This window comes from Pseudoalteromonas sp. SG44-5, assembly GCF_014164175.1.
Taxonomy (GTDB): Bacteria; Pseudomonadota; Gammaproteobacteria; order Enterobacterales; family Alteromonadaceae; genus Pseudoalteromonas; species Pseudoalteromonas nigrifaciens.
Genome location: NZ_JACJES010000010.1, coordinates 11807 through 69477, shown reverse-complemented (window position 1 = coordinate 69477; position 57671 = coordinate 11807). Strand labels below are relative to the sequence as shown.

At 40.8% G+C, this 57671-nt stretch carries 45 protein-coding genes (1 of these 45 cut by a window edge); 17 read left to right on the top strand and 28 right to left on the bottom strand.

Annotation, left to right across the window (positions count from 1 at the left end):
* The 12 genes from fusA to H5079_RS11720 form a co-directional block, all read right to left on the bottom strand.
* Window positions 1–1521, bottom strand: the 5' portion of a protein-coding gene (gene fusA / locus H5079_RS11775; RefSeq protein WP_011329565.1) for an elongation factor G. It extends 564 nt beyond the left edge of the window; the window shows 1521 of its 2085 coding nt (coding positions 1–1521); its start codon is at window positions 1519–1521; its stop codon lies beyond the left edge, outside the window.
* Window positions 1522–1720: 199 nt separating this feature from the next.
* Entirely contained in the window at window positions 1721–2446 is a 726-nt protein-coding gene (locus H5079_RS11770; RefSeq protein WP_182684150.1) for a response regulator, read from the bottom strand.
* A gap of 15 nt (window positions 2447–2461) precedes the next feature.
* On the bottom strand, window positions 2462–4084 hold the full coding sequence (locus tag H5079_RS11765) for a sensor histidine kinase (RefSeq protein WP_182684149.1): 1623 nt from the start codon (window positions 4082–4084) through the stop codon (window positions 2462–2464).
* A gap of 12 nt (window positions 4085–4096) precedes the next feature.
* Window positions 4097–5629: a tripartite tricarboxylate transporter permease gene (locus H5079_RS11760; RefSeq protein ID WP_089368887.1), complete on the bottom strand. Its 1533-nt coding sequence runs from the start codon at window positions 5627–5629 to the stop codon at window positions 4097–4099.
* Window positions 5630–5632: 3 nt separating this feature from the next.
* Window positions 5633–6100, bottom strand: coding sequence for a tripartite tricarboxylate transporter TctB family protein (locus H5079_RS11755; RefSeq protein WP_089368888.1), 468 nt, complete (start codon window positions 6098–6100; stop codon window positions 5633–5635).
* A 12-nt stretch (window positions 6101–6112) separates the two neighbouring features.
* The gene (locus H5079_RS11750) at window positions 6113–7093 is read right to left on the bottom strand and encodes a tripartite tricarboxylate transporter substrate binding protein (protein WP_089368889.1); all 981 of its coding nucleotides are present in this window, start codon (window positions 7091–7093) and stop codon (window positions 6113–6115) included.
* Between the two features lie 11 nt (window positions 7094–7104).
* Window positions 7105–8346, bottom strand: a complete 1242-nt coding sequence (locus H5079_RS11745) for an OprO/OprP family phosphate-selective porin (protein WP_182684148.1) — start codon at window positions 8344–8346, stop codon at window positions 7105–7107.
* Between the two features lie 304 nt (window positions 8347–8650).
* Window positions 8651–9307, bottom strand: a complete 657-nt coding sequence (locus tag H5079_RS11740; RefSeq protein ID WP_011329567.1) for a 3-oxoacid CoA-transferase subunit B — start codon at window positions 9305–9307, stop codon at window positions 8651–8653.
* An 11-nt stretch (window positions 9308–9318) separates the two neighbouring features.
* Window positions 9319–10026 carry a CoA transferase subunit A gene (locus tag H5079_RS11735; RefSeq protein ID WP_011329568.1) on the bottom strand — a complete coding sequence of 236 codons (708 nt, stop codon included), beginning with the start codon at window positions 10024–10026 and terminating at the stop codon, window positions 9319–9321.
* Window positions 10027–10035: 9 nt separating this feature from the next.
* Complete coding sequence (locus tag H5079_RS11730; RefSeq protein ID WP_182684147.1) at window positions 10036–10797, bottom strand: 3-hydroxybutyrate dehydrogenase; 762 nt, start codon at window positions 10795–10797, stop codon at window positions 10036–10038.
* Between the two features lie 9 nt (window positions 10798–10806).
* The gene (locus H5079_RS11725) at window positions 10807–11991 is read right to left on the bottom strand and encodes a homoserine O-acetyltransferase (RefSeq protein WP_182684146.1); all 1185 of its coding nucleotides are present in this window, start codon (window positions 11989–11991) and stop codon (window positions 10807–10809) included.
* A 9-nt stretch (window positions 11992–12000) separates the two neighbouring features.
* A complete protein-coding gene (locus tag H5079_RS11720) occupies window positions 12001–13302 on the bottom strand; it encodes a GntP family permease (protein ID WP_011329571.1) in 1302 nt (433 codons plus the stop codon).
* A gap of 354 nt (window positions 13303–13656) precedes the next feature.
* Here H5079_RS11720 and H5079_RS11715 point away from each other — a divergent pair, with 354 nt between their 5' ends.
* Window positions 13657–15948: a TonB-dependent receptor gene (locus H5079_RS11715; RefSeq protein WP_182684145.1), complete on the top strand. Its 2292-nt coding sequence runs from the start codon at window positions 13657–13659 to the stop codon at window positions 15946–15948.
* Between the two features lie 101 nt (window positions 15949–16049).
* Window positions 16050–16712: a response regulator transcription factor gene (locus H5079_RS11710; protein WP_011329573.1), complete on the top strand. Its 663-nt coding sequence runs from the start codon at window positions 16050–16052 to the stop codon at window positions 16710–16712.
* Window positions 16713–16734: 22 nt separating this feature from the next.
* On the opposite strand, the gene H5079_RS11705 is transcribed toward H5079_RS11710, so the two are convergent.
* Together H5079_RS11705 and ylqF are read right to left on the bottom strand one after the other, a co-directional pair.
* Window positions 16735–20190: a PAS-domain containing protein gene (locus H5079_RS11705; RefSeq protein WP_182684144.1), complete on the bottom strand. Its 3456-nt coding sequence runs from the start codon at window positions 20188–20190 to the stop codon at window positions 16735–16737.
* A gap of 449 nt (window positions 20191–20639) precedes the next feature.
* Complete coding sequence (gene ylqF / locus H5079_RS11700) at window positions 20640–21593, bottom strand: ribosome biogenesis GTPase YlqF (RefSeq protein WP_011329575.1); 954 nt, start codon at window positions 21591–21593, stop codon at window positions 20640–20642.
* Between the two features lie 490 nt (window positions 21594–22083).
* On the opposite strand from ylqF, the gene H5079_RS11695 reads away from it, so the two are divergent.
* Both H5079_RS11695 and H5079_RS11690 read left to right on the top strand, forming a co-directional pair.
* A complete protein-coding gene (locus H5079_RS11695) occupies window positions 22084–22620 on the top strand; it encodes a YaeQ family protein (RefSeq protein ID WP_058374423.1) in 537 nt (178 codons plus the stop codon).
* 21 nt (window positions 22621–22641) lie between these two features.
* Window positions 22642–23247: an alpha/beta hydrolase gene (locus H5079_RS11690; RefSeq protein WP_086993140.1), complete on the top strand. Its 606-nt coding sequence runs from the start codon at window positions 22642–22644 to the stop codon at window positions 23245–23247.
* Here H5079_RS11690 and H5079_RS11685 read toward each other — a convergent pair.
* Entirely contained in the window at window positions 23244–23453 is a 210-nt protein-coding gene (locus H5079_RS11685; RefSeq protein WP_011329578.1) for a hypothetical protein, read from the bottom strand. The genes H5079_RS11690 and H5079_RS11685 overlap by 4 nt on opposite strands.
* Before the next feature lie 340 nt (window positions 23454–23793).
* Between H5079_RS11685 and H5079_RS11680 the strand changes: the two genes are divergently transcribed.
* Window positions 23794–24267 carry a Dps family protein gene (locus H5079_RS11680; protein ID WP_011329579.1) on the top strand — a complete coding sequence of 158 codons (474 nt, stop codon included), beginning with the start codon at window positions 23794–23796 and terminating at the stop codon, window positions 24265–24267.
* Window positions 24268–24371: 104 nt separating this feature from the next.
* Here the strand turns inward: H5079_RS11680 and H5079_RS11675 are convergent, their stop codons facing one another.
* From H5079_RS11675 to H5079_RS11650, 6 genes are all read right to left on the bottom strand, one after another.
* Complete coding sequence (locus H5079_RS11675; RefSeq protein WP_182684143.1) at window positions 24372–26450, bottom strand: S9 family peptidase; 2079 nt, start codon at window positions 26448–26450, stop codon at window positions 24372–24374.
* 234 nt (window positions 26451–26684) lie between these two features.
* A complete protein-coding gene (locus H5079_RS11670; RefSeq protein WP_182684162.1) occupies window positions 26685–27251 on the bottom strand; it encodes a chitin-binding protein in 567 nt (188 codons plus the stop codon).
* A gap of 266 nt (window positions 27252–27517) precedes the next feature.
* Window positions 27518–30643 carry an efflux RND transporter permease subunit gene (locus H5079_RS11665; RefSeq protein ID WP_179807659.1) on the bottom strand — a complete coding sequence of 1042 codons (3126 nt, stop codon included), beginning with the start codon at window positions 30641–30643 and terminating at the stop codon, window positions 27518–27520.
* Window positions 30644–30654: 11 nt separating this feature from the next.
* On the bottom strand, window positions 30655–31839 hold the full coding sequence (locus tag H5079_RS11660; protein ID WP_011329583.1) for an efflux RND transporter periplasmic adaptor subunit: 1185 nt from the start codon (window positions 31837–31839) through the stop codon (window positions 30655–30657).
* 346 nt (window positions 31840–32185) lie between these two features.
* A complete protein-coding gene (locus tag H5079_RS11655) occupies window positions 32186–32974 on the bottom strand; it encodes a PhzF family phenazine biosynthesis protein (protein WP_089368898.1) in 789 nt (262 codons plus the stop codon).
* Between the two features lie 73 nt (window positions 32975–33047).
* Window positions 33048–33662: a PQ-loop domain-containing transporter gene (locus H5079_RS11650; protein WP_011329585.1), complete on the bottom strand. Its 615-nt coding sequence runs from the start codon at window positions 33660–33662 to the stop codon at window positions 33048–33050.
* A 283-nt stretch (window positions 33663–33945) separates the two neighbouring features.
* On the opposite strand from H5079_RS11650, the gene H5079_RS11645 reads away from it, so the two are divergent.
* Both H5079_RS11645 and H5079_RS11640 read left to right on the top strand, forming a co-directional pair.
* Window positions 33946–35079 carry a PepSY domain-containing protein gene (locus tag H5079_RS11645; RefSeq protein WP_182684142.1) on the top strand — a complete coding sequence of 378 codons (1134 nt, stop codon included), beginning with the start codon at window positions 33946–33948 and terminating at the stop codon, window positions 35077–35079.
* Window positions 35080–35165: 86 nt separating this feature from the next.
* Window positions 35166–36341 (top strand): lipopolysaccharide assembly protein LapB, encoded by a 1176-nt coding sequence (locus tag H5079_RS11640; RefSeq protein WP_011329587.1) that lies wholly within the window; start codon window positions 35166–35168, stop codon window positions 36339–36341.
* Window positions 36342–36415: 74 nt separating this feature from the next.
* Here H5079_RS11640 and H5079_RS11635 read toward each other — a convergent pair whose 3' ends face one another.
* The 4 genes from H5079_RS11635 to H5079_RS11620 all read right to left on the bottom strand — a co-directional run bounded on the left by H5079_RS11635 (window position 36416) and on the right by H5079_RS11620 (window position 42326).
* Window positions 36416–39247, bottom strand: coding sequence for a hypothetical protein (locus tag H5079_RS11635; protein ID WP_182684141.1), 2832 nt, complete (start codon window positions 39245–39247; stop codon window positions 36416–36418).
* Window positions 39248–39365: 118 nt separating this feature from the next.
* On the bottom strand, window positions 39366–40901 hold the full coding sequence (locus tag H5079_RS11630) for a PH domain-containing protein (RefSeq protein ID WP_182678583.1): 1536 nt from the start codon (window positions 40899–40901) through the stop codon (window positions 39366–39368).
* Complete coding sequence (locus H5079_RS11625) at window positions 40894–41427, bottom strand: PH domain-containing protein (protein WP_182684161.1); 534 nt, start codon at window positions 41425–41427, stop codon at window positions 40894–40896. Before H5079_RS11625 ends, H5079_RS11630 begins: the two co-directional genes overlap by 8 nt.
* Window positions 41428–41471: 44 nt before the next feature.
* Window positions 41472–42326, bottom strand: a complete 855-nt coding sequence (locus H5079_RS11620) for a D-hexose-6-phosphate mutarotase (protein WP_182684140.1) — start codon at window positions 42324–42326, stop codon at window positions 41472–41474.
* Window positions 42327–42777: 451 nt separating this feature from the next.
* Here H5079_RS11620 and H5079_RS11615 point away from each other — a divergent pair, with 451 nt between their 5' ends.
* The 8 genes from H5079_RS11615 (at window position 42778) to H5079_RS11580 (ending at window position 52380) form a co-directional block, all read left to right on the top strand.
* Window positions 42778–43257, top strand: coding sequence for a MarR family winged helix-turn-helix transcriptional regulator (locus H5079_RS11615; RefSeq protein WP_011329592.1), 480 nt, complete (start codon window positions 42778–42780; stop codon window positions 43255–43257).
* Window positions 43258–43319: 62 nt separating this feature from the next.
* Window positions 43320–44639 carry a porin gene (locus H5079_RS11610; RefSeq protein WP_182684139.1) on the top strand — a complete coding sequence of 440 codons (1320 nt, stop codon included), beginning with the start codon at window positions 43320–43322 and terminating at the stop codon, window positions 44637–44639.
* A 183-nt stretch (window positions 44640–44822) separates the two neighbouring features.
* A complete protein-coding gene (locus H5079_RS11605) occupies window positions 44823–45218 on the top strand; it encodes a YbaN family protein (protein WP_041454623.1) in 396 nt (131 codons plus the stop codon).
* 127 nt (window positions 45219–45345) lie between these two features.
* The gene (locus H5079_RS11600) at window positions 45346–45978 is read left to right on the top strand and encodes a PepSY-associated TM helix domain-containing protein (protein WP_011329595.1); all 633 of its coding nucleotides are present in this window, start codon (window positions 45346–45348) and stop codon (window positions 45976–45978) included.
* Window positions 45978–46487 carry a DUF2271 domain-containing protein gene (locus H5079_RS11595; protein WP_089368903.1) on the top strand — a complete coding sequence of 170 codons (510 nt, stop codon included), beginning with the start codon at window positions 45978–45980 and terminating at the stop codon, window positions 46485–46487. Before H5079_RS11600 ends, H5079_RS11595 begins: the two co-directional genes overlap by 1 nt.
* Before the next feature lie 51 nt (window positions 46488–46538).
* The gene (locus H5079_RS11590) at window positions 46539–47381 is read left to right on the top strand and encodes a DUF4198 domain-containing protein (RefSeq protein WP_011329597.1); all 843 of its coding nucleotides are present in this window, start codon (window positions 46539–46541) and stop codon (window positions 47379–47381) included.
* Between the two features lie 291 nt (window positions 47382–47672).
* The gene (locus H5079_RS11585) at window positions 47673–50204 is read left to right on the top strand and encodes a TonB-dependent siderophore receptor (RefSeq protein ID WP_182684138.1); all 2532 of its coding nucleotides are present in this window, start codon (window positions 47673–47675) and stop codon (window positions 50202–50204) included.
* Between the two features lie 283 nt (window positions 50205–50487).
* On the top strand, window positions 50488–52380 hold the full coding sequence (locus tag H5079_RS11580; RefSeq protein ID WP_011329599.1) for a monovalent cation:proton antiporter-2 (CPA2) family protein: 1893 nt from the start codon (window positions 50488–50490) through the stop codon (window positions 52378–52380).
* On the opposite strand, the gene H5079_RS11575 is transcribed toward H5079_RS11580, so the two are convergent.
* The 3 genes from H5079_RS11575 to H5079_RS11565 form a co-directional block, all read right to left on the bottom strand.
* Window positions 52355–53068, bottom strand: a complete 714-nt coding sequence (locus H5079_RS11575; RefSeq protein ID WP_182684137.1) for a hypothetical protein — start codon at window positions 53066–53068, stop codon at window positions 52355–52357. The genes H5079_RS11580 and H5079_RS11575 overlap by 26 nt on opposite strands.
* A gap of 135 nt (window positions 53069–53203) precedes the next feature.
* Window positions 53204–54997, bottom strand: a complete 1794-nt coding sequence (locus tag H5079_RS11570; RefSeq protein WP_182684136.1) for an alkaline phosphatase — start codon at window positions 54995–54997, stop codon at window positions 53204–53206.
* Window positions 54998–55008: 11 nt separating this feature from the next.
* Window positions 55009–56598 carry an alkaline phosphatase gene (locus H5079_RS11565; RefSeq protein ID WP_011329602.1) on the bottom strand — a complete coding sequence of 530 codons (1590 nt, stop codon included), beginning with the start codon at window positions 56596–56598 and terminating at the stop codon, window positions 55009–55011.
* Between the two features lie 439 nt (window positions 56599–57037).
* On the opposite strand from H5079_RS11565, the gene H5079_RS11560 reads away from it, so the two are divergent.
* Complete coding sequence (locus tag H5079_RS11560; RefSeq protein WP_011329603.1) at window positions 57038–57247, top strand: cold-shock protein; 210 nt, start codon at window positions 57038–57040, stop codon at window positions 57245–57247.
* A 187-nt stretch (window positions 57248–57434) separates the two neighbouring features.
* Complete coding sequence (locus H5079_RS11555; protein WP_011329604.1) at window positions 57435–57644, top strand: cold-shock protein; 210 nt, start codon at window positions 57435–57437, stop codon at window positions 57642–57644.
* The last annotated feature ends 27 nt before the right edge of the window (window positions 57645–57671 follow it).

Sequence of the window (57671 nt, the reverse complement as noted above, 5' to 3'; positions counted from 1 at the left end):
ATCAATTTTACCGAACTGACCAGAACCACCAGACTGTTTCTTATGCGTGTAGCTATCTTCAATTTCTTTAGTGATAGTTTCACGGTAAGCAACCTGTGGTTGACCAACAATAAGGTCTACACCGTAAGTACGCTTAAGGATATCTACTTTGATATCTAAGTGAAGCTCGCCCATTCCTTTAAGAATAGTTTCGCCTGAATCTTCATCAGTCTCAACTTGGAAAGATGGATCTTCTGCAACCATTTTACCGATAGCAACACCCATTTTCTCATTACCGCCTTTATCTTTAGGCTGTACAGCAATCGAGATTACTGGAGTTGGGAATACCATTGGCTCAAGTGTTACTGGGTGCTTAGGATCACATAATGTGTGACCAGTTTGCACGTTTTTCATGCCTACGATAGCAATGATGTCACCAGCTTGTGCGCTAGCTAATTCATTACGGTCATCTGCTTGCATCTCAACCATACGGCCAACACGCTCAGTTTTACCAGTAAACGCATTAAGGATAGTGTCACCCTTGTTTAGTTTACCTGAGTAAATACGTACGAATGTTAACGCACCAAAACGGTCATCCATTATTTTGAATGCTAACGCTTTAAATGGTAGGTCTGTAGATACGATAGCGAATTCGCCGTTTTCATTACCTTCTTCATCCATAAGAGGTTGAGGATCAACTTCTGTAGGAGATGGTAAGTAATCAACAACTGCGTCAAGAATAAGCTGCATACCTTTGTTTTTGTATGCTGAGCCACAGTATGTTGGGAAGAAAGCAAGGTCACGAGTACCTTTACGAATACAACGCTTCACATCTTCAATTGAAGGGATTACACCTTCCATGTACGTTTCTAGTAGCTCATCGTCTTGCTCAACAGCAGTTTCGATAAGTAACTCATGGTATTCCTCAACTTGGTCAACCATGTCTGCAGGAACGTCTTCAATAGTGTAGTTCTCTGGAAGACCAGTCGCATCCCAAACATATGCTTGCTTGGTTAGAACGTCAACAACACCAACAAACTCATCTTCTCTACCGATTGGTAAAGTCATGATTAATGGAGTTGCACCAAGTACTTTTTGTACTTGATTAGTTACACGGAAGAAATCAGCACCCATACGGTCTAATTTGTTTACGAAAATAACACGTGCTACACCTGACTCATTCGCATAACGCCAGTTAGTTTCTGATTGTGGTTCAACACCACCAGAGCCACAGAATACACCGATGCCGCCATCTAATACTTTAAGTGAACGGTAAACTTCAACAGTGAAGTCAACGTGTCCAGGAGTATCGATAACGTTAAAACGGTGATCTTTCCAGAAACAGCTTACAGCCGCAGACTGAATAGTAATACCGCGCTCAGACTCTTGATCCATGAAATCTGTAACTGATGTGCCATCGTGCGTGTCACCACTTTTGTGGATTTGACCAGTAAGCTTTAGTATACGCTCAGTGGTGGTAGTTTTACCCGCATCAACGTGCGCGAAAATACCAATGTTTCTGTACTTCGATAAATCTGCCATTAGTTTACTCTTAATAAAGTCGAAAAATTATTCGGCCAGAGTATAACATCACTTAAAGCGAACATCACCATAGAAGTCGCTTAAAATGCAGCCAATTATATAAAAAAAATGATCCATCCTTTGAAATAGCTATTTTTTGTAGTGCGAGCGAGCGATCTATTTACCTAATGAGGCCTTACCTTACTCTGTACTCTTTATTTTATTGGCATATTTTATAGCAACGCTCTGGACGACCAATACTACCATAGCTTTGATCAGCTCTAACCTGCCCCGCTTCAAGCATATATTCTAGATATCGGCGAGCAGTCGATCGGCTTACACCCACTAAATCACCCATTTGCTGAGCTGTAAATGCTGTTTCTTTATGTTCATTAAATGCAGTTATTATTTTTTTTAAGGTAAGCGAGTCGACTCCTTTGGGTAAGCGTGTTGTGGTACTAACACGCTCTTTTGAACCAAATAGGGTATCAACCATAGACTGCGTCACCTCAACAGCAGCCGAAAAGCATTGTTGGCGAGCTTCAAAACGTGCCAGAGCTTGATCTAACCTACTTAACATGAGTGGTTTTACTAAAAAGTCACTGGCGCCTAACTGCATTGCTTTTTCGAGTATTTCCACTTCTTTTGCCGCTGTGAGCAACATCACTTCGCTTTTTATGTTTAAGCGGCGCAAATCACTCAATAAGTCTAAGCCGTTACCGTCGGGCAAATGAATATCAAGTAACACTAAATCTGGATTAACTGCCTGCAACAAAGCCTTTGCCGTAGCTAAGTTACCGGCAATGCCCACTACCTGATACTGCCCTTGCCTGAGACTTTGCTTGGGTGTGTTGTTTCCTGCAACACCATTGGGTAGCAGTAAATATTGTGCTAATAACTGCGCAACCTCTACTTCATCTTCCACTATCACTACTGAGTACGTCATGTTTTATTACTCTTATTATTTGGGGATATAAACACTGAGGCGCGCACCCAGTAGATCTGATTCACCTATTTCTAAACTCCCACCGCACGAATCTAAATTAGTTTTAACTAAATACAAACCAATTCCATGTTCCGCCCCCGACTTAGAGCTATATTGTGGGGTAAATATCACATTATGATCAGGTCCTAAACCAAAACCGCTATCTTCTACATCAAAAAGTAGCGTTTTGCTGGTTTCATCAACCGTTACCCGCACTTTAGCAGCACGAGTATCTGATGCTCGAATGGCCGCATCAATCGCGTTGTCGATTAGGTTACCTAAAATAGATACCACCCGCTCTAAAATATCTTTGCGAGTTATTTCACCAAGCAAGCTATCAGGGTTAAGCGTTAACACCACATTTAACTCTCTTGCTTTATGGTATTTACCAACTAACAAACCTGCAAGCACAGGATCTTGTATTCGCTCTAACAAGTTATGTATTTGCGCCTGCGATCCTTGGCTTTCTTGACCTATAATTTCAATCGCTTGCTCATTTTTGCCCATTTGCACTAACGCCCCAATTAAATTGAGCTTATTTGAATAGTCATGAGTTTGCACTCTTAACAGCTCCGCAAACGCTTGCACTTTAGTAAGTTGTTGGCTTAAATATTCGAGTTCATCAGAGGGGCGCATACTAAGTAAAATGCCATCGGCTTGGCCTTGTACCTGCAAAGCAAAGCGCGATAATATTATTCGTTTATCGGCGGCAAATAGTTCAAACCCTACTATTTCGCGTGACTGGTTACGCAGCAAAAATTCAGCATGCTCAGGAAGTAAATCAGCAAGCGTGAGGGATTGGTGAGTATAAGCAAGAGGTTTATCTAAAATTTCGCAAGCACGTTGATTCAACTTACGTACATTCCCCTCGGGGTCGAGCGCAATTATACCGTTACGCACCGTATTTAAAATAGCATTTTGTTCTGAAAACAACCGCGCAATCTCATCTGGCTGTAAACCAAAAATAGCATTTCGCACCCGCTGACCAATATAAATAGCCACCACAATACTTAAGCCCACCACCACTAAGCCCCAAATTAAAATCTCAATACTGCGAGAACGTATAAGAGGGTCAATTGACTGCACTAAAAACCCGACCGATACCAAGCCTATTATTTGGTTATTATTCGAATAAACAGGCACCTTACCGCGAATTGACTCTCCTAAACTGCCACGGGCAAGCGAAATATAGCGCTCACCCTTTAATGCAGCTTGGCTATCGCCACCCACCATACGCTTGCCAATTTTCTTTTCATCAGGATGCACAATACGCAATGCATTTTCATCGCCAATAACAATAAAGTCGGCTCCAGTGAGTTGCCTTATTTCTTCTACTTCCTCGTTAATAGCCAATAAATCTTTTGGATTTTGCAGTGCTTTTATAACATCAACGCGTGAGGCTATACTGCTGGCAACGGCCAATGCTTTGTCGCCAATGTGACTATGTAAGCTTTGCGCCGTAAGCTGATACACCAACGCGCCAAACAACAATGCTTGTAATACACATAAACCGGTTACCCAAATAATTAGCCGAGTTTCTAGGCGTTTAGGTTTTTTAACCATATGTTGCAATGGGCTTAGCGGGTTGGTGTTTTTCATTTTATGACTCTGTTAAGCCTGCTCTTGAAGCGCAGCTTTATCTGCACGGCGCTGCATTAAGTAATCTTTTAACGGAAATAAAAGCACTAAAATTGAAATAACAAATATACTCAATGTAAGTGGGCGATCCCATAAAAAGCTCAATGAACCATCAGAAATCATCATAGAGCGACGGAAATTACGTTCTATCATATCACCCAAAATAAAACCGAGTAATAAAGGTGCCATAGGAAAAGCTAATAATCGTAATACCAACGCCACTAAGGCAAATCCCACCATCATAAATAAGTCAAAGGTATTAAAAGACACCAAATACACACCAATTAAGCTAAAGAACAAAATCATTACTGTGAGTACCGATTTGGGCATAGCTAATACTTTTGCAAAGTAAGGAATAAGCGGTAAGTTTAAAATAAGCAGCACTATATTACCAAAGTACATACTAACAATAACAGACCAAAAAACACTGGGGTTTTCTTGCATAAGCATTGGCCCTGGTTGTATACCATAGGCAATTAATGCCCCTAGCATAATAGCCGTAGTACCTGAGCCCGGAATACCTAGCGTTAACAAAGGTACAAATGAGCCAGTACATGCCGCATTATTAGCCGATTCGGGTGCAGCTAAACCACGTAATGAGCCTTTACCAAATTTTTCTTTTAAGCCTTTCGGTGCTAAGTTGCGCTCGGTTGCATAAGCCATAAAACTTGCAATAGTTGCGCCTGCGCCCGGTAACACACCGACAATAAAGCCCAAAATAGACGAGCGACCAATCACTGGCGCTATTTCTTTAATCTCGCTTTTAGTTAACTTAGTTGAACCTATTTGCGGCGTATCTGAATCGTTAATATTTTTGGCGTCTTTTTTCTCTGGTTTTACTACGTTAACTAACGCTTCTGCTAATGCAAAGGTTGCCATAGCCACTAATAAAAAGCTAATACCATCAAGTAAGTCCGCTTGGCCAAAAGTAAATCGGTCGGTGCCCGATGAAGGATCGATGCCAACAGTAGCAAGCATTAGCCCAAATACCGTCATCATCATCGCTTTTAAAAATTGTCCTTTATTAGAAAACGCTGCAATTGCGGTTAAGCCTAAAAACATCAGCACTACATAATCTGGTGATTGAAAACTCAGCGATACTTTAGCTAATAAAGGTGCGGCAACCATTAACAATATAGCGCCGATAGTGCCCCCTATAAAGGAGGAGTAGGCAGCAATTGCCAATGCTTTACCTGCATGGCCTTGTTTTGCCAGTGGGTAGCCATCAAAGGAGGATGCCACCGTACCCGCAACCCCTGGTGCGTTAATTAAAATAGATGAAGTAGAACCACCAAAAATGGCACCATAATAAACACCTGCCATTAAAATCATGCCTGAGTCGGCACCTATGCTATAAGTAATCGGGATCATTAATGCAATCGCAGTAATTGGCCCTAACCCCGGTAACATACCAATAAAAGTGCCCACTAGGCAGCCAGCAATCACATACATTAAATTATTAAAGTCGAGCACGGTCGACAAACCAAGCATAATTCCATCAAACATAATTTAACTCCACAAATCGCCCGGAACTAAGTAAATACCTAGCACTTGAGTCATTAAAAACCAAAACACCACAGCAACCGGAATCGATGCAAATAATAAAATACCTTTGCGCCTTTCACCCATTACAAAAAAGCCTGCTAACAAAAATGTACTGGTCGAAATTAAAAACCCAACCGGCTCTAACATGGCGCTATAAATCACCATTAGCACTAATAAGCTAATAGTACGCAGTACATGTGATTTTTCGAGGTTTTCATCGGTAGCTTCTTTTTCGCTTGGTTTAAGTAATGTTGTAGCAATAGCAAGTAAACACACCACAATACCAAACGCGGCATATACTTTAGGTAGAGTTGCAGAAGTAACCGTTTCGTATTCTTCAAACGGTAAAAGTGGAATTTGCCATGCAACAACGGCGTACAGGGTAAATAGCGCCAAGAATAAACTTGGCCCTAGTAATTCGCGATTCATCATTTTAAACCTCGATTATTGCAATGTACGGATAAAGCCAAGCTCTTCCATCACTACTTTAAGCTGCGCTTCTTGCGCTTCTAATGACTTAATAAACTGCTCTTTTTCTTGGAATAAATTTAACCAACCGTTACGTGCACGGACAACTTCCCACTCAGGAGTACTTTGTAATTTGCGCAGTTTTTTGGTGTACTCTGCCAATTTTTCAGCAGGTAAGTTCGGCGCTGCAAAAAAACCACGCCAGTTTACAAATTCCATATCGTAACCAAGAGATTTAAGGGTAGGTATTTCTGGGTAATCCGGTAACGGCCCACCTGAGGTAACCGCTAAAATGCGTGCTTGACCACCATTAGCTACTTCTAGTGCTTCACTTAAGCCGGTAGAAAGTAAGTTAACTTCGCCTGATAGTAATCCAGCTTTTGCTTTACCACCGGCGTCGTAAGGAATATAACGTAAACGTCGACCATCAATACCCGCCGCTTTAACTGCTTGCGCTGCAACTAAATGATCCATACTGCCACGCGCAGAACCGCCCGCTACCTTTACTGAGCTTGGATCTTCTTTGATTGATTTAACAACATCTTGCCACGTTTTAAATGGCGAATCGTTACGCACCACAAATGCGCCATAATCGGCAATCATGCTGGCAACAGGAGTTAAATCGCGGTAGCTATAAGGAATGCGACCAGTTAATGCACGCAATACGATAGGTGTTGAGTTAACCATTAAAATATCGCCCTTTTTAGTGCCCGACTCAATTAAGTAAGCAATAGCACGACCGCCGCCGCCACCCGACATATTTTGAAAAGACGCATTATCTTCAATACCTGACTTAACTAAACCTTCGCCTACACCACGTGCTGTTGTATCCCAACCGCCACCAGGGCCGCCAGGTACTAAAAAGTGAATGTCGGCCATTACAAATGGGCTGCTAAGTACCAGCGATGCTGCAAGTACTGTGGTTTTTAGTGATTTAAGTGACTTAAATAATTTCATTGTATGATTCCTTAAAATAAATACTGCATACGCGCACTAAAGCCCATACCAGAGTCTTCATCGCCTACCAAAGCTGTAGTACCAGGGCCTGTCACATCACTGTAAATAAGGTTGCCCATAAACTTAATATCGCTACTGATGTAATAAGATGTGCCTAATGTATAAGTAGTTGCTTGCGTCCCTTGTAAGCTGCTAGTTGCATCCATTTGTGAAACACGCGCAACTAACTCCCATGCATTTTTAATGTTTTTAGGTTGTACAAATAATGCTGAACTTGCTTTGTATTGGCGCTGCTCGCCACCTAAAAAGTAACTTGCCGATACATGAAAACCATCAAAGCGCTCGCCATCTAGCAAGTCTGCGCTATTAACTGCGTTTAACGAGCGGCTTGCATATTCAGCTTCAAGGGTTAAAGAATCTGCTTGGTAAGCAAATTCAAGTCCGCTTTGCGATAAGCTATCAAGTGCTGCGGTTACGCCACCAGCGGCATAATCAACAAGCCTAGTATTAGCTTCGCGAACTTCTCCACGAGCAAAACGCGCACCTAATTCATTGCCGCCCATATCACGATATGAATGCCACGCCCCTAAATGAATCACATCACCCGGTGCAGCACTTGACCACGTTACGCGCCCTGTTGCAGCCAAAGTTAGCCTGTCGTTTTCATCATTACCCGTTGCGCCAAAGGCATCATTTTTATAAACACCCACTGCGTAGCGAAATCCCGAATCTTTAAAGTATTGGTAAGCCGATGCACCCCAACGAAAAAATGGCGAGAAGGTATTTGCTAAACTACTACGCTCAATAGTGTTGATATGTTTTGAGCTGGTTAATGCATTAAGCGATATATCTTCGCGAATTTTACCTGCTTTAATTTTAAGCCCGTTATCAAACGCATAACGTACACGTGCCATAACAATTTCAGCTGTGCCTTCGCCAAATTCGAGTAATAACTTGTGATCCCAATTACCATGCTCGCTAGCAACGTAAGTACGAATACGTCGCGGAAAAAAATCACTGCCGCCAGAGCCGCCATTATCTGCATTGTAAGCGCCATCAAAATAGTTGTAGTCAAGCTGTACGCGTCCACCAAACTCTAAATTAAAACCACTCGATTTTTTTAATGCACTGACTTCTTTTTGTAATGCATCTAATTGCTGTTGTAATTTATCGGTATCGTTATTGGCTAAAACTGATGTGCTCGCTAATGCGGCAGCTACTGCCAAAGCGAGTTGTGTGTTACTTGCTTTCATTGTTGTCTCCACGCTGTGTTGGTGTATTTATTGTCAGGTAGATAAGCGACTACAAACTGCTATCTAAAGCGCAGCTTATTGTTAACGTGAAATTAACTAAATATTTAGACGGTAAGGTGCATTGATGATCTTTACGCGCTTTTTGTGCATAAAAACCATGCGCAAAAAGGACAAAACTAGCCGCGCATTACTCTTTGATTTATAGTGCCTTTATATTTAAAGTGGTTTTATAATAAATAAATTGGTAGCTTTTTAAGTTATAAAAAAACCCGCAACAATGCGGGCTTAATTAATAAGCTATTATTTAAAATGTCATTTCGGGTGTGTTTTTAGGGATAATTAAACGCCCCTGTGTTTTCGCTTGAATTTCTTCTACGCTCACTCCGGGGGCGCGCTCTAATAAATGAAATGCACCATCTTTAATTTCCAGTAAGGCCAAGTCGGTAATTACTTTATTAATACACCCCACACCGGTGAGCGGTAAGCTGCACTCACTGAGTAATTTTGACTCACCATGCTTGTTAGCGTGGGTCATGGTACAAATAATGTTTTTTGCACCAGCTACTAAATCCATCGCACCGCCCATACCTTTTATTAACTTATTGGGGATCATCCAGCTAGCAATATTGCCGTTTTGGTCAACCTCAAAGGCACCCAATACGGTTAAGTCAACATGACCGCCGCGGATCATCGCAAAGCTTTCGGCTGAGTTAAAAATTGCTGCGCCAGTGGCGGCAGTAACGGTTTCTTTACCGGCGTTTATCATATCAGCATCGAGCGCATCGGCAGCAGGATACTGCCCCATACCCAGTAGGCCATTTTCTGATTGCAGCATTACTGCAATATTATCGGGGACATAGTTAGCTACTAAGGTAGGAATACCAATGCCTAAATTAACGTAATAGCCATCTTGTAATTCCATCGCGACTCGCTTGGCGATTTGTTCACGTGTTAATGCCATTAGCTTACTCCTTATTGCTTTGCTGCTTGGGTGGTCACTTTTTCTATGCGTTTTTCAAACACCCCTTTTATAACCCGATCGATATAAATACCGGGAGTGTGTATTTGGCTTGGCTCTAACTCCCCAGGCTCTACAATTTCTTCTACTTCGAGTACAGTTATCTTACCTGCGGTGGCGGCCATAGGATTAAAGTTCATCGCGGTATGGCGATAAATACAATTACCAAAGCGATCCGCTTTCCAGGCTTTTACAATGGCAAAGTCACCGGTAATACTGTGTTCTAACAAGTAGTCTCGACCATTAATATTGCGCGTTTCTTTGCCCTCAGCCACTGGCGTGCCTACTCCAGTGGCGGTATAAAAAGCAGGAATACCTGCACCACCAGCGCGCATTTTTTCAGCCAGTGTACCTTGTGGAGTAAGCTCTACATCTAGCTCACCACTAAGTAGTTGCTGCTCAAATAAGGCATTTTCGCCCACATACGAGGCCACCATTTTGCGTATTTGTTTATCCTCTAGTAACACGCCTAAACCAAAACCATCTACGCCACAGTTATTAGACACCACAGTTAAGTTACGAATACCTTGGCGTTTAATTTGGCCAATAAGTCCCTCCGGTATACCGCACAAGCCAAAACCACCGGCAATCACTGTCATGCCATCCTCAAGCCCTGCCATTGCTTCGCTGTAACTGCTTACTACTTTATCGAATCCTGCCATTGTTAGCTCCTATTGTGCGGTCCAGCCGCCATCTATTGCTATAGCTTGTGCGGTAATGTTTCGCGCCGCATCAGCCATTAAAAAGGTTACCGTATGGTGTATTTCATCTAAACCAATAAAGGCTTTTTTAGGCATGGGTGCTAGCATAATAGTATCGATAACTTGTTGCTCAGATAAACCATGCTCTTTGGCTTGTGCGGCAATTTGCTGCTCTACTAGCGGAGTTTTCACATACGCGGGGCACACGGTATTAATGGTTATATTGGCATCTCCTGTTTCAAGCGCTATGGTTTTACTAAAGCCAATTAAGCCATGTTTGGCGGCCACATAGGCCGACTTATATTTAGAGGCCACCATGGCATGAATAGAGCCAATATTAATAATTCGGCCAAAATTTTGTTCCCGCATTTTAGGCAATACCGCTTGGGTCATCATTGCGGGCCCAACTAGCATTACTTGCTGCAAAAATTGCCATTTATCAGCCGGAAATTCTTCAAGCTTTGCTACGTGCTGAATGCCGGCATTATTTATAAGTACATCAACAGCTTGCGGTAACTGCTTAAAAAAAACGGTAATTGCCTCGCTGTCGGCCACATTTAATGCATAACCTTGGGCTTTTCCGCCTTTAGTAACAATATCTTCTGCCGCTTCTTTTGCGTGCGCTGCATTTAGGTCGGTTACTATAATATGATGACCCGCTACGGCTAATTGCTGTGCTATATATAAGCCAATACCGCTGGCTGCACCGGTTATTAAAATTGTTTTGCTCATGCAGGCCTCCTAGTTGGCTAAAAACTCACTAATTTGCTGCGCTTTAGGCGCAATCGAAAACAGCCCATCTAAATGACCCCAGCCTCCCGCAATTTCAGAAATAGTAACCTCCTTACCTAGTTCATCCATTATTGAGTGCATTTTGCGGACATTTTCGGGACGTAGTAATAAATCGTTAGTGGCAGGTAGCAATAAGGTTTTTGCCTGCACCTTTTTTAGGGCATCAGTTAAATTGGCTGATCTACCTGCGGTAAATAACTGCGATGCTCGCACTAAGTACAACACATGGTTTGCATCTTGTAGCTTAGCTTTAGCTAATGCTCTAGCCTCTAAAACCTGGTTTACTTTTGGTAGAGTACGAATATCTTGCAGTGCGCCGTCATCTAGCACCTCAAAATGTGGGAAACTGGCGTTATAAATAAGCGGATGCATAGCATCTTGGGTAATGTTTAGTAGCGTAGCGGTAAGCCCTGCAAGCGGGCGCTCTTTATTATAGTAATTACCTTGCTGCCAGTTTTTATCTAAACGAATTGGCATAGCCCACTTTTCTAGTGCCGACACAGTCCATGCATCCATGGTTGCTGCGCCAATTACATGTACTAAGCGCTCTACTTGCTCGGGATAACGTACCGCCCACTCCAGTGCCTGAAACGATCCCATTGAGGCACCTATTACGGCATGCAGTTTGTTAATACCTAAACTATCGAGTAAGCGTTTTTGCACTTCAACAAAATCAGTAATGGTCACTACCGGAAAATCAAGGCCATACGGTTTACCTGTTGCCGGATTAGTTGATGCAGGGCCAGTCGTAATTACATTAGGATCGTGCCAATTGGCATTAACTAAAGTGTCTGAGCTAATTACAAAGTATTTATTAGTGTCGATTGCTTTACCTGGGCCAATTAACGCATCCCAATAACCCGCCAAGGCATCATCGGCTTTATATTTACCAGCTGCATGCGACGTGCCCGAAAAATAATGCGTAATTAGTACCACATTATCTTTAGCTTTATTTAAAGTACCGTAGCTCTCCCAGCCTACGTCTACTTGGCTAAGCGTAACTCCCGACACAGTAGTAAAATTTTTAGTGGTAAAATGTTGTTTTTCAACCAACATAGGCGCTATTTTATCATTGCTATAAGCAACTGTGCTTACTATTAACAGCAGTACACTCATTATTAATTTAGTTTTCATTGTTATCCCTTAAAAGAAAATAAATAAGCCAATTGCTAATGCAACCCCAATTAGCGGTACTACGGTTGTTAACGCAGCCATAGACCAATAAGCACGCTGATGTGTTTCTTTACAAATAGCGCGGATCAAAGTAACTACATAACCATTGTGCGGCAAGGTATCTAGCGCACCTGAACTAATAGCTACCACGCGGTGTAGTTGCTCTGGGTTAACCCCCATATCTATATATCCTGGAGCAACCAGTGGTAATGCAATAACTTGCCCTCCTGAGGCAGAACCCGTTAGCCCCGCTATTACACTTACCGCTACGGCCGCGCCTACTAGCTCATTACCTGGCATATGGGTCATTACTTCAACCGCGGCAGTAAATGCTGGTGACACTTTGGCAACTGCACCAAACCCAACCACCGCGGCTGTATTTCCTATTGCCACTAATGCCCCGGTTGTTCCTACATTTACAGCGCCAGCCAGATCATGAAAGTACTTAAAGTTAATTACCATAATACTCAGCACGCCACCTAGTAGGGCAATAATAAGCGCGGTTTGTTGTAATGTATCATGTAAAGTGAATGACAATAGCAGCACCACTAATAGCGGAATAAGCCCAGTAATAGGGTGTGGCCTTTTACGATCAACCACGCTTGGATCGTCATCACGCTCTTCAAAATGCTCACCATTGGCAAGCGCTTTTTTTATCATTTTATTGAGCCAATAATAGCCAAATGTCGCCATAAAAATAGCCACCACTAGGCTTACTTCCCATGCGGCATAGGGTGAGGTGCCTAAATATTTTATTGGGATCCAATTTTGAATTTCGGGCGATCCTGCCGAGGTCATAGTAAAAGTAACCGAGCCAAAAGCCAGCGTAGCCGGAATAAAGCGCCGTGGCAGGTTTGCGTCTTTAAATAAGCTAAGCGCCATCGGGTACACCGAAAAAGCCACTACAAATAAACTAACACCACCATAGGTTAATACCGCACACGCTATCACTATTGCTAAAACAGCATGTTTCATACCTAATTTGCCAACTATATAACTGGCCACACTATCGGCAGCGCCGGTGTCTTCCATAAACTTACCAAATAGTGATCCCAGCAAGAACATAAAAAACCATGCACTTAAAAAACTAGCAAAACCATCCATATAAGCATTAATAAAATTAATATCGGCCGTGACAGGAAAAATTGCCATGTCGCTACTCAGTGCTACAAGTAACGCGCATAGCGGTGCGGCTATAAATAAATTTACCCCGCGCAAAGTTAAAATAATCAGCAGTATTAAACCACCTACTAGCCCTATCATGCTCAGCATAAGCTTTCCTAAAGTTATTGTTATTACAAAGATGAGGTGACATCGCAGTAATGTTAATTATATTGTTGCTTATTTGTAATTAAATACATAGCACTATGGTACTACATAGTTATATTTAGGCTTGCAGGCATTGTTATATATGGGTTTAACCTAGGTATAGCACTATGGTACTAATTCATTTTTTGTAACAATCTTCTAAAGTAGTTAACAGGTGACATGAGCAATGAGTAAAGGTCTGCAGCAATCTTAGTAGTTAGCGATGGCGAGGCTTAAACAACGGCACTTAGGTATAGGCAAATAAATAGCTGGTATTTATTCCGTTGGCATTAATCACAACAATAAAAGGTAATCAACATGATAAAGCTCAATAAAAAAGTCGCACCCGTTACACTCGCTGTGTCATTGGCGCTGATCGGTGCAAATAGTTATGCAGCAGAACAACAAACTAACCAAGTTAACAAAGGCGAGCTAGAGCGCATTGAAGTAACGGCGCGTAAAACGGTAGAAAACTTACAAGAAGTACCGGTAGCAGTAACCTCTATTGGCGCACAAGAACTGGCTGAAAACGGTATTAGTGTAATGACCGAAGTACAACAATTTTCGCCTAACACTACACTGCAATCTAGCCGTGGTACTAACTCAACTATTACTGCATTTATTAGGGGTGTAGGCCAACAAGATCCGCTATGGGGATACGAAGCCGGTGTAGGTATTTATATAGATGACGTATACATAGCGCGTCCACAAGGCGCGGTACTTGACCTGCTCGACGTGCAACAAATTGAAGTACTACGCGGCCCGCAAGGCACGCTATATGGTAAAAACACTATTGGCGGCGCAATTAAATACGTCACCAAAGAAATGGATGGCGATGCAACCCTTAACATTAAAGGCACGGTAGGTAGTTATGGTCAAAAAGATCTAAAAGTTACCGGGCAACTACCGCTTATTGATGAAAAGCTCTATGTTGGCTTTGGTTTTGCTACTTTAAACCGCGATGGCTTTGGTGAGTTTTTAACCTCAGATTTAACCAATCAAGATCGTGAAAACTACAACAAAGACGTAACCGCAGCCCGCGTTACCCTAGAGTACACGCCAACAGATGACTTATTTTTTAAACTTGCTTGGGATAAAACCAAAGACACCTCAAACTCAAAAGGCGGCTATCGTTTACTACCTAGTATACTCACTGACGCTCCAGTACCCGACAGCGTATACGACTCTTACACCAGCTTACCTACCTGGAACGAAGTAGAGCTTGAAGGTTATAGTTTTACCGCACGTTGGGATATGAGTGACAGCACAAGCATTAAATATGTTGGCGCCAGCCGAGATGGTTACTCGCCAACCAATATCGACTTTGATAACACCTCAAAGCGTATTTTTGATGTACCCGCTATATATGAAGATGAGCAAACCACTCACGAAATACAGCTAAATCATCAAGGCGATAACTATAAATTAGTGTCGGGCTTGTATTACTACGATGGCGAGTCGTGTGGCCAGTTTGAAGCCATACTCGAAGAATTTGGTAAATCTTTAAATTTACCAGGTTTAACTCGTGAAGTAAGTGGTTGTAGTAACTCAAAAAGTAAAGCCGCTTATATTCAAGGCTCTTACGACTTTGATAACAAATGGTCAATGACCCTAGGCGCACGTTATACCAAAGACAGCAAAGAAGCGATTGTAAATAATGGCCTCATATTCGACACTGTTTACCCTGAGTCGGGCTGGATCCCAGGTTATGTTCGTCCAGAAGGACAACTTGTACCTACCGTACTAGATGATAGCGAAGATTGGTCGCGCTTTACCCCAAGAGCGGGCGTTGAGTACCAATACAGTAACGATATTATGTTTTTTGCCAGTTACGCCCAAGGCTTTAAGTCGGGTACATTTAACCCAAGAGCCACCACGCCTGAACCAGCAGCAAAGCCAGAAGCTGTTGATTCATTTGAATTTGGTATGAAAAGCGAATGGAATAATAACTTACGCGCAAACATAACCTTGTTTACCCTTGATCATAAAGACCGCCAGTATATTTCGGTACTCCCAGGGGACAGCGGATCTGACTTAAACCAACGTTTAGGTAATATTGGCGAATCAACATCAGATGGCGTAGAAATAGAGCTTAACTATGTTGCTACTGAGTCACTAAGCTTTAATGCCTCAATTGGTTATATAGACAGTAGCTTTGATAACGTAATTGATTTTGACCCAAATACCGGCGCAGCCTTTGATAAATCTGATCGCTTTAGCGTATCAAACACGCCAGACTTAACCTTTAACTTAGGCGCTACGTACCGCATGTACACAGATATGGGCGACTTTGTAGTTAATGGTAATTACTACCACCGTGGTGATTACGCCTTATTTGAAGAAGACAGCCTACTAACTCAAGACGCGTACGGACTGCTTAATCTAGGCGTTACTTGGTACAGCGCAGACGGCCATTGGACCGCTGGTGTATATGGTAAAAACCTCACCAATGAAGAATACATGATTGGCGGTTACCAGTTTGTAGCACCCGATCCGAGTGATCCAACGAATGTAAGCAAATACCAGCCTGGTTTAGGCGGTGATAATACCTTAATTGGCTACTTTGGCGACCCACGTACTGTGTCGTTAACTGTTGGCTACCGCTTCTAGTCTTTATTATGTGAAAGGTTTGTCTGTGTTATCCCCAACAGACAAACCTTGTTTCACTGTGCAAAATCACTTATAACTAAATGTATTGGAGAATATTTGGAATGTCTTTTGCTGTGAATACCATAATTGCCGACGACCACCCGTTGTTTAGAAGTGCATTACGCCAAGCAGCCGCAACCTGCGTTCCTGAAGAACATATACAAGAAACCAGCGACATAGACGGACTGTTTGCCTTACTCAAAATACACCCAGAAATAGAACTTATATTTTTAGATTTAACCATTCCCGGTGCTAATGGCCTACAAGCGCTATCGCAACTACGTAATCATTACCCCGACATTTTAGTAATTATGGTTTCTGCCAACGAAACTCCCAGCATTATAAAACAAGCTATGAGCTTAGGTGCCGCAGGTTATATTCCTAAATCATCATCGCTCGATATAATAGGCGAAGCTATTGGCCATGTACTCAATGGCGACACTTGGCTGCCCGCAGATATTGATTTAACCGACGTAGTTGTTAATGACGAGCAAAGCAGCTTTGCCCTAAATCTCGAAAAGCTTACCCCGCAACAATACCGCGTACTTGCCATGATTGCCGACGGTTTACTGAATAAGCAAATAGCTTTTGAAATGTCGATTCAAGAAACCACTATTAAGCAGCATGTTTCTGCTATTTTACGCAAACTCAACGTTTATAACCGCACCCAAGCTGGCATTTTATTTAACCAGCTATCGCAAGTCGGTAAGTTAGAAGTAAACTAGCCCACAAACACTACACGTTAACTTACTTGGTTAGTCGCTTAATCATACGCTTTAATGCCGGTGCTTTTAGCGGTTTATACAATAGCGGATAACCTGCATCAAGCACTTGCTCACGTATGCTTTCATCATGATTTGCTGTATTTACAATTACCGGCAAGTTAGTAAGCAGCGCCTTATTAAGCACCTCAAGCCCGGTTACACCATCATCGAGCTGATAATCAATAATAAGTAGTTGTGGTAATGCAGCGCTTGCTTTTAATTGCTCAAGCTCAGCTAAATTAGTTGCCGTGGCTATTTCGCAGCCCCAGTTTTGCAGTAGTTGCTTAAGTGCATCAAGCACATTTTTATCGTTATCAAGCAGCCAAATACGCAAGCGACCTAGTTCGGTATCGGGGTTAAGCATTACCCGCTGAGTAGGTTGTACCGCTTTACTTACTGTGCATGCCATCGTGAGCGTAAATTGCGTTCCTTTACCTAGCTCAGAACCCATAACCAAAGGTATTTGCAGTAAGTCGCAAATACGCTTAGTGATCGACAGTCCTAACCCTAGGCCTTCGGCATTGGGCTTTTCGCCCAGCTGCTTAAACTCTTGATAAATACTTTGCTGATCGCTTGCGGCAATCCCCACACCGGTATCTTCAATAACAAACGACACATGGCTGTCATCTTCAAGCAACACTTTTAAGCGTACCTCGCCGCGCTCGGTATAGCGTATGGCATTACTAAGTAAATTACGTAATACCCGCCGCAACAGTGCTTTATCTGTATGTATGCGTACATCGCATTGCTTTACAATAAATTTAAGGCCTTTTTCTGCTGCTAATGCCGAATAATCGTTGCGTAGCGGCTCTATTAAACTACTAACATCAAACTCGCTGGCCTGCACTTTAAATGAGCCAGAATCTAACTTGGTTAATTCTAAAATACTGCTAAGCAGTTCTTCTGCACTGCCTAATGAGTTTTTAATATTGAGTGCTAGCGCTTTTAGCTCAGAGCTTTGTGCTTTTTCGTTCATTAAAGAACAAAACAAGCTGGCGGCATTAAATGGTTGCAATAAGTCATGGCTGGCCGCCGCAAAAAAGCGGGTTTTGCTCACAGTAGCTTGCTCGGCTACTTGTTTTGCCTGCGATAACTCTTGGTTAGCTTGCGTTAATGCTGCGGTACGAGTTGCTACTTTTTCCTCTAGGCTTACATTGGCTAGCGTTAGTGCTTTTTGTTGTTTTACAAACTCGGTAATATCGGTATAAGTAGTTACAAAGCCACCACCGGGCAGTGGGTTGCCTTGCATTTCGAACACTCGGCCATCGCTGTGCGAACGCTGAAACTTATAAGCACTACCTTGCTTTAAATACGCTAAGCGCTTATCTATTTCAATGGCAATATTACCGCTATTAAATAACCCTCGCAGCGCATTAAAGCGAATAATATCGGCTACTGGGCGGCCAATATATAAAGCATCGTCTGGGTAAGTAAACATACGTTTATAGCCTTTATTCCACGCCACTAAACGCAATTCACTATCCACCACACTTATACCTTGTTGAATGTTTTCAATTGTAGATTGTAAAAGATCGCGGTTAAATTTAAGTACTTGGCTGGCCTCATCTACAAATTCGGCCACTTGCTCTAATGGTTGGCGTTGCTCATTTTTAGCTACGTCTAAAATAAGCCGTGCCGATGCACCGCCTATTACTGCCGACATTTCACGCTCTACCAATAACTCTAACTCGGCTTTAGCCGGGCTTTTCCATTGGCTTTTATCATCAGGAAAATAATGATTAACTAACGATTGGCTGGCCTCTTTTTCAGCAAAACGCTGCAATAAAGCCCCCAGGTCATGATAACTCAACGGATGCAATGTAGTGTCTAGGCGTGAATCATGGGGTTGTGCAATAAATTTATTACTTTGTAATCGCTCAGCAAGAGTGGCTTGGCTAAAAAAGGGCATTAATAAATACACTAAGCAATTTGCACCTAAAGATAGCAATAACGCTTGGCTAATACTCTCCAAACCAAGCGACAATAAATCGGTAGGCGCCAGCCAAGCTATTTGCCATGGCCCTTCTGTTAGCCAACTACTTTGGCTACCCAGGCCACTGGCCAAGTTTGGTAATAGTAAGGTATAACCCCAAATAACAAAGCCGGTTAAAATACCCAGTTGCGCGCCTCTGCAAGAGGCATGTCGCCACCACAAACCAATTATCATGGCAGGTGCAAACTGCGCCACTAAAGTAAACGACATTAAGCCCACTGTGGCTAAAGTGCTGGTTTCTCCAAGTACTCGGTGAGTAAAGTAACTAAGTAGTAAAATGAGCACAATAACAATTTTGCGCGCATGTAATAAGTTGTTTTTATCTAACCCACGGCTACTTGAGGTAAGCTGCGAGCGACGTAAAATAAACTGATTAATAAAATCATTAGTGATCATTACCGATAATACAATCGACGATACAATCACCATACTGGTTGCTGCCGAAAACCCACCTAAAAATGCCAATAACGTTACCAGCGTATTGTTTGCCGCCATAGGCAATGCTAATACAAAAGAATCGTGGCCAATATCATTGCCATTAAAGTAAACCAAGCCGGCGTAAGCTATAGGCAAAATAAATAAATTTATTAGTAGTAAATAAATTGGAAATATCCACCGCGCTTTGGCCAGTTCATTGTCGTTATTGTTTTCAATAAAGCTCATATGAAACTGACGCGGCAAACATAACGTAGCTAAAAGCCCTAGTAAGGTGTGCGCAACATATACATAAACAGGGCTTTGCGTAGCGGTAACTTGGGTGGGTAGTTTAAGCTCATAGGCTTTTTCGTATAAGGCGACTGGGTTATCAAATAGTGCAAAGCAAACATATAAACCCACTGTAATAAATGCCAGTAACTTTACCACCGACTCAAACGCAATACTGGCGATAAGCCCTGGGTTATGCTCGCTTGGGCGTAACCGCCTAGCACCAAATAAAATAGCAAATAAAGCTAAAAGCAAGGTGATATAAAAAGTACTGTCGGCCCACACCGCATTACTTTGCGTGGGTGCTCGGTCGGTAAGCAAGTTAATACTTTGCGCCGTAGCACTGAGCTGCAAAGAAATATACGGCACAATTGCAATCACCGAAATAAGCGACACCAAACCCGACAAACTCGATGATTGTCCATACCGAGTGGCTATAAAGTCGGCCATTGAGGTAAGTTTTTGTTGCCGACAAATATGCGCAATGCGGCAATATAGCTGCCAACCAAAAATAAATAATATAATAGTGCCCGCATAAGTAGGGGCGAGCCACCAGCCATTACTTGCAGCCTGTGCGGTAGTGCCAAAAAAAGCCCACGAGGTACAATAAACCCCTAACGACAAACCATAAGTTAAGCCTTTAAAAGGTAAAACCTTACGCTTATCGGCCCACCCTGCAACAGCAAACAATATGCCTAAATACACCACGGCAATTAAGCTAATCGACCAAATAGAAAACATAGTTTTATTCTTTTAATTATTTTTATAATTATTTAACTAGCATATGTGTTTTTGCAGAAAAAAGCAGCACCCACTTTAGTGCTAACAATTCAAAATATGCACGATAAAAATAAATAAGAACTATTTGCATTTGAGTGTTGACACGCGCCCAAATCTAATTGATAATCACTATCAACAAGAAGGGAGTACATCCTAACTTGTTACGAAATAAACTGATTTGTTTCTCGACCCTGGAACAACGTGTAGCGCACGTTAACTGCTATGGTTACTTGTAAATTCAACACAACGCCCCTTGATGTTGATAACGAGTAACCGCCCTACTATTTTACTTGCTACATTGCTCATATCGGTGACGGTAGATATGAAACTAAAAAAGCCCTTACGGGCTTTTTTTATGTCTGTAATTTAGCTATTAAATTACTTTCAGTTATCTAAATTCAGGTTAATTATTAACGACGATTTTTACGCGCTCGCGCTCGGCGTTGTAACTTTTCGTCTTCTTTGGCTTGCTTTTTAGCCGCCGCAGCCGCACGTAAACCAGCAACCATTATCTCTTCCTCCTCACGCATTTGTGGGGTTTCCATAGTAATGCGGCCAATAATGCCATCGCGTAGTTCGTTAATTAAAATTTCCGACATTTTGTAAGTGTCTATTTGGTTACCACCACGAATACAACCACGCTTTTTACCCGCTAATTCAACAAACTCCCAGTCACTCTCTGGTAGTTCATCTATTTTGTAGCGTGTTTTTAGTAGCTCAGGGTACGCCTTTATTAAATACTCAGCTGTGTAGCTCGCCACTTCTTCATACTCAAGTGCTGTATCGCGTATTGCGCCAGTTGCGCCTAAGCGGTAACCCGAGTTTTCATTTTCAACTTTTGGCCATAGCATACCCGGCGTATCGTAAAGCATAATGCCGTCTTCAAGCTTAATACGTTGCTGCGCTTTAGTTACCGCAGGCTCGTTACCTGTTTTAGCAACTATACGCCCAGCTAACACATTAATTAACGTAGATTTACCCACGTTAGGAATACCCATAATCATGGCTTTAATTTGCTTATCGGCACCCACCTTGTGAGGCACTAACTTTTTACACAGCTCATTAATACGGTGTACTTCAGCCGCTTTATCATTACCAAAAGCAATTGCTTTTACGCCGTTTTCTTGCTCAAAGTAATCTTTCCATATTTGAGTCATTTTGGGATCAGCTAAATCGGCTTTATTCAAAATTTTAATTACCGGTTTACCTTCACGCAGCGTCGCCACCATAGGGTTTTCGCTACTATAAGGAATGCGCGCATCAAGCACCTCAATAATCACATCCATTTGCGGCATTATTTCTTTAATTTCGTTGCGGGCTTTATTCATGTGCCCAGGGAACCACTGTATTCCTGCTCTACTCATTTGATTTGCAAACCTTTTATTCTAACCCATAACGCCATGGGTACTGTGTGGGGTACTAAAGAGTACAATTACACTTTTTGTACTTGGCTAATAGTGTCAGTTTACTACACAAAGAGGATTTAATTCTTCTTAAAATAAACTAGCCGTTGAAATTTTAATCATGCTATCGCGCTAAAGCTTTGATAGAAAAATATCTTATTTACGCTCGGATAAAAAGTATGTGGCTACATTGAGCAAATTTTCTTTATTTTTCAGCCTATAAGGTATGCAACTAATAAAATAACCTCATGCCCAATACAAACTAAAAACAAAAAATTCAATCCCATGAATAAAACCCAATCAACCTCTATAAAACATAACTAACAATTATTAATCTTACTCAGTAAATTGATATGGCAGCAGTTAAACACTATTGTAAATTTCTTGCTATTTTCACAGGCAATTCATTTAATTGCGCTATACTGGCGCAAATTTTTTCAAATAAGTAGTTATGGCTCTTAAATCCACCATTATGAAAGTGCAGTTGTCGCTTAGCGATATGGACCGTCACGTTTACCAAGATTTTAATTTAACCTTGGCCCAGCATCCTTCAGAAACCGAACAACGTTTGATGATCCGCTTACTCGCTTTTGCACTCAATAGCTGTGATGGTTTAGAATTTACCAAAGGGTTAAGTTCTGACGATGAGCCCGAGCTGTGGCATAAAAACTACAGTGAAGAAATAGAGCTGTGGATAGAGCTGGGTTTACCTGACGAAAAGCGCCTTAAAAAAGCCTGTAATAAAGCTAAAAAAGTGGTGCTTTACACTTATGGCGAAAACAACCAAGCTATTTGGTGGCAAAAACAGCAGCCTAAATTACGTGATTTTAAAAACCTTAGTATCTTTAGTTTAGATTATGGTGTTACCCAAGCTTTGGCCAATTTGGTTGATCGTAATATAAAGCTTGCTATTACTATTCAAGATGGCGAGATGTGGGTTAATACCGACACGACCAATATTGAAATAAAACCACAGCAGTTAATGTGATAACACCAAGGTGAGGGGCGTATGAAGGTTAAGCAGGTTATTGTTTTACACGGCTTATATATGTCTGGCTTTGTGATGCGCCCGTTGTGCTCTCGCTTAAAAAGTTCTGGCGTAAAAGTGTTAAACCTAACTTACAATACGCTCACTCCTAATCGCGATGCTATTTTTGCGCAAATAGATGAGTTTATAGGCGATCAGCCTTCGGCTTTTGTTTGCCATTCTATGGGCGGGCTTGTTGCTCGTGCGTATCTTGAGGCGAACTCGCCTGCAAGCCAACATGTTGAAAAAGTAATTACTTTAGGCACCCCACATAAAGGCAGCCATATTGCGCAAAAAATGCAGCAAAAAGGGTTTGAATCTTTTTTAAAAAATAGCGTAGAGTTTTTACTTTCTAAAAACGGTAATTGGCCTTTTAAAGCCAAACTTTACAGTATTGCTGGTGATTTACCCATAGGGCTTATGCCGCTTATTGTTAAAGGCAGTTGCTCTGATGGCACTGTATTACTTGATGAAACCAAGCTCAAAGGTATGGCCGAACATAAAGTGTTTCATTTAAGCCATACCAGTATGATTTACTCTCGCCAAGTACTCGATTATATTTTAGAGCGCTTAAACGAAGACGATTAATCTTCTGCCGCTGCTGCAATTTTATAACTAATTAAAAATATAATACCTAATACTAGTGGTATAGGTGCGGCTATATAACCAAAAGTATCAAAGTTAGCAAAGCTGGCACTGGCTAAATGCGCTATTACGCCAATTAAAAACACTACCACGGCGATACCCGTTACGATCAATTCAGCTTTATGTTGTTTAGCTGTTTTTGTGCTCACTTTATTTCTCCTAATGATTGCTACCTCCTTATTATGCGTTATCAAGTCGAATGATTTTTGACCTAAATCAATTAATGCGACAGCGGCGCACTTAACTTGTTTAAAGCTTGTTTTGGATCATGATTTGTAGTGTTGAAAATATATTTTCCCTTCAGGGGTGGTATTTTAATTAATCCGACCCATTACTATTAATGATCTATTTATTATTTTTATAAGTAATGTAAGTACACGATTTATTTAAGCTATTAATCCCATCTATTTAAATTATTTTACTAACGGCTGATGATAGGCAATACTCATTAGCAGTTAACGTTATTAACGGTTATTTAAGGAACAAGCTATGTCACAGGTAAATGCTATTGGTTTAAACAGTGCAAAAAGTGAAGACATTATTAAGTCATTAAACTCGCTACTGAGCAGCTATCAAATTCAGTACATGAACGCACGTGGGTTTCATTGGAATATTAAAGGCCGTAACTTTTTTGAACTACACATTAAGTTTGAAGAAATTTATAACTTATTGCTTTTAAAAGTAGATGAAGTTGCTGAGCGTATTTTAACGCTAGATGGTGCGCCACTGCATGCGTTTTCAGATTACCTAGAAGTAAGTAAAATTAAAGAAGCTAAAGGTATTAGCGACGGTGTAGCTGCAGTAGAGAACTTACTTGCAGGTTACAGTGTGTTGATTAAAATGCAGCGCGAAATTTTAAGCCAAGCAGCCGATGCAAACGACGAAGGTACAGCCGCGCTAATGAGTGATTATATTTCAGAGCAAGAAAAACTTGTTTGGATGTTAAAAGCTTACTTAGATTAATAAAAGTTAAATGCATTAACCGCTGTATTTAAGCAGCTATAAAATAAAAACATCGCCTACTTTACAGTGGCGATGTTTTTATTTGTGCACTTTTTAATTGTTGCCTAATTATTTAGTAAGGCGATAAAAAAGGCCATTTCGAGCGCTCTTTCTTCTAAGCTTTTAAAACGCCCAGATGCGCCACCGTGTCCGGCATCCATATCGGTTTTAAATACTAAAATATTATTATCGGTTTTTAGCTCGCGCATTTTAGCTACCCACTTCATCGGCTCCCAATATTGTACCTGTGAGTCGTGCAGCCCAGTGGTTATTAGCATATGCGGATACTCTTGCGCGCAAATATTATCGTACGGCGAATAGGCTGCAATTACATCATAAAATTGCGCATCGTTAGGGTTACCCCACTCGTCGTATTCGTTGGTGGTTAGCGGAATACTTTCATCTAACATAGTGGTTAGCACATCTAAAAATGGCACATGACAACCAACGCCACAATAAAGCTCAGGTGCTTGGTTTACCACGGCTCCCATTAATAAACCACCCGCACTGCCACCCGATGCAAATACTTTATTTTTATCGCCGTAACCTTGCTCAACCAGCGCTTTAGTAACGTCTATAAAGTCGTTAAAACTGTTTTGTTTATGTTGTTTTTTACCTTGCTCGTACCACTGCCTGCCTAACATTTCTGAGCCGCGCACATGCGCAATAACATACACAAAGCCGCGATCGAGTAAGCTTAATGATGTACTCGAAAAACTAGGATCAATAGTATAGCCATAAGCACCATAGCCATATTGAAACAACGGATTAGTACCGTCCTTTTTAAAACTCTCTTTACGGTAAACAACAGATACAGGTACTTTTACGCCATCGCGTGCAGTTATCATTAGGCGTTCTGACTGATAATTATCGGCGTTAAAGTCTCCTAATATTTGCTGTTGTTTTAGTAAGGTTTTTTCGCCTGTAGTTAAATCAACATCGTATAGCGAGCCAGGCGTAGTTAAGCTTGAGTAGTAAATACGGGCACTGCGTGATTCTGGCTCTGGATTCATTGCTATGGCGGCGTAGTAGCAAGGATCTTCAAACGCTAATGTCATGCGTTCACCTTGTTTATTAACAACCACAAAACGGGCTTGCCCTTGCTCGCGCTCACTTAATACTAAAAAGTCGTTAAATAATTCAACACCTTCAAGCAGTACATCATCGCGATGAGCTGTGTGCTGCTGCCACTGGGTTTTGTCGGCAATAGTTTGAATGGTTGCGGTCATTAAGCGAAAGTTTTTGGCTTGCCAATTCGTCACTATGTAAAAAGTATCGCCAAGCTTATCAACGTCAAATTCATGGCCTTCTTCGCGTGGCATTAATGCGTTGAACTCGCCGTTTGGCTGGTCAGCATCAAGTACCCAAGTGTCGTTAGTTTCGGTGCTGGCTAAATCAATAATAATAAGGCTTTCGTCGCGACTTTTGCCCAGCCCCATAAAAAAGCTGCTGTCTTGCTCTTCGTACACCATTACATCTTGGCTTTGCTCTGTACCCAGCACGTGCCTAAATACTTGGTAACCTAATAATGTTTTTAGATCTTTTTTAACGTAAAAAACCGTTTTATTGTCGTTAGCCCAAACCACTTGGCCTTCGGTGTTTTCTAACTTATCGGTGAGCATTTCGTCAGTGGTTATATTTTTAAAGTGCACGGTATAAATACGACGCCCTTCAGTATCTTCTGAGTACGCCATTAATTGCTCACACGGGCTCAGTGCTACTTCGCCTAGCTCAAAAAATTCAAATCCGGCCGCTAGCTTATTTACATCTAATAAAATTTGCTTATCGCTAGTACTCATATCACTACTGCGATAATGACGAGAATATTCGTCATCGCCACGCACTTCAGAGTGATACCAGTATTTGCCATCTTTAACCGGTACTGTATTGTCGTCTTTTACAATACGGCCCTTTAGCTCTTCAAAAAGAATGTTTTGCAATGGCTGCATTGGCGCTAATTGCGCTTCACAATAGCTGTTTTCAGCATGTAAATGCGCTAATACATCTTTATTTTGACGTTCGTCATCACGCATCCAATAGTAATTATCGATACGTGTTTTATCGTGTGTGTTAAGGGTATAGGCTTGCTTTTCAGCAATAGGGAAGCTTGGCAGCAAGGCCAAAGAAAAATCAGAAGTAGACACAAATAAACCGATTAAAAAATAACAATATTTGCCAGTTTAACATAAAAATAAAAAAGCCCACTCATTGCTGAGCGGGCTAAACGGTATAAGTACAATTACTAAAATTTCTGCAATTTTTATTGTTGTCTTTATACCTTGGGAAGAGAGCACCTTGGGAAGAGAGTACCTCAAGAAGAATATCTTAAGAAAAACACCTTGAGAAATAATTCCAATTCAAAACTGTATACAAGCTATTTATTTTACTTGCTGCCAAGCCATAGCCCAGCTTTTACCCACACCGGGTTCAAACATGGCACTTTGCTCACCATTAACACGGCAATATTCACTAAATGGCCATGCTTTACACTGATAAATATGCCCTGTTTTGGGCTGCAATACTTTTATGCCCGCATTATAGTTATCGCCACCAGCGGGATAAACGCTATCGTATTCTGCGCTATTTTTTATTACCGACACATTGCGTTTAGTCAAACAATTAAAACTAACATCCGCTTTACAAATACCGCTTGATTCTAGTGCAAATATTTGATTATAACGATAAGCAACTACTAGCCCTGTATCGGTCATGCGCCCTGCGCTAACTAAGGGAACATGCACATTAATATATTCTGCTATTAGGCGCGGCCACGCATTAGGCCCTCCCTGCTCAGATACCGTCACTTCATAACTAAATGATAAATCGACTAGCTCTCCTTGCATGTCATAAAAGGTTACTACCACAGAATCGCCAATAGATAATTGGACATCCTGATTTAAGCAACCTATTGGTGTCCATTTTCCACAGACCAATGACGTATGCATAAACACAGCAACACCTTAAAATCCAAACCTTGCATTGGTAATACACAAATACACAGCCAAGACATTTAGAGCAATAAACAAACAAATGCAAACTAAATATTAGCTCAGTTTATTAATAAGATGAAGATTATAATTCGCAAGCTTGCAACAATCAAACAAAAGAATGTAACCAGAATTTAAATCTAATGCTTAAGCTCTATATAAAACAAAAAAGCCAACCTGATTACGGTTGGCTTTTTACTTTGCTGCTTACTTACAATGCTATTTTAAATTGTAGCTTTAGTGGTTTTTTTACTAAACGGTCGTTTAAATAACGCGCCTATATCCGTTAAAATAATATATAAACACGGTACTAATATCAGTGTTATTAAAGTAGCAAACATAACAGCAAAGCCCAGCGCCACTGCCATTGGGGTAACAAATTTAGCTTGTAGGCTGGTTTCAAACATAATAGGTAATACCCCTGCAAAAGTAGTAATTGAGGTGAGTAATATAGCTCTAAAACGCGCACAGCCTGCCTCAATAACGGCATCTTTAATACTTACGCCGTTACGGCGCACTTGGTTTACATAATCGGTCATAACTAGGGAGTCGTTTATTACTACCCCTGCGGCGGCTATTAAACCAAAGCCCGACATTAAACTAATATCTAAACCAAACCAATAATGCCCCCAAATAGCCCCCGTTAAGCTAAACGGAATAACCGACATAACAATAAGCGGTTGCGAGTAACTTTTTAATGGCACAGCCAGTAAAATATAAACGAGGATCATGCCGCCAATAAAAAACATCATTTGCTCACTTGCTTGCGCTTGTTGTTCCTCTATTGCGCCACCAAGCTCAGATTTAACTGTAGGGAACTCATCTTTAAGCTGCGGTAATAAGTTCTCTTTAACTTGTTTAACTACTTCGCCTGGCTCTATTTGTTCTTCGTCGATACTGCCATATACATAAACTGTACGATAGCCTCCTTCACGGCGAATATAACTAATGCCTGGTGTTTCGGTTAGCTCAACTACATCACCGAGTAATACCTCACGCCCTTGTGGTGTGGTGATCACTGCATGTTTAAGTGATGAAAATGCTTCGCGAGTAAGCTTAGGGTAACGAACCATTACACGTACTTCTTCGCCGTTTCTGATCACGCGCTGCGCTTCACCACCATAAAAGCTAGCACCTACTTGGGTGGCAACACTCGAAAGATCTAAACCTAAGTCGTAAGCAACCGGTTTTAAGCTCATTTGCACTTCTTTACTAGCAGGATCAATGGTCGAGCTAATATCAAACAAACCTTTTTGTTGCTGCAGTAATTGAATAAAACGACGCCCTGCATTATTTAGCGTGTCTATGTCTGAGCCATACAATAAATAGCCAAACTCACCATTACCGTTGGCACCGCCGCCGCCAGCATCATCTTGAATAGTTAACGACTTAACGCCAGCTATGGTTGGCATAGCCTCACGCCAACGACGCGATAACTCAAAGGCGTTATACGGACGCAAGTCTTCATCAACTAATGGCGCTAATAACTGTGACTCTGTTCTACCTTGGTTAAATACCAAGATATCGCGGATCATTTTTTTACCAAATTCACGCTCTGTTGCTTCATCAACTTGCAGCACCATAGCTTCAATGTCGCGAATAGCTGCAATGGTTTGTATGTCTGAAACATTGTCATTCATTTCTACGCGTATTTGTGGAAAGTCGTGCGGTACTTTAGGGGTGGGTACAGTACGTACTTTGTTTGAGGTAATTAACCCAACGCTAAGAATAAGCATTGCTATAAATGCAAACATCACCGTCCAGCGCCATTCTACGCAGCGCACAATAAAGCGTTTATACGGGCCATTTACAAAGCCAAAAAAACGGGTATTAAAGCGATCGCGCCAACTGCCTTTTTTAATAGGTGCAAAGTGCGTATGAGCAATATGCGCCGGTAAAATTAGTTTTGATTCAACCAAACTAAATACTAAGCACAGCATTACCACTACCGCTATACCGTAAAAAAACGCGCTTTCTGGGCCGCTCGATAAGGTAAATGGTGCAAACACTGCAATTGTGGTTAATACGCCAAAGGTCGCAGGCGTTGCAACACGATTAGCGCCGCGCACTACGCTTTCAACACCACCACCACTTCTTTCTATTTCGGTGTAGGCGCTCTCTCCTATGACTATGGCGTCGTCCACCACTATTCCCAGCACCATAATAAACGCAAATAACGAAATAATATTAATACTAATACCAAATACCGGCATCATCATCATTGCACCTAAAAAGCACACTGGCAGCCCTAGCATTACCCACAACGCCAGTTTAAAACGCAAAAATAACGACAACATAATTGCCACTAAAATAGCGCCCTGAAACAAGTTAGCTTTCATCATATCAAGGCGAGCATTTAGATAGTAAGTCATATCCATTAATGGCTCTAACCGTATACTGGGCGGCAGCTGATTATTTTTTTGTTCTATAAATGCTTTAACCGACTCGGCAACCGGGATCATGTTTTGCTCTTGGGTTGCTTTAACCGAAAGATACACCGCATTTTGCCCATTAAACTTAAAGTAGCGCTCACCTTCGGTAAATTGGTCTTTAATTACGGCAATATCTTGCAACAATACTTTTGCACCGTATTCGCCAATTTTTACCGGTATTTTTCGAAACTCTTCGCCGCTATAAAATTGATTTTCTACGCGTACCGAAATAACTCCCGAGTCAGTTTTTAGCTGCCCTGCCGAAAAGTTAGCTGAATATCTGCGTACTGCAGTCATTACATCGCTTAAGGTTAAGTTATATTGGCGCAGCGTATCGGGTTCAATTTCAATGGCTATTTCATCAAGTGGCACATCGTTAACAACTAGCGATACATTAGAAAGCTGCAATAACTCACTCTCTATTTGGTTTGCAATTGGCTTAAGCTCGCTCAGTGGCAGGTCGGCTACTAAGGTCATGCCTATTACGTCTTGTCTAAACTCTACTTGGCTAATTGTTACCGGCTCCATACCGCCAGGAAACGTGGCTATACCATCTACGCGAAGTTTTACTTTATCGAGCACGTCGGTAAGTTTAACGTCAGTATTTATTTCTAAGCTCGCACGGCCACCATTACGAAACGCACGATACACGCCTTTTTTAATTTCGGTTACATCCTTAAGCGACTCTTCTATTTTTATGAGAATGCTTTCTTCTATTTCTTGTGGCGATGCACCTGGATAGTTAGCTTCAATATTAATGTAGTTAATTTCTACATTAGGAAACATTTGGCGCTGAATAGTAAAGTAACTAATAATCCCCATTACAATGATAAAAAACATCATTAAATTGGCAGCTACCGAATTCTTTGCAAAGTAGGCAATAATACCCGTTTGTTTTTGCTCTATTGGTTCATTCATATTTTGCTACCTTACAACTGCTGAGTATTAGAGTTGCTTGTCTCTGAGCTTTCAGTTGCGCTGTTAGTACTAGTACCAGCCACTTTTACTTCCATGCCCTTTTGCGGATACTCTGGCAAGGTAACAACGAGTTTATCGTCTGCATTTAAACCGCTGTTAATATAAAAAAACTCACCTTCTTCTCTAATAACCGTTACTTTGCGCGGCTCAAGTTGCTGCTGCTCATTTACTATCCATACCGTTTGATTATTCACTAATGCTTGCGGTAAACGGTAAATGTTACTGAGCATAGCGCCTGCAAACCTTACCTGTACGTAGCTGCCAAATTTAATTGCTGGTTGTTTGCTTTTTAAACCGTAAGGGTCGTCAATTCGCACCACTAAACTACTCATGCGGGTAGCACTATCTACAATACCTAAATCGCGGTCTATTACTGCTTCACGAGTAAAGCTATTTAGTCCTTTTTGAATCACAGTTGCAGTAATACCTTTAATACGCTCTGGTAAAAAAATACTATCAAAGCCGGCAATAGGAATGATCACCTCTGCGGTTTCTATGTTATTAATTTCGGCCACTTGCGAACCCATAGATACAAACTGACCCACACCAATATTACGACTAATAACGAGCGCATCGTATGGCGCAGTTATTTCGCAATTTTCTAAGTCACGTTGCGCACGCTTTAAGGCAGCTTGCGCCGATTTAACCGACGCTTGTGCACTCAAAACTTGTGGTTTACGTAAAAATAAATCTGTACGGGCCTTACCAGGAAAGCGTGTTGCTTCGTCTGCTGCTACTTGCGCTTGTGCTTGTTCTTCAATTAAGCCTGCTTGTGCGCGTGCAAGCTCAGCTTCAGCCATTAAAACGGCTGCTTGGTAATTATCTTTTTCAATAGTAAATAGGGTTTCGCCACGGCCAACTACACCACCGGCAATAAAGTTAGGATGCCAACTTAATACCTCACCCGACACCTGCGCCGACAATTGGGTATTTTCAAGCGGCTTTACTTCACCGTAACTATTAATAATAACCTGATGATTATTTGCCAAAGCACTTTCCACTTTAACGGTAGGGCGTGTATCTACTGGTTTTTTTTCTGCTGATTCTTCTGCAATAGCGTTAATTCCCATAAAGCTCACTATGCCAATGGCAAGTGCAACAAAAGGAAAAACCCATTTAAGTATTCTTGTTTGCATAACTTAATTACCTCAAAAACTCACTAACAACATAATAACAGAGCTTAACCAAATATTAACGACGCATTTGTAAGTAACTATTTCTAAAATAACTCTCAATTAATAAAAAGAATAACAAGTAATACTATAGAGAAATTAAAGCTGTAATTTTTAAGTTTATAAATCAATAACTTTAAACAAGAATAAATAATAGAGGCGCGGTTTGGAGTAATAAGTATATAGTGGCGGCTGCGTCGCCTGTGCTAACTTTCAAAAATTATATTTTTAAATAAAAGCGTTTTATTCGCAGCGCAAGAGTAATAGCATGGTTTATTTATACACAATTTAGAAAGTATGTAGCGCTTTGCTAAATAAAAATAGTGCCGGTTAAATACCTTACCGCATGCCCTGTGATCGTTACATATGTATCACCAACATCGCATAGTAACTGCCCGCCGCGGCTCGAAGCCTGATAAGCGCTTAACGTAGTTTTACCCAATTGCTGAGCCCAATAAGGGGCAAGGCCGGTATGAATAGAGCCTGTTACATAATCTTCATCGCCACCGCTTGCAGGCCAAAAGTAGCGAGACACAAAGTCGTATTCATCTCCAGGTGCGCTGGCAACCACATCGAGCGGAAATAATGTTTTTAGTAACTGCGAATCGGTTTTAAGCTGAGTTACATCTTGCTCATTATCGTAAATAGCAAAATAAGCTTGGCGGTTTTTTAGCACTTTTGTGGGTGCTTTTGATAAACCATTTAGCAGTGCAGAAGGGGCATTTAATACAACAACCGGTGCTTGTTTTGGAAAGGTCATGGCAAAGCTACCATCGCTATTTTTATTAACGACTAACTCGCCCACGGCAGCAGCATAAAAACGCACTTGCGCTAAATTATGCTGCTCACAAAGCACATAAGCAGCTGCCAGTGTGGCATGGCCACAAAAGTCAATTTCCATCAAAGGTGAGAACCAGCGAATAGCAAAGCTGCCATCGCTTTGCTGGCAAGTAAAAGCGGTTTCGGACACGTTGTTTTCTGCGCCAATTTTTAGCATTAAATCGTCGCTTAACCACGTATCAAGGGGGATCACTGCGGCATAATTGCCTTTAAATAATTCATTAGTAAACGCATCTATTTGATGAATAGTTAATTGCATGGTTTAAACTTTATAATTACGAATAGCTTAAACCTGCCACAGTTAAATTAAATTATCACTACTATTTTAAACGTTATACCGTATTAGGGCGCATTTTATAATATTGAATGCAACCAAGCTGCGCAGCGTTGGTGAGTAAAATCATCACAAACGTTAAAATATGCGCAATACTTTGCGTAGCCATAGCAAACTCGGCAAATAAACCACAAATACCCGCCACAAACTGCAAACTAAAATAACGTGCACTTAAATTACTAATATCACCACTGCGAATAGTTTTATACGTTTGTGGCATTACACGCACCGAGCTCATTACCAAACCAACAAAGGTTAACCACGTTAGTACCTTAGCTGTATCAAGTACTGGGTTAGCTAATAACGTAAATGGAATAAGCGAAAAAGCCAACATACACAGTAACTGAACACGCTCTTTTCGTTCAGCATTATAACGCGCAAAATAGTATAAAATAGAACCACTTAATATACCTGTTACTATAAATGGCAGCGCCATATAAAAGCGCTCAAAATACAGATTAAAGGCAATAAAGTACGTACTTTGTGCAACACCAAAGGTCATCATCAACAGCGATAAACCCGACACGCTGCGATTTTTACGAATTTTATTTAGCAGTGGTAAAAAACTAAAGACTAAAATAAATGAAGACAATACAGGCAGAAAATGTGCCAAAGCAACCTCGCTCGTTACGTAAGTGTTAATAGGAATTAAAATGGAAACATATAATAAACATATGTTTTTAAAGGATTTTATATTATAGCGGCATTGTAGTGGCGACTAGATTTTACTCAACTAAATTGAAAATATTTTTTTAGCAACTGGCAACTTAGCTATACAAAAATCGTTAGCTTAAGTTCACGCTTTTGCTGTTTTTAGCATAACCATCTGCAAAACTTGAATTGCAATTGATAATTGTTATCATGCGCAATACTTGTCATCTTTTCTTGCTTTATATATGCGAAAAACACTGTTTAAAATTCATAGCTGGGTTGCCCTTATTGCTATCATCCCCCTTATTGTTATTAGCATTACAGGGAGTGTTTTAGTATTTAAAAGTGAAATAGATGGCCTGCTAATGCCAAATAGCCACTTTGTGGTAAAAGCATTACCTGAGCGACTACCTATTGATAAGTTAATCGCTAAAACAGAGCGTACTTACCCTAATTATATAGTAGCTAGTTGGGAAATATTTAACGATGATACTGCTGATCGGGTTTACTTAATAAAGCGCGGTACAGAGCAATGGGCTAAGTTACATTTAAACCAATACACAGGTGATATTTTGTCAGAGCCTGTGGGTACCAGCCATTATTTCACCGATTGGTTTTTAGAGCTGCATTACACCTTTTTACTTAACGATTTTAAAAATTTACCAGGGCAAACGGGCACTGTATTAGGGTTCTTTTTTGCGGTGTTTTTACTCGTATTGGGTATTAGCGGCCTGATTATTTATCGCAAATTTTGGCGACGCTTATTTAGCGTACGCTGGCGTGCAACACTACAAATAGTGCTTAGCGACATTCATAAAATGACCGGCGTGTTAGGCTCACCCATTATTATTATTTTAGCCATTACTGGCGGCTACTTTAACTGGGCTGTGTGGTATCACGAAGTGATAGAACACGCACAAGAAGAGCATTATGTACTAACCAACCCCTTATACAGTCACGACATTTCGTTGCAGCAAATACTCGATGACAGCAAAAAACAAATCTCTACTTTTAACGGTACTTTTTTAGTTTTGCCATTAGAGCCAGACGAAAACATTACCTTATTTGGTGAAGTAAGCACAACCAATCCGCTGGCTAGTGAATACGCCAATACAATTACTTACAGTAAGCTAACTGGCGAGCACATGGCTAACTGGGATATTCGCGAAGTAGGAATTGGCTGGCAAGTAATTGATAGCTTTAGAAAGCTCCACTTTGGCTACTTTGCAGGGCTTGTAAGTAAGGTGCTGTGGGCTGTTATTGGCTTAAGCCCTGTATGGCTTGCAGGTACTGGCTTTTATTTATGGCTTACCCGACGTGCACGCAAAAAGCAGTCACGACAAAACCGTTTAAATAAACGCCGCACAGCAAACCCTTGATTAAAAAACAAACTCATTATAATGTTAGGTAAAGTAGTAATTAACTCTATTTAAGCTACTTACTTTTGTATCAATGGAGTGAGTTTATGAAATTTTATACGCTTGTGATAATTACTATTTTTTCATTAATAACCGGCTGCAGCAGTACTAACAATCAAAAGCAAATACTGCAAACTATACCGCTTACACAAGTAATTAATCATGCTTTATTTAGCCAGCAACCCACTTTATCTGAACAAGCTATTTTTGAGCTGTCTGAGGTCGAGACAGAGCAGTTTTTAGCGTATGCCAAAAAACAGCTATTATCTGGGATTCGTACCGATAGAGTTGTTTATAATTACCTTGAAAACCAACTAACTAACTTTACATATCACGGCGATACACTCACTTCTACACAAACAGTTAATCGAGCGCAAGGAAACTGTATTAGCCTAGCGGTGCTTACCCAAAGCTATGCTCGCATTCTTGGTTTAGATACGAGTTTTCAAGAAATGACCAGCGAGCCTGTTTACGCAAAAGAAAGTAACTTAGTGTATGTAGCTAACCATTTTAGAACTATGGTTTATGCCCCTAAAGAAATAGGTACCGCTAAAAACATAAATCCAATAAGCACAATAACAACCCGCGCAGGTACGTTAATCGACTACTTCCCAACTCGAGACAGTATTTACTCAGGTAGTGCTAACCATAATGACTTACTCGCTAAGTTTTATAGCAATTTAGCCGCTAGCGCATTAGCAAACAAACAATTAAACATGGCATATTCTCTTATTTTGCAAGCTAATAACTACACCCCTAAAGATCCTGAGCTATTTAACTTAGCAGGCATATTACACCGCCATGCTGGCGACTTACAAAGCGCGAAAAATATTTATCAAGCAGCATTAAATAACAATTATGCGAGCATAAATTTAATTAGTAACTATCAATTATTAGCTCAAAAGCTTGGTGATACTCAGCTTGCGCAGCAGTTATCTTTACAACTAATAAATATAGAAAAAGATCCTTATGAGTTATTAGTACTGGCTAAAAATGAGTTACAAACAGGAAATATTTATAGCGCTAACAAACATGTTGAGCAAGCAATAGTAAAAGCACCGTATATAGCCGATCTGTATTTAGAGCTGGCGAAAATACGCTTTCAGCAAGGTAAAACTCAACAAACACAAAGCTTACTTGAAAAAGCCATCGAACTTGAACGCGACAAACAAAAGCTTAATGTGTATCAAGCTAAGTTACTGTCGTTAAGTATGACAAAGTAAATGTGGGTTTTACGGCACTTAAATCGCCGCTCAAACCCCGTTATTAATTATTTTTACCTTTGCTTTTAAAAACGCTAAAGCGAATAATAAAAACTTAACCACGCGCGCATTTCATCTGCAAAGCTATCGCCTTCTACGCGCGATAAGCCTAAATTAAACGTTAAATCATTTACACCTGCAGGCCCCATCCCAAAGCTAATATCACCTTGATATTTTAAGCCGTAACTTTGTGCATATACCATGCTATCAAGTTGGTGTTGCTTGTAATAAAGCCAAGGTAACCCCTCTTTAAAGCTAAACCCAGCACCATAACCTTGATAACGCTTTGCAGTTGCACTGTAAAAAGGCAGCTCAGATGAAAGTACAAATTCGCTACTTTGTTGCTGATTAATCAGGTTTGAGCCAAAGCCACCTAATGCAAGGCTGCCATCATCACGTTGCTTTTGCTCAAGGCTTGCATAAAGAGGAATACCAAATGCTTTACCAAAAATTTGGGCGGCTAAATCGTAACCTTGCCAATTATTACTTTTGCTGCTGCCATCGTACCAGCTCGCATAAGTACTTTGGCCTATAACAAAGTCTTGGCGGTCATATTGCCAGCTTTGAGTAACGCCAAAGCGCGTCCAGCTTTTATGGTTTTGTTTGTAGTCAGTGTAATTATAAGCAAGCTCTGGCGTTAAGTTTAACTGCCCAAATTTAAGAGGGTAACTTATTGCAGCAAAACCACCGCGCGCAGTAATATCGGCGCTTAAGCTTGTTTGATTTAAGGATTTATATTGGCGTGCTGTATTTAAATTATAATCAAACACGCTAAGTTTGAATTTTACTGGTAATGCACTGTATTTTGCCTGCACAAAACCACCATGCAAAGCACCATTGTGCAAGTCGGCGCTATACCCTGCCTGTAAGTCGAGCTGTTTTAATAAATCGCTACTTTTAACCCCTAAATTCAACAAACTGGTTGCAGCCGAATAATACTGCGCGCCTAGTGCAACAGTGGCTTGTTGCTCAAGTGCATTGTAGCTACTTTGTGTGCCTACTTGGTTAGTGTAAATGTTAGCTTTTGGAAGTGTGTGTTGATTAACCATAAGCAGTGGCGCATGTTTAGTGGTTGCAATATCACTAACCATATTCCCTTGGTGTGTTTTCGCTAGTTGTTTTACATTGGGGCCATCTGCGCTAATCGAGAAATAAAGTAATGAGCCATCTGTCATTTCAATGGGATGTGCAACCGCTTCTTGCCCTTGAGTTAGTTTAGTGAGTGTTTTGCTTGCAATATGATAACTATAAATATCGGTAGCGCTATTTAAGCCAGCAATAAAGTAAAGCGACTCTCCATTTTGGCTAAAACTTGGTTGGCTTAAATATTGATACCCGTTTGGCATAGCCACTGATTGACGGTGCTCACCATCCGTATTTTGTATATATAATTGCCAATTTTCGTTTAAAGATGCTGATAAGTAAGCTAATTTAGTTTCATCAGGGTTTAATATTGGGTAGTCATACGCCGTTTTTAAACTTTTACTAAATAACTCAGTGACGACTTTAGTGGTTAAATTTACTTTCACTAATTCTGAGTAACCACCTCTTACTTGCTCAGCATATAAGGTTTCACCATCGCTGGTTACGCTAAAACGGCGAATACCTGCAAGCTCGGTAAGCTGCTCTATATTGCCGGTTTCAGTGTTGTAGCTAAAAACATCAGAAACACGATTATAACTCCCCGATTCCTCAGTACTAAAAGCACTAAAGTAAAGCGTGGTATTATTAATCCATTGTGGGTTAGCTATGCCTGCTCGGTTAATTTGGTTAAGCACTTGTTTTTGCTCACGCTTAAATACACCAGGTGCAGTGTCAGCAATATCTAGGGGATCATTTTCTAATAGCTTTTTTTGTGCTTTATTAAAGCTATTTTCGGCTTTAGTATTTTGCTCTGTGCTGTACACAATAAGCTTAGTGTTATCGTTTTTATCACGCTCTACAATGGCCAGCTTACTGCCATCTTTTGCAAGCGCAGGGTTACTTGCATATAAACTAAGCTGTAGCCACAGCTCACTATTAAGCTTAGGTTCTAATTGCTCTTTGGCCATAGCTTTGTAAGTGTATTCAGCTACAAAACGGCGGTACAGCTTAGCGGCACTTTGCCCAAACACGCCGCTAAATGCTTGATCAAAATCACGCACTTTTACGCCTTGCATGCGTGTCCAAACGCTATCGAGCGTTTGCTCTGAATAGTTTTGCTCTAACCAATTTAAAAAACGGCTACCAATTAAATACGCCATGGAGCTGGCCATAAAGCCACCTTCGGTACTATTTAACTGTGAGTAGCTGGGCAACGCTCCTTGCTGGGCAAACTCTACTAATATTGCTTCTGAGTAGTTATCAAATAAGCGCCCACGACCGGTCATTTTAGATTCAATTAACGTGGCATAACCTTCGGCAACCCAACGAGGGGTATTGCTGTAAGTTAGATCGTATAGATCCCATAGACTGCGTATTTTTTGCTGCCAGTTATTACGTGTTGGCTGTGCTAAATGCACTAAGTGAATGTACTCGTGCAATACCAATAACTGCTGCCAACCTGAGGTATTTGATATAACAGTATCTGATTGTGGCGGCGTGGTAAAAAGTGCCATTATCGGGTTATTTGAGGTAGGTAGCGCAAAACCATTCGCTGCATTTAAGGGATCAAACACCACTACATCTACAGTTTTATCGAGTGCGCGGTTTTGTTGATCAAGCACTTTGGTACGTACTATTTCGAGCTCTACAGCAGTCGATTTGGCAAAGTCGGTATGCTCAATACTGTAATGCACATTAAAGTGCTCGGTATGAATGGTTTGCCAGTCGTTGCCATAGCTCGGCGCGGTAAGTAATAAAGCCGCTGCGATAAGTGTTTTTTTCATTATAGTCCCTTAGATGATCCCTTAACTGCACCTAGGTTATTACTAATTACTTTTAGTTGGCAGTAATAAAGTGTAATAAAACATGTGCAACTATAAACTACACATGCTTTTAGTAGAGCTACATCCAGCTACGGGGATCAGATTCAACCTGCATAAGTGTAAAATCAATTATAAAGTCAGCATCTTGCTGCTTTATATAGGGCATAAAAGCGTAACCTGAGGCGAGTTGTATATACACACTTTTTAACCCTGAGCGACGCATTAAGTAGGTACTTATACTTCGGGCACTTTGTGTTTTATACAGTTCAAACACCCGATAATGTACGCCAATCAAGCCTTTGCGCACCACCATATAATATCGGCCATTATCTTCATGTAAGTAATAGCCATAACGCTGATACGACAAGGTAACTAAACCAGAAAATGCAACAAATACACCTAAACTAAGCCACATATTAAACTCAGCTACTAAGCAAAAAACAAATACTAATATGCTCGGTAAAAGCGCATAAAAAACTAAGTTTTTATATAGTAGTGCGCGCTCTGCGCCTGTAAATGCGAGGTTTTTGCTATTAAACCAAGGATAAATCCATTGGCAAACACTGTTTACTTGTGCCGCGTTTAATACCGGTAAGAGCAAGGTTTGTTTATTATTTTTAGCAGCAACGCCTGCTACCATACCACCACTGCTCGCTTGCAAGCATTCAACGGTAAAGCGTTTTAATAGTCGGGCAACTAAGTTTTGTTTTATAACAATTGATTGCACCTTATCTAAGCTCATAGATAACTGATGGCGCTCTAATAAGCCAGCAATGCGTTTAAACTTTTGTCCTTTAAAATACAGCTCGTAGTTATAAAACCGAATCAACGACATGCCAACCGACAACAACACCGCAATAATAACCAACAAAACAATTAAGGTGATCACCGCAAACATGGCAGCATTGGCTACTATACCTAGCTCTTGCTGGTAAAAGCCCTCCATTTTAGCAATCAGCTTTTGCTCTAAAAAATCGATAACAACATTTATAAATGGCGCAATAGCTGCAAAGGCTAAAATAGCCATATTTGATATTAAACCAAACTTAGCAATTTCTTTATTGCTAATAAATAGACTGCTTTGTGCTGTTACTTGGTGATCTACATTGTCAGTTACAGTATCTTGTTGCTGGGCTTTGTAAGCAAAAATTTGTTTACGCATTTGTTGTGCGTGTTCTTTGGTTATTCCCGGCAGTACCACTTCTTGCGCTACGCTACCTGCGGCATCAAAAATACAATTTACTAAGTTAATAGGGGTAAAATAAAACGGCTCAGCAATATTTACGTTTTGTACGCGAGCAAATTTAAGGGTTAAACGCTCTTTTTTAAATACGCCTTTTTTGAGTAAAATTTCGTGTTCTTCAGAAATACAAAAACGAAAGCTTTTATAATATAAAAAAGAGTAAATAAGCAAAGCAACAAGCGCGACGGCTCCGGCAATTTGTCCCCAAAATAGTTTGTTTTCAACTTGAGTTACAAACACAATCGTAATAGGTAGCAAATTAAATATGCCATCTCTTATAACTCGCACCATAAAATGGACAACAAAATACACTAACGCCCAAGGCGATACAGCTTGCCAATGTAAACTACTTGCGCTACCAGCGTTACTCATCTGCAGGGGTTGCTTGTGCGATGTTATCGTCGTTGCGGTAGTTTTGTACAAACTGGCGCATATTTTTACAATCGTCGTGAGTTAAGCCGCTAATTTGCAGGTCGGCGCTCATGCCACCAGCGCTGTATAGCTTTAAACTCGCTAAGCCGAGTTTGCGCTCAATTGGCCCGCGGTGCACCTCAATATGCTGTACTCGCGCTAGCGGTAAAATAACTATTTGCTGCCAAATAATTCCCTTTTTAAACGCGATATCGTGGGTGCGCATTGCTACCCCTTGCAGATTTATACTCACTACATTATAAAACATTGATAATATGATAATTATTGGCATGCCAATCAACAAATACGTTTGCGCTAGATTAGCAAAAGCAGCATTTAAGTAACACGCCACCACTAAGCCGGTTATTAAAGGAATATAAAACGCCAGCCAATTAAGTTGCACATGCAGCAAAGCGTTAGCCGCCAATGGCTTAAACTCAATATTACTATGTTGTGGTAAGTTGGTTATTTGTTGATTATTAAACACCATATTATTGTTTAAACTCACTATTACTTATATAAATACAAGGCTCAACTCAGCCATTTAATGATGGTAATTAAGGTATGGCTTTGTTTTGGCGCGAGCGTAACGGCATCATTTAATACGTTGGCTGCTTCAAGGCAAAGCATGTTGTTATATTCAGTATTAGCAAAGTTAGATAAACGCTTTGATTTTTCTATCCATGGATTCCACAATACGCAAGAGCTGGAATTTTCTCGGCCCACACTAATTATACCCTCGGGAGTATTAATGGTTTGCACTGGCGCTGCTTGGGTATAAACCATGTCGGTTTCGCGGGCAAAACTAACCACATCACTTTGCATTACTGGAGCTTCGCCAAATTCAGTATATTGCGCACCTTGCAAACCATCAACGCTGGTATTGTTAATATCTGATGTTGGAAAATAAGTATGCAGCGCTTGCGAAAAGCTAAACGGTGTATTGCTTAAATTTGTGGTTGTTAAGCGCACTTGTAACTGCTCGTTTAGTACAAACTCAACTCGTAAGCTTGATTGATGCGGCCAATAATCAAGATTAACTAGTTTCATGGGTAATTTAAGGCTAACAATAACTTCGTATTCGGTTTCATGCACTTCATCGGCCTGCCACAAACTCGTTCGAGCAAAACCATGCGCCGGAAAATCATTGTTATCGTGTGCTCCAAACCAAGGCCAACAAATTGGGATACCGCCGCGAATACTGGCATTTTCTTGGAATGTTTCTTCTTGAGATACCCATAACAATGGCTGCTTACCTTTTGGGGTAAACTTGGTAATTTGCCCGCCTTGCAAAAATATTTTTGCATCGCAATGGCTACTATTTATATTAATAAATTCTAAACCGGTATCAGTATGACAAATACTAACGGAAGGTGATAACTTCATATTATTTCCTATAATGCTGGCACGTAGTGTTAAATGTGCACCTAAATAGTCAAGTAAGCTTATAAATCATCTACATGATAAGCGAAATAATTTAAATATCGATCGCTTTATTTTCACTCGGTAATACCTGCGAGGTATTTATAAATAATTACTTTGTACTAATACTTATTTATAAATGTCACCCTCAGTAAATTAGCAATACTTATAAATTGATAAAAAAAACTCATTATCTATACTCTATAGGCTTAAAGGTATACTACAGCCATTAGCGAATAAAACACTACAGACATAGATTAAAAATTAAAAAACACAAATTTTAATTACTGCTCAAACTAATAAAAACCACAAAAAGCAGGCTAAAATGCAATATATCATTTGAATTCAATTTACTTGATGTGTAACATTTCGCGATTATGGCAAACCATTGCGCCCTTTTAACGAGATTAGCTAAATGCAAAAACATAACGAGTTATTGGTTTCTTTACGTAAAGTGATTCGTGCGATCGATTTACACTCTAAGCAACTGAATAAAACTTCAGGCTTAACTGGGCCACAACTGCTTATAATGCAAGAGGTTTCCCATACAGATGGGATAACAGCAAGCCGTATAGCTCAAAATGTAAATTTAAGCCCGGCAACCGTTACTAATATTCTTGATAGGATAGAAGGTAGAGACTTAGTAACTCGGGTACGTAGCCAAATGGATAAGCGTCGAGTGAGTTTATACCTCACCGATAAAGGAAAGGAGTTACTTGATAAAGCACCGCAACCACTACAAGAGCATTTTATTGCTAAGTTTTCGGCACTTGCAGAGTGGGAGCAGAGCCTATTACTGTCGTCAATGCAGCGCATTGCCGCAATGATGGATGCAGATAAACTTGATGCATCGCCTCTGTTAGAAGTGGGTGCGCTTACTCAAGCTCCTAAATAATAAATTTACACAGGATGTGCTTTTACATCTTAAATTTTCAATCAAAATCTGAGCAGCAATTTATGACTAAACTTTCGAAATTAACACTTGCCCTCATGCTAGCTGGTGCGTCGAGCAATGTATTCGCCGCAGATCTAGACACGCTTCAAACTCAGCTTAAGCAACTTAAACAGCAAATGCAGATGCTAGAGCAGCAATTAGCAGCTGAAAAAACCAAACAACAGAAAATTAATGAGCAACACGAACAACAAGTTGCTCAAATAAGTAAAAAAGCGGAACAAACAACTGTGGTTGCTGCCACTAAAGCTGAAGAGAAAGAATCTGCTGGTATAACCGTAGGTGGTGCTATTCGTACTAACTACAGTGTTACCTCGTATAGTGAAGGTAATGAAGACCGCCTTGGTGACTTTGATTTTGATATTTTTCGTTTAAACCTCTCAGGTGAAGTTGGTGGTGTACTTTTAGGCGGTGAAATTCGCTTTTTTGATTACATGACCGTTATAAAGTCGGCGTGGGCTGGTTATCAACTTAATGATGAGTGGCAAGTACAAGCAGGTATTACTAAAGTACCATTTGGTAACGACCCGTATAACTCACATAATTACTTTTTTAGTACTAACTATTATATTGGCCTAGAGGATGATCACGATCTAGGTATTATGTTTAAACGTAAAGTTAGCGATAACTGGCAACTAGACCTTGGCTTTTTCAAAAATGATGAACTTGGTGGTGTTGACGGTTATGTAGAAGATCGTAGCCATCGTTATTCGTACGATATTGTTGGAAGCCGCCCTGTCGGTGAAGGTATTTACGCAGAGCCTGCAAAACAGCTTGGCGAATACAATACCTTTACAGGTCGTTATGCATACCATTTTGAACACGGTGAAGGCATAACCACTGAAGTAGGTATTTCAGCACTTGCGGGTGGCTTACATGATGGGACCGATCGTGCGGGTGATTACAATGCTTGGGCACTGCACTTAAATAGCCATATTAATAACTGGAATATTCAACTACAACACGGTGAGTATAACTACAATGTTGATAATATAGATCGCATGGCTGTAGGCGCATACGGGTTTTATGATTCAATTGCCGCCGATGCTACTACCAGCACCTTTAACGTAGCATATAGCGTACCAGTACAGTGGGGGCCGGTAAGCAACCTACAGTTTTATAACGACTACGGTATTATTTACAATAAATCAGACAACAGCGCAAATACCTGGATGAACGTAACGGGTGTATCGATTGCCGCCGGTGGACTATTTACTTACATCGATTATGTACATGCGCGTAATCAGCCATTTGTAGGCGGTTCTATCGCGGGTAACGGCGAAACAGAAAGCCGCTTTAATATTAACCTTGGTTATTACTTTTAAGCCAAGTAAGTTAATTAGCTAGTTAATTAGTTACTTATAAAGGGCAACTTTGTTTGCCCTTTTTGCTGCGCTAATTTTACTTATTCCTTTATGTCCACGTATTAAGTAACTGCAATTGCGCTTAAATTACGGCATTAATTACTCTATAATCAAACTAACTATAATTTAATAAAACTAACCTAAGTGAATATAAAAACAACCTATATATATTACAAAAAGGTATGGTTTAAAGTACTTGGCTTAATGCTAGTTGTACTTGGAATTATAGGTATAGTACTACCGGTTATGCCCACCACCATCTTTTTTATTTTAGCTCTGGCCTGTTTTACTCGCTCATCGCCTGCACTTGAGCATTGGCTTTTAAATCATCCACGATACGGCACTACCCTGCACCAGTGGCAAGCACATAAAGTAGTGCCTGTTAAAGCCAAATATTGCGCCGCTTTGGGCATGCTGGTTGGTTTTATATTTTTACTGGCTTCATCTCCTGCTGTTTGGGTTATTTTTTTAGTTGCCATAATTGAAGTGGCTGTAATGATTTATTTAATTTTAAGACCCTCTTCCATACCAAAAAGTTGAATATCCCGCTTTAACAACGTAAATACCCGCTGTTTATAAAAACTTAATGTAAAGTTTAGTAAGTATATTTGTAATAGCTAATACAAATCATTATCATGTGGTAAATATTAATTAGTTTACAGTTATTATGGCGTTTATTAACAAACGAGCTTTATATAGCACCAGCCGGGCTTTACACATTTATATTTCTACAGCGCTATTTTTTTTGCTTATTTTATTTTGTGTTAGCGGCATAGTACTTAACCATGTTGACTGGCTTAAAAATGATAAAAATAATGGCCAAATATCAACTCCAATTCCAAGTGCATTGGCTGCCAAAGCAAATGCGCAGTTAAGTACCTTACCTACACTCTACCCCGAAATAGAAGCTTACTTAGCCAAGCAATATGCGCTCACTAACGTAAAAAGCATTGAATGGGAAAAAGAGGACGCACTGGTAATGCTCGACTACCCATTACCCGCGGGGTTTGCCTACGCCGAGCTCGACTTTATAAGTGGCACACTAAACCTTGATTACCAAACAGGTGGTTTTTTAAGCCTAATTGGCGATCTACATAAAGGCCGACATAGTGGCGAAGCATGGAGTTGGGTAATAGATATCTCAGCTGTATTAATGATCTTATTTGCCATTACCGGCATGATTATTTTATTTCAAAACAGAAAAAAACGCTTAGCAGGAATATGGATAACGGTGTTAGGCATAGCAACGCCTGTCGTTATTTATTTATGTTGGGTTCCACAATTAAAAGGAGTGTATTAATGATTAAATTTAAAGTGTTTATAAGCGCAGCATTACTGCTAGTTGCGACGTTTTTTCAAGCGACTGCGCATGCACAAACTGCACAATTAGAAATTGAATTAAACCTACCCGAATTAGACGTACAACCGTATCACCGCCCTTATGTTGCAGTTTGGCTAGAAACAAGCGAGCGCAAACACGTTACTACGCTGGCACTTTGGGTACAAAAAGCCGAATGGTTTAAAGACTTACGCCAATGGTGGCGTAAAGCCGGTAAAAGTAACCTTAACTTCGACGGCATAAGCGGCGCAACCAAACGAGCTGGATCTTACACCATTAATTGGCAGGGCAATGATTTAGACGGTAACCCAGTAAAACCGGGTAAATACTTACTTAATATTGAAGTGGTACGCGAAGAAGGCGGCCGAGATTACAGCCGTGTCGAAATAGACCTAACACAAGAGGGTAAAATCACGATTGATGGTACCAATGAATTTTCACAAAGCTTCGTCACTATTATTGCCAAGTAATACATAGCAGCAAATAAAGCATCCGCTAAAACCATTTAAAAAGGAACGATTATGAAAATCAATTTACTTAAAAGTGCATTAATTGGCGCACTTACAGTCACTGCACTTGCATCAAGCTATGCTAACGCCCATGCACAATGGTTAGTACCATCGCATACTTCTTTATCTGGCGATAAAGCGCATTATGTAATGATTGACGCGAGTATTTCTAATGAAATTTTTGCTCCCGACAAAGCATACCGCCCAACTGAGAAAGACGCACAATACGACGACAATTTACTGATGGCTATCGGCCCTGACGGCAAACCTATTAGCGATAATATTCGCGCTTACTTTTTACAGCGTAAAAACTCTGCGGCAGTTAAATTAACCAACGAAGGGACTTACCATATTGCAATGAAACGTGAGCCACGTTTAATGACCTTTTATAAGGATGCAAAAGGTGAGCGTCGTCGTGTTTTTGGTGGCAAAAACAGTAAAGATATTCCAGCAGACGCTACAGATATTAAAACAACCAAAGCATTTTCTACCGTTGATACGTTTGTAAGTCGTAACGGCACATCTAAGCCAGCACTACTTGGTAAAGGTTTAGAGATTAGCGGCCCAACTCACCCTAACGATTTATTTGTTGGTGAACAAGCGCGTTTTCAGTTGCTCAAAGCTGGTAAGCCGGCAGCAAACGTTGAGCTGGCAATATTAAAAGGTGATACACGCTACCGTAACGAACGTGGCGAAGTTAAAGTAACCACTGACAAAAACGGCTTTTTTAGCACAACGTGGCAGCACCCGGGTTTATACTTAATTGAAGCAAGCGTGAGCGAAGAGTCGTCTGAAAAAGGCATAGATAACGTGCGTTACTCGTTATTTACTACATTAGACGTTGCGCCAGAGTAATACTTAATTCTTGAATTAAAACATTAAAAACAATAAAGAGGCCAAGTAATTTACTTGGCCTTTTTTATTTACATTTACTAAATTAATTGTATTAAAAAACACCTCAATTCACCCTGTGGTTGCAACTACTCAACACAAGCACACCTATTTAAATTAGTACGTTCAGCGCAAAGTAAACACCAGCCTTAGCTATTTGCATAACTTAGTTTGTTTTGATCTTTGCACTATCCTATTAGCTTCTTTAAGATGCGGCGCTTTTAGACTCAACAATAGCAGCCCTTGGGGGATCACATGACCATACAGCGCTTTTCAGCGAAAAAATTAGCACTTAGCTTGGCCGTTACTACTGCATTGAGCACGCCTTATTCAGTAGCTGTAGCCGCAGAGCCAGATAGTCAAGCACAAGAAAATATCGAAGTAATTTCGGTAACGGGTACTCGTCGCAGCTTACGCAGTATTGCTGAAAGTTCAGTACCTGTTGATATTATTACCAGTCGCGATATGGCCAGTACTGGCCAGCTTGAAATCAGCCAAGTACTTGCAAACCAAGTGCCAAGCTTTAACTACCCAAGCGCAACAATGGGCGATGGTACAGACCATGCTAAACCTGCAGTTTTGCGTGGTTTAGCCCCCGATCACACCCTAGTGCTTATTAATGGTAAGCGTCGTCATTCAGGTGCGCTATTAAACTTAGCTGGCGTAGTTGGGCGTGGTTCAACAGCTGTTGATTTAAATATGATCCCAACATCGGCAATTAAGCGCGTAGAAGTATTACGCGACGGTGCCGCAGCGCAATACGGCTCAGATGCTATTGCTGGGGTTATTAATATAATTCTTAAAGATGCAGCGCAGGGCGGCAGTGTAAGCGTAACTTACGGACAATATGATACTCAAATGGCTGGAGTACCTCAGCTTGAAAGCGTGTACGCAGATGCAAACGGCAACTTAGCATTTAATACTGGCGATGATCGTAAAATGAGCGATGGCGCAACGCGTACTATTAGCGCTAATTCTGGTTTTTCGTTAGCCGATAACGGTTTTGTAAACGTATCTATTGAATATCGTGATAACGACTCTACCCAGCGCTCTGGTTTTGACCCTCGCGAGCAATATAGCCGCCTTGATGATGGTAGCCTAGATCCACGCGAGTTCACTATCGATCGTTACAATCACCGCTTTGGTAAAGCAGAGCTTGAAGACTATGCACTGTTTTACAACATGGGCTACGACTTTGATAACGGCTTAAACTTATACTCTTTTGGTAGCTACTCTAAGCGTGAAGGCAACTCAGGCGGATTTTATCGCCGAGCTGTAGATAAAAATAACATTTTAGACGTTTACCCTAATGGCTTTTTGCCACAAATTGAAACCGACGTAGAAGATTACTCTCTCGCTCTTGGTTTACAAGGTGAAACAGGCGACTGGACATGGGATGTAAGTACCAACTACGGCCGCAACGACTTTGCATTAGGCGTAGTAAATAGCTTAAATACATCTTTAGGTGCCACCAGCCAAACCGAATTTGATAACGGCGCATTGGTTTATGACCAATTTATTGTTAATGGAGATGCCAGCACAGCATTTGATTTAGGTTTACCAGATGACGTATTTTTTACTATAGGTGCTGAATACCGCCACGAAAGCTACAAAATAGAACAAGGCGAAGAAGCTTCTTATATTACCGCGCTTGATAGTAACGGCAACCCAATTGCAGCAGGTGGTGCACAGGTACTATCTGGTTTTGGTCCGCAAAGTGTTACCGACGAAAGCCGCCACAACGTAGCACTTTTTGTTGAATTTGATACCTACCTAACAGAAAAGTGGAATGTGGTTTTAGCCAGCCGTTATGAAGATTACAGCGACTTTGGCGACACATTCACCTCAAAAATAGCAACGCGTTACAGTATTACTGATAACTTATCGTTACGTGGTGCAGCAAGTACCGGCTTTCGCGCGCCATCGCTAGCACAAAGCTCGTATCGTCAAATATCAACCATACTTGAAAACAACCAAGCGTTTGAAGTAGGTTTATTTCCAAGTGACTCTCCAGCAGCACAAGCATTAGGCGCTAAAAAACTAGACGCTGAAGACTCTGTAAACTTAACCGCTGGCTTTGTCTACACTCAAGGTAATTTTAGCCTAACGGTTGATGCATATCGTATTGATATTGATGACCGGATTGTACTCTCTGAAAACCTAGCCGGTGCAGCAGTTGCGCAAATTTTAGCAAACGCTGGTGAGCTAAACACCGAAAGCGTACGCTACTTTACCAATGCAATAGACTCACGTACGCAAGGTGTAGACATAGTTGCAACTTATTTACTGGAACTAGATAACCTAGGCGACGTACGCTTAAACGCAGCGGTTAACTTTAACGACACTAAAGTCACCCATATAGACGACAACCCTGAAGAACTCAATTCGTTAGGTGATGACTATGTTGTATTTGCTCGGCGTGAAGTGGGCCGTTTTGAAGAAGGCACACCAGATAGCAAACTAAACTTATCGGCTGTTTGGAGCTTTAACGAATGGCAAACTACACTGCGTGCCACGCGTTATGGCGAAGTTGCTGATATTTCTACAAGCAGCGACCGAGATGAATACCTAGATGCAAAATGGATAACCGATCTTGAAGTGGCTTATAGCCCTAACGATGAATGGAAATTTGCCGTAGGCGCTAACAACCTGTTTGATCAGTACCCGCAAGCAACTGTAGATAACATTGGTTACTCTAACTTTGGTCAAATATTCCCGTACACCCCCTACGTGCCATACAGTTTAGATGGCCGCTTTTTATACGGTAATATTACTTACCGCTTTTAATAAAAGTGCTAGCTAAAAGTTGAAAGTTATAAAGGATGCATTACGCATCCTTTTTTTGCTGCTTAACGATTGATCTAAGTAACATTCGCGTTAATCCTGAAAAAAATCTCATTATGATTAAAGCAGAGCTAGGGTATGTCAGCGTTAATAATACTTTGAAGGCTGTAAAATTTTAAAAAAAACAGCATTTTTAGCCACTTAAATTATTGTATTTTATAAGCGTGTCAGTCATTCTATTTATACGCAAACCACTTGGGTTTAAAAACTCACCTAGGAAAAACACGTGTTAGAAATAGCTTTAATTTACTTAGCGGCAGCAATTGTAGCTGTGCCTATTGCCAAACGAGTAGGACTCGGATCGGTGCTGGGTTATTTAATCGCAGGCATACTTATTGGCCCTTATGCCTTAGCTATGGTTGGCGATCAAACCGATGTAATGCACTTTGCCGAATTTGGCGTAGTAATGATGCTATTTTTAGTTGGTTTAGAGCTGCAACCTTCACGTTTATGGACATTACGCCACTCAATTTTAGGGTTAGGTGGTTTACAAGTAGTGTTAACCGCAGCCGTTATTTTTGCATCTTGTTATTGGCTGTTTGCCATGCATTGGCAAACAGCCCTTGCCATTGGTTTAATGCTGGCGCTTTCCTCTACCGCTATTGTACTGCAAAGCCTAGAAGAAAAAGGCTGGCTAAAACAAGAAGCTGGGCAAAATGCTTTTTCTGTACTGCTATTTCAAGATATCGCTATTATTCCTATTTTAGCGTTATTACCCTTACTCGCATTTGCACCACTGAGTGGCAACGCCGAGGTTAGTGATTCAATTATTGCCAACTGGCCGGTTTGGCAACAAGTAGGTGCATCGATTGCTGTTATTGCCGCCATTATTGCTTGCGGTAAATATATATCGGCCCCCATTTTTAGATATATAGCGCAAACACATATACGTGAAATATTTACCATTTTTGCGCTTTTTTTAGTGGTTGCTATTGCATTAGTTATGCAAAGTATTGGCTTATCACCTGCGCTGGGTACCTTTTTAGCTGGCGTAGTACTTGCCGAAAGTGAATTTAGGCACGAGTTAGAGGCCGACATAGAGCCTTTTAAAGGTCTGCTATTAGGGCTATTTTTTATTACTGTGGGCGCGTCGATTAACTTTGAACTGTTTTTTAATCAATTTAGCACTGTGATTAGCTTAGTTGTTTTATTGATAGTAATTAAAGCCTGTATTTTATTTGCGCTGGCTTTTACCTTTAAAATAAATAAAAAGCAGCAACTATTATTTACACTGGCTTTGGCACAAGGAGGCGAATTTGCTTTTGTATTATTAAGTGTAACTAGTACGCTAAGCATTTTAACGCCCGAACAAACCGCATTAACAACCTTAGTGGTGGCTATTTCTATGTTAATAGCCCCTTTATTATTAATGTTTTACGAGCAACTGCAAAAACGCGATAGCAGCGTAAAGCCTGAATTTGATAAACCCGAGCATATTAGCAGCGCTAAACATGTCATTATTGCGGGCTACGGTCGCTTTGGCCAAGTAATGGGGCGTTTACTGCATGCCCAGGGTTACGAAATAACAGTACTTGATCATAGCCCTACGCAAATTGAATTATTACGCCGCTTTGGTAAAACGGTATTTTATGGTGATGCTGGGCGTCAGGAGCTACTTGAAGCCGCAGGTGCAAAAACAGCACAAATGCTGGTAGTGGCTATAGATAACCCCGATAAAACATTAGAAATTATTAAGCTTGCGCAAAAAAACTACCCGCAGTTAAAAATTGTTGCACGTGCTATCGACCGTCGTCACGCTTATCAATTACTTAGTTTAAAAGTAGATGCCTTTAATCGTGAAACTGTTGATTCTGCCATCAGCCTTGCAGTTAAAGCGCTCGAGTTATTAGGTAACAATAAACCCGATGCCGAGCGAGCTGGTAAGCTATTTAGAGATCACGACCGCGCCAGTGTATTACAGTTAGCAAAATTATGGGGCGACGATATTAGCTACGGTGTAGCTGTACGCCAGCGTATGGAAGATTTAAAACAAGTGCTACAACAAGACAAACAAGCACAAGAAGATTTAAATACCTGCGACGACAACGACTATATTGCGGGCTTAACAGAGGACGCTGCCAAGCCCAAAAAATCTAATGATAATGCTCACCTTGGATAGCTTGCCCCTGCTGGTTATAAAAGCCAGTGGCGCTATGCTCAATAAAACCAAGGTTAATCATTTTAGCTAAAAAGGGATCGTTTTCGTTGTCGCCTATATCGGCATAGTCAGTAGTTTGAAAGTTATCCCATTTAGCAAACTGAGCAACTATCGCTTGCTCGTTACTACTTACATTATTAAGGCTGAGTAAGGTGCTTACTTGGCTTTTTTTACTGCTGACACTAAATGTTTTAACCAACTTTGACTGTGTAAATAAAGCCAGCTTATACTCAGTTTCAGCTTCGTTTAACACATAGTTTTTTACTTCATCACAACCTGTACCCTGAGTATTTACTAACGTCATTTTTGCTATTAAATGCGCATCCACCAGCTGGTTTTTTGCACTCCAGTTTTGTACTCCACGTACTTCTGACGGTTGGTATTCAATACCCCGCTGCTGAGCATTAAAGTAACAAATTGGCCGTATTTGCTTATTAGTTAAATGCTGCCACAGTTCGGTCGTTATTTCGTTTTGATGCGCTACTTGTTGCTGGTTTCGCCACAGGGTTAGCGCTTGAGTTGTTGGCTCGTTATTTTTATTGTTGGTTACAGTGTAAGTTGCTTTTAATAGCGCTGGGTTAACATTGCATTGCTGGGAAAAAGCGCTGCTACTGAATAATACGGTCATCATTAATAATGCTTTTTTCATTGGGTACTCTTTTTAAATGGCTCTAATTTATGCTTTTAACATAGCTAAAAATAATGGCTGTTTTATGACAAAATATAATATAAAAACAACCCGCACAGAGTACGAGTTGTTTTGCACACACAATTTATAAACTTACTACTGCGCCACTTTGTCGTTTGCTGTTTTAACTAAATCTGCGGCAAAGTCCATTACATGAAATAAAAAGCTTTGCTCATTAGTGCCTGTCACTAAGTGCGCACCAGGGCCTATAGCATATACGCCAACATCTTCACCTGCGTGTGTTTCTGAGCTCATTGGTACCAGCGCTTCTTGATGAAAACCAGGGGTAGTAGTATCAACATTGGTTAAATCAACCCGCCCTGTTACTGGTGCAAAGTTATAACCTACGTCAGCATCTGTTTCGCTACCGAGGTTTCTAAAACCACCACCATTGGTATAACCTAGCGTTGTATATGGCATATCATCGGCCGCTAGGCTTGGCGTTGTTTCGCCTACGCCCACCACTTTACCTAAAATAGGATTACCGCGTTTAGGGTAACCCGCAATGGTAAATACATGGCTGTGATCGGCTGTTACAACAATAAGCGTTTCCTCTGGATTGGTGTTATTCATGGCAACTTGTACTGCTTTTGCCAATTCAATGGTGTCGTTTAAAGCGTTATATGCATTACCCGCATGGTGCGCGTGATCAATACGACCCGACTCAACGGTTAAGAAAAACCCTTTGTCGTTTTTGCCCAGTACATTTATGGCTTTTTCGGTCATTTGTGAAAGCGAAGGCTCGCCAGCAATATCTTTTGCGCGGTCTGCTTCGTACTGCATGTGAGATTCGTTAAACAGCCCAAATACTTTAGTAGCATCATCGCTAATTGCATCAAAACCGGTTTGATCCATTACGTAAGTACCATTTGGATATTGCGTTTTCCATTCACTAATTAAATTACGATTATCAGTACGATCCCCTTCAACTGCACTTACTGCATCGGCTGAATTAAACGCAGCATCTTTTGGTAAAAAATGACGACGCCCGCCACCCATAACAACATCAATGCCATCTACATCAACACCATTAAAGCGCGCATTTAGGTTGGCTTCAAAGTTAACCAGTTGCGATGCAATATCTTCACAATTAGCTGACTCGCTCGCGGGCATATCAGAAATATCTTCCCAGTTACGATCGGCCGATTTTGCGTACATAGCCGCAGGTGTTGCATGAGTAATGCGGGCAGTTGAAATAATACCGGTCGCTTTACCCGCAATTTCAGCAAGCTCTAGTGAGGTAACTAGCTCATGTCCTTTGCCCGACACACAATTACCACGCTCAACCGCTTCATCAATACCAATAACACCCACATCGGTTTTAACCCCTGAGGCCATTGCGGTCATAGTGCCGGCCGAATCGGGCGTTTGTGCATCTACGTTATAGGTTTTTACAAAACCTGAATACGGCATAGTTTCAAAGCTTAATTGATGCTCCTCACCCATTTCACCTTCTAACTGCCCGGCTAAAATACGCGCTGCAGTTATTGTCGAAATTCCCATACCATCGCCAACAAATAAAATAATATTTTTAGCCTTGCCTGACTCAGTCACTATGCTCGCATTTGCTGTTTTTGTGGTTGCTAACTTGGTTTGTGCATCGCTAAACCAAGCATTACTAGTAAGCGATGCTAACTGCTCGCTGCTAAGCGACGTAGCTGGTGCATTACATACTAAGTTACTTGATGTAGCCTCACTGCTTTCTAATATTCCATTACCGTTGGTATCTTCGCCTGTTTGTGTTGTTACTCCGCCGTTAACACATTGCTCAGACCCGACAGCAATTACGTTATTGACAGTTAATATACTATTTTGGTTTTTATCGCTGTCACTTGAGCAACCCGTTAGTGCAAGAGTTACTGCTAAAGAAAGTACCGTTAATTTTTTCATGTTAGCCGCCATTATTGCTGAGTTAGTTCAAGAGCTTGATTAATTATATGAAACACTACATTTTGCTCAATTACGCCTTGTGCAAGCTGAGCACCGGGGCCTGTTGCATGCAATGAAATGTCTTCACCTGCGTGTGTTTCCGAGGCCAATGGCACTGTTGTTTCTTGATGAAAACCAGGGGTTGTTGTATCAATCCCTTGTAACTCAACGCGCCCTGCCACAGCAGCACTTGCATAGCTTGCATCGGCATCTGTTTCATCACCTAAGTTTCTAAACCCTAAACCATTGGCGTAACCAACTGTGGTATAGGGCTTGTTATCGGCAGCTAGGCTGGGGGCTGTTTCGCCCACGGCCACAACTTGACCTAAAATAGGGTTGCCGCGTTTGGGATAGCCCGCAATAGTAAATACATGACTGTGATCGGCAGTGACTAAAATGAGGGTTTCTTCTGGATTGGTGTTATCAACCGCAGCTTGTACCGCTTTGGCCAACTCTATTGTGTCGTTAAGTGCATTATAGGCATTGCCCGCATGGTGCGCGTGATCAATACGACCCGATTCAACGGTTAAGAAAAAGCCTTTGTCGTTTTTGCCCAGCACTTCAATTGCTTTAGTAGTCATATCGGTAAGTGAAGGCTCGCCAGCAATATCGTTTGCGCGGTCTGCTTCGTATTGCATGTGGGATTCGTTAAATAAGCCAAATACTTTAGTAGCGTCATCGGCAATATTATCAAAGCCGGTTTGGTCCATAACATACGTTGCAGTAGGGTATTGCGCTTGCCATTCACTAATCAAATTACGATTATCGGTACGATCCCCTTCTATTGCGCTTACTGCGTCTGTTGAATTAGCTGCTACGTTTTTGGGTAAAAAGTGCCGACGTCCGCCGCCCATAACAACATCAAGGCCATCTATATCAGTACCAACAAAACGCGCCTCTAGGTTTTTTTCAAAGTTAATTAGTTGCGAGGCAATATCTTCACAGCCAGCTGCAATTGCATCCTCTGGCATGTCTGAAATATCTTCCCAGTTACGATCGGCCGATTTAGCATACGTTGCTGCAGGCGTTGCATGGGTAATTCGCGCTGTTGAAATAACCCCAGTTGCTAGGCCTTTAATTTCTGCCAGCTCTGTTGCTGTTAGTAACTCGTTGCCCGCAACTGTTGAACACATCCCACGCTCTATATTTTCGTCAACACCTATTACGCCAACATCGGTTTTTACACCCGAGATCATCGCAGTCATAGTGCCCGCAGAATCGGGAGTTTGTGCATCTACGTTATAGGTTTTAACTTGTGCGGAATACGGAAATGCCTCAAAGCTTAAGTAACCCTCCTCCCCCGATTGGTTATTGCGTTGTCCTTGTAAAATACGTGCGGCGGTTAGCGTTGATACCCCCATACCATCACCAACAAATAAAATTACGTTTTTAGCTTTGGTGGCTTTAACACTCTGCGCTTGGGTAGTTTTTGTTGTTAATTTTGTTTGCGCAGCACTATACCAACTGCTGTCTTTTTGGCTTTGCGGTAATACATTGGCATAACTAGCTGCGTTAAACGCAAATGTTAGCGCTATTGCCGCAGCAACTTTTTTAATTTTCATCCATAATTCCCATTATTTAGTGATTATTTTTTAAAAAATGTGTGACCACAAAAAGATCAACCGCTGCACTATAAAAAATAGATATGACTAATAAAGGTAATTTTTATGAAAGTTAAATGACTAAATTTATGAATGTAACTACTATAAAATCAAAACGCATTAAAAACACAAAACAAAGTGAAAAAATAAAACCCTTAATTTACAAATGGATATAAAATAATCATGCCGTTTTATATAACTTTTAATTATATAAAGCTTGCTACATGTTTTAACTTACTCTAACATGCCTGCATCGGGTTGATTGAAAACCCAGCTTATTTGTAAGTACCACGTTGTTATTAGTAATAATCCTGCGCGTTATCCTCAGTTATATGCTTGTTTTCTCCCTGTTAAATTGCCTATTTTAAGGCACACTTTTATTAATTCTTAGGATACTATTATGTCTAATACTACAACTGGTACAGTAAAATTTTTTAACGAAGCAAAAGGTTTTGGCTTTATCGAGCAAGAATCTGGCGCAGACGTGTTTGCACATTTCAGTGCAATTTCAGGCGACGGTTTCAAAACTTTAGCTGAAGGCCAACGTGTACAGTTTACTGTTACTCAAGGTCAAAAAGGCCCACAAGCCGAAAACATTGTTTGCATCTAATTGCATAACAATTTAATGGGTTAGCAATAACCCATTTAGAATACTAGTTTGAAAGAAGTTCTGTTTTATTTGTTAGTACCGAGTTGTTTTAGTAATAATCCTACGCGTTATCCTCAAGTTAACTATTTTTTCCGGCTCAATCGCCTCTTTTCAGGCACACTTATATTAATTTTTTAGGATACATATTATGTCTAATACAACTACTGGTTCAGTAAAATGGTTTAACGAAGCAAAAGGTTTTGGCTTTATCGAGCAAGAATCTGGCGCAGACGTGTTTGCACATTTCAGTGCTATTGTTAGCGACGGTTTCAAAACTTTAGCTGAAGGCCAACGTGTACAGTTTACTGTTACTCAAGGTCAAAAAGGCCCACAAGCCGAAAACATTGTTTGCATCTAATTGCATAACAATTTAATGGGTTAGCAA

Coding starts and splice junctions, on each gene's coding strand:
- H5079_RS11765 (WP_182684149.1), bottom strand. CDS start 4,084: ATGAAAAACACCAACCCGCTAAGCCCATTGCAACATATGGTTAAAAAA.
- H5079_RS11695 (WP_058374423.1), top strand. CDS start 22,084: ATGGCTCTTAAATCCACCATTATGAAAGTGCAGTTGTCGCTTAGCGAT.
- H5079_RS11600 (WP_011329595.1), top strand. CDS start 45,346: ATGGCGTTTATTAACAAACGAGCTTTATATAGCACCAGCCGGGCTTTA.
- H5079_RS11665 (WP_179807659.1), bottom strand. CDS start 30,643: ATGAATGAACCAATAGAGCAAAAACAAACGGGTATTATTGCCTACTTT.
- H5079_RS11725 (WP_182684146.1), bottom strand. CDS start 11,991: ATGAAAACTAAATTAATAATGAGTGTACTGCTGTTAATAGTAAGCACA.
- H5079_RS11680 (WP_011329579.1), top strand. CDS start 23,794: ATGTCACAGGTAAATGCTATTGGTTTAAACAGTGCAAAAAGTGAAGAC.
- H5079_RS11570 (WP_182684136.1), bottom strand. CDS start 54,997: ATGAAAAAATTAACGGTACTTTCTTTAGCAGTAACTCTTGCACTAACG.
- H5079_RS11660 (WP_011329583.1), bottom strand. CDS start 31,839: ATGCAAACAAGAATACTTAAATGGGTTTTTCCTTTTGTTGCACTTGCC.
- H5079_RS11585 (WP_182684138.1), top strand. CDS start 47,673: ATGACCATACAGCGCTTTTCAGCGAAAAAATTAGCACTTAGCTTGGCC.
- H5079_RS11690 (WP_086993140.1), top strand. CDS start 22,642: ATGAAGGTTAAGCAGGTTATTGTTTTACACGGCTTATATATGTCTGGC.
- H5079_RS11705 (WP_182684144.1), bottom strand. CDS start 20,190: ATGTTTTCTATTTGGTCGATTAGCTTAATTGCCGTGGTGTATTTAGGC.
- H5079_RS11635 (WP_182684141.1), bottom strand. CDS start 39,247: ATGAAAAAAACACTTATCGCAGCGGCTTTATTACTTACCGCGCCGAGC.
- H5079_RS11735 (WP_011329568.1), bottom strand. CDS start 10,026: ATGGCAGGATTCGATAAAGTAGTAAGCAGTTACAGCGAAGCAATGGCA.
- H5079_RS11710 (WP_011329573.1), top strand. CDS start 16,050: ATGTCTTTTGCTGTGAATACCATAATTGCCGACGACCACCCGTTGTTT.
- H5079_RS11630 (WP_182678583.1), bottom strand. CDS start 40,901: ATGAGTAACGCTGGTAGCGCAAGTAGTTTACATTGGCAAGCTGTATCG.
- H5079_RS11645 (WP_182684142.1), top strand. CDS start 33,946: ATGCGAAAAACACTGTTTAAAATTCATAGCTGGGTTGCCCTTATTGCT.
- H5079_RS11620 (WP_182684140.1), bottom strand. CDS start 42,326: ATGAAGTTATCACCTTCCGTTAGTATTTGTCATACTGATACCGGTTTA.
- H5079_RS11565 (WP_011329602.1), bottom strand. CDS start 56,598: ATGAAAATTAAAAAAGTTGCTGCGGCAATAGCGCTAACATTTGCGTTT.
- H5079_RS11770 (WP_182684150.1), bottom strand. CDS start 2,446: ATGACGTACTCAGTAGTGATAGTGGAAGATGAAGTAGAGGTTGCGCAG.
- H5079_RS11750 (WP_089368889.1), bottom strand. CDS start 7,093: ATGAAATTATTTAAGTCACTTAAATCACTAAAAACCACAGTACTTGCA.
- H5079_RS11655 (WP_089368898.1), bottom strand. CDS start 32,974: ATGCAATTAACTATTCATCAAATAGATGCGTTTACTAATGAATTATTT.
- H5079_RS11575 (WP_182684137.1), bottom strand. CDS start 53,068: ATGAAAAAAGCATTATTAATGATGACCGTATTATTCAGTAGCAGCGCT.
- H5079_RS11740 (WP_011329567.1), bottom strand. CDS start 9,307: ATGGCATTAACACGTGAACAAATCGCCAAGCGAGTCGCGATGGAATTA.
- H5079_RS11730 (WP_182684147.1), bottom strand. CDS start 10,797: ATGAGCAAAACAATTTTAATAACCGGTGCAGCCAGCGGTATTGGCTTA.
- H5079_RS11615 (WP_011329592.1), top strand. CDS start 42,778: ATGCAAAAACATAACGAGTTATTGGTTTCTTTACGTAAAGTGATTCGT.
- H5079_RS11590 (WP_011329597.1), top strand. CDS start 46,539: ATGAAAATCAATTTACTTAAAAGTGCATTAATTGGCGCACTTACAGTC.
- H5079_RS11560 (WP_011329603.1), top strand. CDS start 57,038: ATGTCTAATACTACAACTGGTACAGTAAAATTTTTTAACGAAGCAAAA.
- H5079_RS11670 (WP_182684162.1), bottom strand. CDS start 27,251: ATGCATACGTCATTGGTCTGTGGAAAATGGACACCAATAGGTTGCTTA.
- H5079_RS11745 (WP_182684148.1), bottom strand. CDS start 8,346: ATGAAAGCAAGTAACACACAACTCGCTTTGGCAGTAGCTGCCGCATTA.
- ylqF (WP_011329575.1), bottom strand. CDS start 21,593: ATGAGTAGAGCAGGAATACAGTGGTTCCCTGGGCACATGAATAAAGCC.
- H5079_RS11640 (WP_011329587.1), top strand. CDS start 35,166: ATGAAATTTTATACGCTTGTGATAATTACTATTTTTTCATTAATAACC.
- H5079_RS11595 (WP_089368903.1), top strand. CDS start 45,978: ATGATTAAATTTAAAGTGTTTATAAGCGCAGCATTACTGCTAGTTGCG.
- H5079_RS11610 (WP_182684139.1), top strand. CDS start 43,320: ATGACTAAACTTTCGAAATTAACACTTGCCCTCATGCTAGCTGGTGCG.
- H5079_RS11715 (WP_182684145.1), top strand. CDS start 13,657: ATGATAAAGCTCAATAAAAAAGTCGCACCCGTTACACTCGCTGTGTCA.
- H5079_RS11755 (WP_089368888.1), bottom strand. CDS start 6,100: ATGATGAATCGCGAATTACTAGGGCCAAGTTTATTCTTGGCGCTATTT.
- H5079_RS11720 (WP_011329571.1), bottom strand. CDS start 13,302: ATGCTGAGCATGATAGGGCTAGTAGGTGGTTTAATACTGCTGATTATT.
- H5079_RS11760 (WP_089368887.1), bottom strand. CDS start 5,629: ATGTTTGATGGAATTATGCTTGGTTTGTCGACCGTGCTCGACTTTAAT.
- H5079_RS11555 (WP_011329604.1), top strand. CDS start 57,435: ATGTCTAATACAACTACTGGTTCAGTAAAATGGTTTAACGAAGCAAAA.